Below are 57421 nucleotides of genomic sequence, written 5' to 3'. Positions count from 1 at the left end.
CCGTAGGCCAAATCATCGCCGGCGTTTCAAGTGCACAAAAATTAAAGTCCAAGGACCATGTTGCATTTTTTGCACACACAGATCATCCAGGCTTTATCATCCATGAAAAAATATCTGCCTATAAATATAAAGCCACTTGGTATGGCGGAGCCCCTTTCCACCAAATGGAAGGAAAACTGGTAAGAATTTTCTCTGACGTGACCTCAGAGAAGTTTTATAAAGGCACAATCAGAAATTTCGATCTTAAAGGAAATCACCGAGAAGGTATTCCTTTCGAAATTGAAACGACAAAAGAATTAAACGAAAAAGCCGTCAAAACAAAAAATTATTTTGGAGCCTTTAACTTTGAAGGTTTTAAATACCGCAATGGGTATGTCCATACCAAATGCGCCGATGATCTTGCCGGTTGTGTGATGGCCATTGGAGCTTTAATTGACGTTAAGAAATTAAAAGTCCCCGCCATTGCAGTTTTCACCAGAGCTGAAGAGGTGGGATTTGTAGGATGTCTTCATATGATCAAATCCAAAGTGATTCCCATGAACACAATGGTCGTGTCCCTTGAAGCTTCAAGAACTTTGCCAGGAGCACTTTTAGGTGAAGGCCCCGTAATTCGATTGGGTGATGCCTCAACGCTGTTTGATTCTAACTTCTCACTCTTTATCCAAAAGCAAGCGCAAGCCCTAAAAGCCAAAGATCAAAAGTTCAAATTCCAAAAGAGAATTATGGACGGTGGATCTTGCGAAGCCACTGCTCTATCGCAATTTGGTTACAAAACAATGGGACTCGCCGTTCCTCTTAAGAATTATCATAACCAAGGCGTAAAAGGTCCTGCTCCTGAGATCATCCACTTGGATGATGCGGAAAATGGAAGAAGATTACTTGCAGAAGTTGCAAAGAACCTGAAAATATTCAAAACTGTAGGTCCTGATCTTCAGAAAAGACTTATGGTAAATCTTAAAAATCTAAATAAGATGTTGGAATAATATATGTTCAAAAACTTCGTTCCCAACAAAACATTTTTTACAAGAGACAATCCTCAAGATTTAAGACTCGGAGATTTTGCGAGAAGTCTTACTGAAGTCACAGATCTTAAAGATTCTGTTGTCATCTTGGGATACCCTGACGACGAAGGCATTCTAAATAACAAGGGCAGACCTGGAGCAAAAGACGCTCCTAAGATCATCCGAGAAAATTTCTACAAGATGACTCCCCACCTTTTGAAAAACATAGACTCAAAGATCTATGATCTTGGAGATTTAAAAATTGAAGGAACACTGGAAGACCGTCACGAGAAAGCGCAAAGTGCCCTTGAAGATCTTTTAAAGCAAACCCGAGTGATCACTTTGGGTGGCGGTCATGATTACGGATATCCTGATGGCGCAGCATTTTTGGAAGTGTTCCAAAAAAAATCAGACAAAGAGCAAAAGCCTTTGATTATAAACTTTGATGCTCACTTGGATGTCAGACCACACAAAGATAATATCACTAGCGGAACACCTTTCTATAGATTGCTATCGAAATACCGATCTGAGCTTGAAGTGGAATTTGATTTTCTAGAGATCGGTATCCAATCTCATTGCAACAGCAGATATCATCTTGAATGGGCACAATCCAAAGACGCTCATATTCTTTCTTACGATGAAATTCTATATTCTGGAGTTTCTGCACATATAAAAATCCTAGAATTCCTGGAGCCGTTCTTGCTCAAGAAAAGAGCTTGTTACTTGAGTGTCGATATTGATGGGTTTTCAAATGCCTATGCGCCGGGATGCAGTCAGAGTTTTGCGACTGGTTTTGATCCAGAAAATTTCTTTACAGTTTTCAAAGTTTTACGTGAAAGACTGGATGTAAAGCTTCTAGGTATTTACGAAGTCTCACCACCTCTTGATCAGGATAATAAGACTTCGAAATTAGCTGCTCAAATTATGTTTGAATCACTTTAAGTTTAAATACTCGAGCATCGCAGAGACATTCGGTAAATTACCAATGCGTTTTTCCTTTGTCATCGGTCCCTGCGAAGTGCCTGTTGCACGCAAAGCTTCACGCATTTTTGTAGGTGTTATAACCACGCCTTGAGCTTCCGCAATAGAACTCACCACAGCCACCGCTCCGGCCACAATCGGAGTAGCGCTAGAAGTGCCATTGAATCTCTGAGTATAAGCACGAGGACTTCCGTCATTGAATAAATCCCCGTAGCCAATCGTAGTTACCATTTCACCAAATCCAAAGGCATCTACTCTTGAACCGTAATTCGAGAATCCAAGTCTTTCTTTACTCTGAGCGCTACCTGCGCCCACCATGATGCAACCTGAATCACGAAGCTTTAAATCAAAGGCTCCACCATAAACGGGAGAGTCAAAGTTAGAACCGCCATTGCCAGCAGCCTCCACGCAATGAATTCCTGCATCCGTGGCTTTTTTGAGTTCATTAAAAATCGGTTCCCAATATTCCACTGCCGTATATTTTCGGCTGTCAGGTCCCACCATGTGTTGCTCGATGACCAATACATCTCCAGCTTCCAGTTTGGATATTGCTGCTTTAATCGCTTCATTGATCCCATCAATGTAGGGTTGATCAACATCGTCTTGCGCGCCTTCTTTGAATCCGATGAATCCCATTTCGGCCGCATGAGCAATGCCTATTATTCCCATTGAATTGGGTTGGCCAGCCAAGACACCTAACACTGCCGAGCCATGATTCAGGTCAATCGAGGGAAAATTGCTCGGACTAAAGAAAAATGCAGCGAGATCTTCGTGCTTTTGTTCGTAACCAATTTCAATATCAATGATTTTTACATTTTCTCCGGTACCGCCTGCGAGTGACCAAGCAGAGCGCGCCCCGATTCCTTGAGGAGCATCTTCGAGATAAAATTGTTTGCTGGTAAAATCAGGAGTGGCTGCGTTTCCACTCAAGACCTGCGGAACCATTATTCCTGTATCAAAAATTGGCAATGCTGCCGTCGCGCTTTCAAAAATTAAAAAAATGCTAAGTGATAGAATAATAAATGATTTCATAAACCCCTCCCCAGAGATGCTTACTTATACAGACAACAAATAAAAATATGCAATAAAATGTATGGTTTGATACTTTTCATAGCAATGTTAGCGTCGCGTCAACCGCAAAACATTCTTGAACAAAGTGACCTAAAAGCCTTATATATTTGTCTTCTATTTAATTATAGATCGACTATTTCATCTTTTGCGGGGTGGTAGTTAAGTTGGTTATAACGCCGCCCTGTCACGGCGGAGGCCGCGGGTTCGAGTCCCGTCCACCCCGCCAATTTTTCAAAGAGAAATTTGAGTAGTATGACTTTGAAGGACTATGTCTCGGTCTAAATCTTCGTCCCTTACTTTCATAGTATAATGGACTAAGCTTCCATCTTGCTTACGATCTACCACAGTGAATAGACCATTAGAGCCCTTTTCGACACGGATAACGTTATCAAATACTCCGCTATTTCCAAAATGATATTGAATACCATTGGTCTTCGTTTCTTGAGAATCGTCTCTTTGATCAATTCTTTTAATCAATATCAGGGTCTTAGTTCCAATTAATAAAAACCATTTAGGCCCTGATATAACGTCAACTACCTCTTGAGTAAATTTAAAGCTATATTCGGCATCGAAATATTTATTTTCAAGAAGTAGTTCTTTCCCGTTTAAGTCTGTTACGCTGATTTGACCTATAGAACTTATTTCTAATTTAGCTTCTCCATTTTTACCGATCTCATTTCTTGAAAAAAGCGAGGAGCATGTATTAGACGCATGCAAATTGAAATTTAAAAGTATGATAATAAAGAATATTAATAATTTCATTATATGATCCCTAGTTTAGATTAGCATCTTTATATGCAACTCATGCCATACGCTGTAGTATTTCAAGCGCAGTAATATTTCTGTTTTCAAAATTAAGCATTTCGGTCGTTAACGTATCGGCTTGCTGCGAAGAATACCCAATTTCAACAAGTGCATTTCTAATATTCATTTTCACAGCCTCAATAGGAAGCTCTTGAGTTCTCATCTCATCTATAGCCTTGATTTTTGTAACTGAAGCCAATAGATCCACGCGTCCTATCGAAATCTTTCCTGATACAGTATGAACAACGACACTGCCATCGTCTTGTGGGACAACTTTAATTACCTGATCTCTCAAAACTAATGGATTTATGTTTATTTGGCTTTGTCTTTTTTCTTTGTAATTAGATGACAAGAATTTATCAATTTCAATCGAGACTAGCTGCAAATGTTCGGAGTAAGTATTAGTAGCAACTACAAATTTTCCATTGGGAGAAATATTCCAATTGGTAATAGCGCTTCTGTCGCTGTATATTTGTGTCCAAGTGTTCATTTCAAAAGTATTATCTTTTGGTGAAAAAACAATAATATCTTTACCTGTTCCTACAACAATACGGCCATTAGGTAATTGAAACGGAATAGCCAAGCCATCGCCATACACTAATGTCTGAATATGGCCATCTTCAAATATCGCATCAATCCCGCTGTTTGTTTTGATCAAATTAACTTTTGAATTTGAATAAAAATGTGATTCGGAAGAGCTAAAAAGTCCTGAGCAATGTCCAAAACTCTCACCAGCGTAGGCATAAGTTCCAACACATAAAACAACACATACAAGTAGTGATTTTATCATAATAGCTCCTAAAAAAAGTGATTTTATCCGTAATTGGTTTAAAAATGGAAGTGTTATGTCTTTAACAGGTATTGATTACAAAATATTCTTAAGTTATTCATTATGTCAGCTATTTCGATGAAAGAATTATTTAAAAAGCCCCTTCAATAATGAAGAGATTTCGTTATCCGCTAATTGTTTGGATTCCTTCTTAAAAGAAGAACATTTGAATTCAGTAGAATGTTAGCAAAGGTCTAATAATATCGAAGCGCTTCATTTTCACTGCTAGCAGTAATGCATTTTCTCCTTGAGAATTTCGATCTGTCTCCGATGACGTTATTTGCGAGATATCGCCATTTTTCTCTTCAATAATTCCAAATATTTAGATAGTGTTTTTCAAGTGAATTCATACGGGTCTCGAACTTTTGGAGTCATAAATGTTAAGTATTTTCGCTCAAGGTTTTTTTCTACAGGCAAGTTTAATTCTGGCTTTGGGCGCTCAAAATATTTTTGTACTTAACTCTGGCCTTCGTAAACAAAGGCATTTGCTAGTCGCCTCTGTTTCTTCCTTGTGCGATACGCTTCTTATTTTCATTGGAGTTCTTGGAGTAGCTACGTTCTTTATTCAGTTTCCACTATTAAAGATTGGGCTTGGAATTATAGGTGTAGGCTTTTTATTCTTCTATGGAATATTAAAGCTGAATGAAGCAAGAAATGGGATCTCGCTTTCCCAATCTTCAAAACAGACAACAACCATTAAGCAAACAATTCTAGCCGCTCTTGGATTTAGTCTGCTTAACCCACATGTATATCTTGATGCTATTGTGTTAGTAGGCGGGTATTCATCTAAGTTCGGCAGTTTAACTGAAAGATTTTATTTTGGCGCTGGAGCATCCTTCTTCTCAACTCTTTGGTTTTTTGGACTAGCTCTCCTCGCCTCAATTGCTAGTCGCTTTCTAAACAACCCAAAAGCAATGAGGATAGTCTCTTTATTTTCTGGCCTTATTTTAATTGCGCTTGCTTTGAAGCTAGGCACTGATGTTCTTGGATGGATAAAAGAAGTTTAAATCTTCGATTCCCAGCAATAAGTTCTAAGCTCGTCCCACCTGCCCCGCCACTATTTTCCTGAACAAATTCAATAAAATAAAAAATTAGGGCATTTGAACTATGGAACTCTTTGCATTTTCAAATAATGCCTCTATGCTAAATCATGATTTCTAAAACTCCCAACCCTCCATATTATGCAGCTATATTCACTTCTATCCGAACAGATGGTGATAATGGCTATGGATCTATGGCTGATAAAATGGTTCATCTTTCGCAAATGCAGGCAGGTTTCTTAGGAATGGAATCAGTGCGTGATTCAAATGGTTTTGGAATTACAATTTCATACTGGGAAACACTTGAGAGTATTACTAATTGGAAACAAAATATAGAGCATCGTGAAGCTCAAAATCTCGGAAAAGAAAAGTGGTATAAGCAGTTTAAAGTAAGAATTTGCAAAGTAGAGCGAGATTATTAATTATGATCTATGTTATTCAGCTTGTTGTGTTTTTATTGAGCTTACTTGAATAACTTGAAGCGCCAACCGTTGGGCTCTTGACAGGGATACTCAGTTCAATAATGCTCCAAATCTTTAAGGGGAATTATGCACAAATTTTTAAAACTCATCACTGTATTACTTTATTTTGCATCTTTTGGTATAAGTGCAAGTGAGAATTCCCTATTCATTGATTCTAAAATCAAAAATGGTGAGTCCGTTGAGTTTTTAAAATTCAGTGGCCCGGGGCAATGGGATAATTACCTTACGATGAATCTGCCATTTGAACCTACAACGGGTCTCTTGCAAGAACTTCAGAACAAAGAAAATTTAATTCTTAAAAACAGAGGAGAAGCTCATATCACCGTGATTACTCCTGTTGAATACTGGAATATATTAAAGCCTCTAAACATCACCATGTATGAAATCAATCAAATTGCGGAATCTATGAAGATTCAAAGCTCCCAGTTTGATATTCTTTGTTTAGGAATAGGAAAATCAACTGCAGATAAAGAGCTAAAAACATTCTATATTGTCGTTCATTCAGAAAATCTCTTAAATATAAGACGAGAAATCCAGAGTCTAGTGGTTGCTAAAGGCGGAAATTTAAATGACTTCGATCCAGATCACTTTTACCCTCACATTACTCTAGGATACACACAAAGAGACCTGCATGAGAGCGATGGCGTGTTTAAAGATAAAAATACTTGTATCTACCAACTAACAACTTTCGACAATAGGTTCCAAGCTCATCCCAATTTTCAACTCTAAGAAAATTATTTATTGAATTCGTTTTTATAATCTTCAAGGGCAGCTAAAATTACTTTTTTAGCGCCATCTAATCCGTATGTTTCATCTATTGTAACTTCAGATTGTTGATTAGGTTTTAATTTATATGTTAAAAAATAATGCTGTAGTCTTTGGAGAAGAACAGAAGGAAGTTGGCCAATGTCAGTTACACCGCTCCAGTAAGGATCGTTTTCTAGAACACCAATGATTTTATCGTCAGCCTCGCCTTTATCTACCATTCTCAGTCCACCGATGACTCTTGTGGGAACTAAAACTTCGCTGCGAGTGATTGGTCGCTCGCTAAAAACACAGATATCCAGAGGATCTCTGTCGCCTTTTAAATTTTTTCCTGAAATTTGACCTACCTGAGTATCGCAATAAGTTTGAGGAATGAAGCCATACAAAGCTGGTGGCAATGAAGAGTTCACTTGCGGTCGATCTACTTTTAGGTATCCAGTATCTTTATCGATTTCGTACTTAATACCATCGATAGGCGTAATTTCTATATAGGCTGTTACTAGCACAGGAGGTTCTTTACCAGATGCTATTCCATGCCAAGGATGCGGACGAAATTTTTGAAAACTCATAGATTGAATTGTACCAGCATCTAAGCATTCTCGACAACTCAAAAGAGTTTTGAAAATCAGCGCGTTTTAGCTATTGACTCTTTTGAGTATTAACAAAAAACTAATTCATGGTTTTTTAACAGAATTGATGAATTGTCATTAATTTGTAGATTTATTGGAACATTATGAAAATATATATTCTGTTTTTAATTTTCGTTATTTCAGATCTTGCCATGGCAAATGATGGTTATTCCGCTATAGGCGCAGGCGGGATCGTATTTAAGAAATCTAGCAATATAGAGATGTTAACAGAAGTACTCACGATTTCTAAAATGAATGTGAATGTAAAATATGAATTTATAAATCGAGTTGGTGAAGCCGAGGCAAAAAAGACTGAAAAGGCTTTAATAGCATTTCCAATGCCAGAAATGAGTTGTGGTTACTGGGGTAAATCGAATGCGCCTGAGGATTTCTCAGTTGTAGTTGATGGAAAAAAAGTAGAATACCGAAAAGAAGTCAAAGCCTTTAAGGACGGACAGGATGTAACCGAACAGATAAAAAAAGCCAAGTTGCCAGCTGATTGTCGGGAGCTCGATAAAAATAAAGAACTATTCAAGAAAGCGCAGAAAACAAAATGGGCTGAAGATTATAATGGGACCGATCCCGAAGACGTTCTATATAAAACAAGAATTACATATTATTGGGAGCAAGAATTTCCGCCCAATAGAATTGTGAAAATTGAACACTCTTATGCGCCTGTATTGGGTGTGGATAGCGGAAGTCCCGCTTGGTTTTTTAATATGGCTCCGCATTGGGATAGAAATCCAAATTTGCGATGGGAAACTGACAAAAATATTAAATCTCTTGAATTTCAACGTTCTGACATTACAGGCGGAAATTCACTGAATTATATTCTGACAACGGCCAAAACTTGGAGCTTGGGTGGAGTTAGTCAATTTACACTAATTATCAAACGAGACGCTCCAGAAACCTTTGTAGGCTCGACACTCGGACCCTTAAAGGCTATTGATAAAAATACTTTCGAATTTCGTGCTTCAAACTTTGCTCCTGATCGTAATTTAACAGTTTTTTTTGGAAAATCTAAGTAATCACAAATAAGTTTCTCATCTTCAGAACGGTAGGGGCTCACTCCGGGCAAGCAACATTACCGTTATAAGATTCAATGCAGCTTTTGGCATTACCACCACAAGCAACGTTGCCGTTATAAGATTCAATGCAGCTTTTGGCATTACCACCACAAGCAACCTTGCCGTTATAAGATTCAATGCAAACATTTACATTTCGTCCGCAAGCAACGTTGCCGTTATACGACTCAATACAGCCTGTCGCATTTTTGCCGCAAGCGACCTTCCCATTATAACTTTCAGTACATCCTGATTTGCCATCTTGGTCTTGAGATGATGAAGTCCCGTCAAATGCAGATACTGACATACAGATACTGAATAATGACAATACCAATAATATTTTTGTCATAGTCTCCTCCTGAAATACCAATTAAATGGTTTTAACCATTCTGTTGTTAATAATCCATTTACGCATCACCTGTCCCGCGCAAGCAGGGAAAGGAGATTGCATCTAAAAAACATGCATTGATATCTAACACTTTAAGTCATTTGAGTGGTGAAAAAAATCTTAAACATATACTCATTACATGCTGTGGCTCTTCACCGACCTATAATTGGTTTTGGCTGGTATGCTCGATAAAGAGTTTAAAAGTTGACTCGCGTCGTACAATTTTTGGTACAGATAAAGCATAGAAAAATATAACTTAATTTTGTTAGCGTTTTTAAGCATTTTAAGGGCTGTTATTCTAACAAAATTAAGCAAGGTGTATATTAATTAGTCAAAATTCAAACCAAAGAGTTGAATCTACTTTAGGTGGTTTATGAAATTGTTGGTCGATGATAATCAAATTTTAAGACAAAGCATAAAATTTCTTTGCATATTGTTTGCTCAGTTTTTTATTCTTGGTAATTATAGTAATGCTTGGGCCTTGCCTGATGTCGATCCAAAATATGCTAATGAGTATGCAAAAGTCAGGGAAGATTTAAGTTTGCCCGCTACAGAGATGGTGCAAGATGCTTACAATAATAAAAATCCATACTTAGCCAAGTTCATTCTCGATCGACCCGCTGAAATGGAATTTATTTTGGCATCAGGAATCTCGCCTTATCGATTCTCAAGCCCAGAGAAAAGTAAGGCCGATCTAGAAGAGTTGATTACTCGGACTCAAAGTTCGTCAGATAAAACTGAACTTCAGCAAAAAGAGTTAATTTTGGGAGATGCTTATCATTGGTTAGGTCATGTATATAACGATAGACGTGAATATGCAAAGGCCTATGAATGTTTTGTCAGATCTCATGTGCACTATCAAAAAACTTCTCTTCAATATTCGCCAAGGATAAATCCGCAAATTATTGTTCAAGAGCATGCATGGTTTCATTTAAAACAGAGTATGGATATCTTTAGACAATTGGTTTCCAAGCCTGAGTTTCATGGAAAGGTTTGTGCTTCGCTTTTTTAATTAATCGAAAATGATAACTTGATATACATTTTAAGAGTTCGCAACAAACGTATACAATCTTGTACCCAAAAATTGGCACATATATTGTATATAGCTCTATATCATATGCATATGAAAAACCTAATGAATATACTCATACTTATTCTTATTTCTACAGAGCCCACTTTTGCTCTAGCAGGCCTTAGTTGTCGCAGGCTTTTTACAAATACAGAAGTACCCACAGCTAGACCTGCTGCTCCTCAAAAAATACAAACTGACAATATTAATAATTTTTTGAACGATCTAAATAGCATTGCACAAAATGGATTTTGGATTTCAAGAATTGGCAGTACTCGTAATGCAAGAGAAATGCTTGTAGAATCTGTACCATTCAATCAATTTTTACGTGAAAAAGGCTCCAACTCCAAAGCCTTCTCAAGATTATCAGAAGTACAGCAAACGAAGATAATTGGAGAATATCTTTATCAAAAAATTCTTGAGATTAGTGGAGATAATTTACATCGCGAGCAAGATAAATCCTATAACAATGTTTTAGAAACTAGAGTCCGCAAATTGACAAATAATTCAGGTCGAAACAATTTAGAAAAAATAAGCATGAAAAATTTAAGTGAATATACTACTAAATATGAAGCTTCAATACGCTTGGCTGAGTCCAATATTAAATTCAAGAAAGTTCAAGAATGGTTTGATAAATTGGATTTTTATTTTTTTCATAATAGAGCTTTAAAGGTATCGAATGATCTGAATATGCCTTTAATGTCTACAAGAGTTCTTCGTGAAATTGGTTTGGATATTGGGTTAACAAATTTAGCTTTCAATAGATGGTTGAAAAGCGATGAATCTGTTTATTTTCATGTGGATATAAAGTTTAAAAATACTGATAAGATAGCACAAGAATCAGAATATGGTAAAAATACACTTTTAATCAAAGATGATTATGCTGTCGAAAATGGATGGGTATCAACATTTGTAATGTATCCAGATGAACTTGTTAGATCAATTGGTTACTCGCTTCATCCTAAAGAAACAGATAAATATTTAACGAGATTTGGAAGTTTATTAAAAAGGAAGCATCCAAATGATGCCGATTGGAAAAGTAACTTTGAATCTAATCCTGATTTTTGGAATACATTAAGACAATCACAAGGTCAGCTTGACTTTACTGTTAGAGATTACAAAGAATTTGTACGATTAGTCTTTTTGGGAGAAGTTAGCCTTCTATTAGAAAAAGACAAGAAAGAATTCCACGAGGCTTATGTAGAAATTTTATCTGCAGAACACCCAATGTCCGCCATAAGAAATTTTGGATTCAATCCTGCCAACCTACCCTCGTATTGGGAATTCAAAGTTCAAACAGCTGTTCCCGAAACAGCCATCGAAATCATTCGATAAATCAGGTATTAGAAACAACATTTATACCTCCCCCTCAATTCACGATAGTCTCTTGCATGTTTACCAATATTTTCGGAGTTCTCTTTTTCTTTTACAAAAATTGATATTTATCCTTGTTATTATTTCGGCATGATACCCACCCGCCATTTTCAAAAATAATTTTTAAAGCAGGAGATTGATTGGTCAGTCTACAATAAAGAGCTTCGCTCCATCTGCAGATGAAGATCGATGTGGTTCTGCATTCGATGCCACTTGGTAAGTCATACCAGTGCTCATATTGAATTTTCGACCATCTTTTAATTCCGTTACAAGCGAGCCTTCTAGAACAAGTAAGACGTGACCACGAGAACACCAATGGTCAGCGATGTAACCAGGCGTATATTCCACCATTCTAACGCGAATATTTTCGACTTCAAGAGTTCTCCAAAAAGCCTTTCCCACCTCTCCTTTGTGCTCCGTGGATGAAATCTTACTCCAATCGGTTGTCATAAAAGGGATATTTTCAATTTTCACAGTATTCTCCTTTGCTTTTCAATAGCCAACATTATGGCTAACAGCGGATATGGTCATCAAAAAAAATTCTTTTAGAGGTCTCTGTTTAAATGGCCGCACGTTTTTGAGTGCATGTCCCTAAGAGATCGTGGCGTAGTGGGTAATTTTATGATTCAAGTGGACAGTTACGAACAAACTTCTATCCAAATGGATATGGAATGTGGAGTAGGATTAGAATAATTAAAGGTACAGTGGGCGGTACCTTTTTACTCAGGTTCCGCCACGAATTAGAAATAATAGTAATAGAATCGGTAATGGAATTCCTACCAGCCATAGTAGAATCCAACCGATGGCACCTTTTTGATTTGAAATAATTTCTGATGGGTTCATTTTATAATCCTTTGTTTAATCGTTTTTAATCGAAACTTAAAGTTCATGTTTTTAAATCTATGTACGCGTTCTCTTATAATCTTTTTTAAGATCATCATGAGTATCTAAAGTATATTTTTCGTTACACTTTGTAGCCAACAATCCACCAACGCCTGAAGAGATCATTCCTAAAACTAGAATAACAAATAAACTCCATCCCGTGGCCTTCATGGCACTCGCGGTAGCCTCACGAAGTTTTGTCGTTGCTTCATCTATTTTTGCTTTAGCTGCATTGATTTTTTGATCCACTTCTGATGCGGGAACACCTGCTTGATAGGCTAAGTAATTTTTGGCGCTCTCGTCATCACCACGCAAAAGCCTACTCGCAACACCTTTAGCTACTACTGCGGGATCAGATTTTAATCTCAATTCTCCAAAATTATCTTGCACGATATCTTGAACCATTGGATTTTCGCTGGCGGCTGTCGCGGCACCACCAACTGCAATTGTTGCAGCACCCATAGCATGTCCTGCGGCTTTTCCGATCGCACCAACTACTGAATTCACTTGGCACATCACAAAAATCAAAAAGACTGCGCCTACAACCATACCTTGCGTAGTTCCTAGAGCGTCCACTTCGGTACGACCAAGGCGTGAAGCCAAGTAGCCACCCGAAAATGCCGCGAAGATTGTAGCAATGATTAATGATCCTGCGACGAACGTACCCGCAGCTTTAGCTGAAGACCCATCGGACAAACCGATACCTCCAAATGCCACGGACAGAGCCAAGAATCCAAGGAAAACGACGATTGCTAAGGCCAGTCCTGCCAATGTCGACTTCCAACATATAAGATGTTTATGAGTATGAGGTGTTTCTAAATAAGCTTGATCGCTTCGCATGATGCTTTCCTTTTGTTTAAGTTATACTGCTTATGCAGCTTCCTACCCCATAAATTGCAAACTCAATACCAGTAAAGACCGAGCCCAAACTATTTATATTTATTTAGAAGACTTTTTGTAACCTAACACGGGGATATTTTTCTGTACCTGGGTAATCCTGCCCTGAGCTTTAAGTGCCAAAAAAAATTGCACTTGCAGAGCCCGCACTCAACTCTTGCCACCTGCCCCGCCATTTTTCACTTCAACAATCTCCAATGTTTAGATACGCTTTTACAAGTACGACAATGGATCTTGAACTTTTTTATTGTTTTAAAATTGGAGTCAATCGAATGAATGTACCAACACTTGCTCACTATATTGCTCTCATCATAGGGCTCCTTACTCTTCTAATTGGTGTTGCAGCAGTGTTAAAACCGGAACCAATGTCAAAAAAATTTGGAATTTCTGTAAATGGCCCTGCTCTTCCATATGTTGTGAGCACAGGTATTCGAGATGTTTTTATAGGACTAACTGTTTTGATTTTATTTTACAAAGAACAATGGAACACGCTTGGTGCTATCAATCTTTGTATTGGAATTGTAGCGGTTTCTGACTTTTTAGTAGTTCAAAAGAATGGCGACAAAAAAACTTCTTGGATTCACCTTTTTGGCGCCATTGCTGTTACTGGATACGGTACGTGGTTAATTCTTAGTTACTAACCCAGCATTCAGTTCTAAACTCATCCCATCTGACTAGGTAAACTATTTTTTCATTTTTTGAATTTGCTTAAGATGATTTAGAGTTTCTCTATCTTTTGGACGAGTCATAGATTCTTTGATTTTTATTAAATCTTCTAGGGAAATGACTTTGCATTTGTAATTGTAGAGGTTAATTTCAATAGCATTTTTTTTGATAACTTCAAAATTTCCCACAGGTGGAAGTTCTGACATAATATCTAAAATTCCAAGATTAGTCTTAAGGTAAATATTTTTAATATTACTTAAATCCTTCGGTTGCTCCATAAAAGAAATTTTAGCATTTGGATTCATTCGATGAATAGGATTTAAGTCTTTCAGTGCTTGGCGAAGTTTATCGATCTCTTCATCTGCCATAGCAACACAAATATCAAGGTCTTGAGTTACTAAAGTTGATCCATGCAATACACTTGCAAATCCACCAACTAGAACAAAATCAATATTATTTTTGAGAAGCCTTTCAAGAAGTTCTTTGAGATTTTGCACGGAGCAACTCTCCTTGAGATTTAAGATCTTGCATCAATACTCTTGCGTTTTCATGGGCTTCAATGCGTTCTTCATAGCTCATTGATAAACGTTCTTTTATGGATATAGCGGCCAAAGCCTCAGCTTCTTTGGAAATGGCACTAGCATCTAGATTTTGATCTTCTTTTTTTAAACCCATTAACTTTAAGTAATCCATTAAAACTCAAAGTTTATCAAATAAAACCTCAAACAACCCTCATATCTGTTTAAAGCTCCAACAAGGCTCTGCGTTATGCATTCCTCAAAGCAGGGAAAAGTCCTAAACTCGTCCCACCTGTCCCGCCATTAAATTCGATAGGTTTAAGCTTCATTTTTATAGATATTTGAAAAATGTTAAGCCACTTTTTTTCAAAAGTAACATTCTAACTATCTTGTGCTCCATTATTGATACTAAATCAAAAACTATGAAAAATTTAATCTCAATTAAACACATTTTGAGTTTGTTTATATTAATAGTTTCTCTGAAATCAAACGCGGATTTACTTTCTATCCAAACCAAAATAGACACTGACTCAAAAAAAACCTTTTTTTACTTTCCTAACATAGATGAAGCCCTGAAGGCCTCTGGCATTTTTCCTAGCCCATCTTGTGCTAAAGTCCCTATTAGCACTCCTACCAAAGAAATCGAACCTGTGCGGTTTGTGACGCTAGAGCGAGGGGGGCAACCTATATCTCTTCCCCTTGAAGAAGTATTAGCCCCAGGTTTTAATATCATTCCAGGCTATCCCCAAGCTCTACAAGAAGGGAATAAACTTGAAAGTATCACTCAGTATTTTTCTTTACCTGATATTATTTTTAAGGTGGACGTAACCGAATGTATACCTAAAAATATTACCGATAATCTTTACCAATATACTACAAGAGGCAATTGCTTCAACGCAGCCGTTCGTTTTCATGCTCCTGAAGAACCGATGGAGTCAATGGACCAAGAGGTACTTGTTGAATTTTTAAAAAATTGTGAAGAGGTTACGAAACCTCAATTTGGAGATATTGGTGTATTTATTCTTATGGGCAAACCTGAGCATGCATTTGTCTACATCAAAGATAACTGGGTATTCACTAAAAATGGAGAAACCTCGAAAGCTCCCTACCAATTTCAAAGATTTCATTTAACTGAAAAAATCTATACACCATGGATTACAGAAAAAATGAGATTTTACCGTTGTGGAAAAATATAAACCATAATTTGTGGACAGAGGGGGCGAAAATCCATTCGGCCCCCATCGCACGTTTTAATGACAGTAGTAGTTGTCTACAGGCTTACCTTCGTTCATTGCTACTCTGTAAGGAGTCCATTGATAACAGTAAGTGTAACCGTTCACGCCTTTTCCCCAGTCGTAGTATGAAGGACGGTAGCGTTCGCAGTTGTAGTTTGATACTGGCTTTCCTTCGTTCAATACATATCCATTGGATGACCACATGTAGCAGTAGCCCCAGCCGTTTTTAGCACGACCCCAGTCATAGTAAGAACCTGCTCTGGCATGACTTGATTCTAAAATCCGCTCCGAGTTTTCAAAAGTACGTGGGTTTGCAAAAGTTTGCATGCTTGTAAAGATCAAGCAGAGTGCGATTATTATTTTCATAAATCCTCCTTAGTTTTGTTGTCCTTATATTTTCATAGAACAACTTTTAGTCAACTAAGGTAGTTTTTTTTCGTTCCCTAGAGGGAAACGCATTAATCTAATATGGTTAAACCGCTTGCTGGAAAATATCCCGTGCAACCATAGTGCATAGAATTTTGATCGTCGACTCTAACGAGATAATAAACCTCTGCGGATGGTAAATCAAACAGAGGACCTAATCCGCTTGGTCTAGTTGGCTGAAAAAGGTAATATTTAACGAAATCCACAAGCACTACATTTGTATTTCGGTCAAGATAGCGACAATACTTTTTAAGTCTTTCATTCTTTTTTGCTATCACAAAATGAATCATGTTGGTTTTTGCTTGAGTTTTAATCCTTGTGATATGCTCAGCATCTCTTTTAAAAATTCTTTTTACACCAAAACTCAACATTCTTTTTGTGAGAAATCCTTTGCAGCTTACTTGAGCACCCATAGGAGATGAGGTGCTTGGAATATCAATCACTTCAACATAATACAAATCAGAATTATGATGAGGTAAAAATCTAATCTTACTTCCATTTTCAATAACCTGCAGCTTCTCATTAATAGAAGAAGCACGAGAGCAACCAGGGGTTGTGACACTTTCAAAACTCAGTGTTCTAGCAACATCTCCTATGTCTCCAGGACTTGCCCTAAATCCCTCACCGTAAAAATTGACAGCATAAGGCTCAAGAAGAGCTCTCGTCTCATCAATATGAGTTTCAATAAATGTACGCAAGCTTCTGGCAAGCTCTAATTCCTCTTGTGGAGTTCTCGGAATATTTGGAATTTGTTTTATTTCCTCGTTCTTTTGAACAATACTTTTACTTACAGGAGCCAGAATGCGATTCACAGCAGAGTCGCTGTTAACATCATTGTACATAAGACCCATAAGATCTTTTAAAAGCTCAAATCTCATTTTATTATCTGGAATATCGTAATAAAGACCAAACATATATTCAGCCCACTCCAAACCCAACGTCGCAAACGCAACTCCAGGAGTGTAATCTTCTGCTGTCTTATTTTTTATGCTGCCAATGAGCGAGAGATCAGCTTGATAAAGAGATGAGGCCCATCTCACTCCTTCTTCTAGAACTTTTCTCGAAACAGCATCTCTTTTTTCGGATGGAACGGATTTTTGTAACGAAGAATAAACCACTTGAGTTCTATAAAGCATATTGCGCATTAAAAATTCATTGGAGTTTTTCCCCGACTTTTCTAAAACTTGAACAATTAAATTTCTAAAACGTTCTTCCCGTTCAGTAATAGGTCCTTTTGAAATATCGTCAATTCCAATATCTAAATCATACTTTGCATTCTCAATCCATTTTTCAACTTGCGTCAGCTTCGAGGGATCAACTTCAGTCGAAACGCCTTCCGCGGCATTCAGATTTAAAGAAATTAAAGATAGAAATGCAATTAATAGTATTTTCATTTTATTCCACCATAGTAATATAATGTCTAAGAATATACCCTTTACAGCCGTTAAGCTTAGGGTCATCGCTTACAACTTCTACAAAGTTATAAATCTGCTTAGGATCTATATCTGAAACAATAAATTTGTTTTTTCTGGAAATAAATGACTCAATTACTCCAAGTAAATCAGGCATAAAAAAAGGAAGTGACTTCACATCTTTGCTACTGACTGTAAGCTTTGTATGCTGTGGAATAATAAGACATTTTCTATCATAAGGTTTAAGGTTTTTTTTATCAACTAAGTACACATTCTCTTTAGCTATACCATGCCTACTATTAAAAGTTACAGCTTCACTGACGGGTCTAAAATACTTATCATTTAGTTTATAATCTCCTTCTCGTATTAGCGATGACAAGGAAAGAGTTCCTTCACAATTTGGCAATAAAGGTGCGTAATCTGAAATTTTCGGACTACTTTCTTCCAATCGAAAACGAACTGGCTGATTGTAGTCAAGTTTATCTCCCCACTTCAGCGGCTCAAGAATACGAATGATCATTCCGCTCAGCAAAGGTCTAGAGAATAAAATTTCTGAAAATTCCATACCCTCACAGATAGGAAATATATTTTTATACATTACCGACGATAAAACCTCGAGCCTCAAATTATAGGCATCAAAAGGAATAAGATTCTTATAGATATCAGGGTAATCAGAAATGATATTTTTGATAGCTGAAATATGCTGTTCGATAAATCGGCGGAGATCTCTTGCAGCTTCAAGTTCTTCATTTAGACTTTTTGGATCGTAGTTTTTTAGCTCGGCATGTTTTGATATAATTTTTTTCGAGACAGCTGCGAGTATTTTCTTAACTGCAGCATCATCGTTGATGTCATTATAAAGTAGCCCTAACATATCTTTCATCAAAAGAAATTTAGAGCTGTTGTCCGGCGCTGAATAATACAAATTAAAAACATAATCAGCCCAGCGGAGCCCAAGATTAACAAATGACACTCCTTTGAATTCGCTAGGATCTTTTGAAGTCTTTATTTTATGAAGCAAATCTTGATCCGCCTCATAAAGTGTTAACGCCCACTTTGCTCCTTCCTCTAAGATTCTTCGTGCATATGCATCACGCTTTGGAGATGATGAGCTATTTTGAATGGCTTTATAAACCACCTGAGTTCTATAAAGCATGTTACGCATTAAGAACTCATTTGGTTTTGCATTTGATAATTTTAGAACTTTATCGATAAGATCATTATAACCATTTTCTTGCTCAGGAATTGGAAGCTTAGAGATGTCTTCAATCCCCTTATCCAATTCAAACTTTGCATTATCAACCCACTCTGATACTTCATTGATTCTCTTCGGATCAATATCCGTCGATACACCAACTTGAGCGAAGGAACAGGCTGTTGATAATGTTAATGCAAGAAAAATTATAATCTTCAAAATCTAGTCCCAGACTTTGAATAGGGTGATAATAATTTTTTAGCAGCCTCGATATGTTGCTCCATAAATCTTCTCAAATCTCTGGCAAGCGCAAGTTCTTCAATCGGAGTCTTCGGAGGATTATTTTGTAACTTATTTTTTAACTCTTCATTTTTAAAAGCAATCTTTCCAGAAATTGGAGCTAAAATTCTTTTTACAGAATCATCATTATTGATGTCGTTATACAAAAGTCCCATTAGATCTTTCATAAGTTGTAGTTTGGCCTTATTATCAGGAACTGCATAATAAAGACTAAACATATACTCAGTCCATTGAAGTCCTAGACTAACAAAAGAAACTCCACGAACATAATCAGGGATAGATTGAGATTTCATTTGCTCAAGCAAACTCTTGTCCAATTGGTAGAGTCTTAATGACCACGCCACTCCTTCATCCAAAATTCTGCGAGCATAGGCATCTCGTTTTGGCGAAGGCGCAGTATTTTGAATGGACTTATAAACCACTTGAGTTCTGTAAAGCATATTTCTCATTAGAAATTCATTAGATCTTGTTCCTGAGGCCTGGAGAACCCTAGCAATCAATTGACTGTAAGAGGACTCTTGCTCAGTGATAGAAGATTTAGAAATATCTTCGATTCCCGTGTCCAATTCAAACTTTGCATTGTTCACCCAGTCCATCACTTCGTTGAGTCTTGCAGGATCGATGTCTGTTGAAACGCCTTCTTGTGCAAAAGAAGTCATCGTAAAAGTCAGGCATAATAAAAGTATAAGAGGTTTCATATAAAATCCTTAGTTTTTAGTTAGGGGTAAAAATACAATGGACTGAGGTCTTCCGTCAGAAATTTTTCCAACCACCACCATCACACGCTTCCCGCTTACAATTGTTACAAGCATTCCCGAGATTTCACCTTCGCTGTATTGATACAAGCTATTGTCCAATTTTTGTTCTCTCAAAATAGTTACACCCGCAAGCTCTGATACGCCCACAAACTTTCCAGTTAAACCCAATGAAGGAAGCTGAGTAACAAGATTCAATGTTCCTTGATTGCCCTTTGTGCTACTGACCGAGTTTGAGTTGCTATTGAATAAACCCAGTGGTGCACCTGTATAAACACGTATGTCATCTGAATCAGATGTGAATGCATAGTCTTCAGCAAGCGGGCTTGGAAGAAAGGAGGTATTTTTTTGTCTACCTAGGTGCAAATATCTGCCATGCTTTGCATCGAATCTTTCTTCTAAAATGCCCGCAGGTGGAAGCTTAGCCTCGAGATATTTAGAATTGCTTGTTGTTCCGATTCCCAGAACAGCAAGAGCTGTCGCCCCAATGCATTCTGCTTCTAGAACTTGTCCACCCGCTTTATTTTGAGAGATTAAAAAGATATTGAATCTGCAGCTGGACTGGTTGTTTTCTAAAACTCTATACACCAAAAGATAAGCAGATTTTTTGCTTGAGAGCCCGACACCTTTGAATGCTCCCTCGAGTTGAGAGAAATCCTGTGGAAGTTGCGGTCCCGCAAATCCTTTTAGAGAAAAAAGCAATATAGCTAACGTTAATAATTTCACAAAAATTCTCCTTTATTAATTTCTTCTATTCATTCGGCAGTGATATGCATCTGAAGTTGTTATCACACGGTCTGCAAAGCCTCTTGCTTCTAAACAAGCTTCGCGTTTGCTATAGAATGGACCGTTACCGTTCAATTGTGCTGATAGCATTTGAGCTAAAGAACTAAGACCACTGATCTCACATTTAAATACTCTATTGAGATCATCACGTCTTAAATCATAACTTGCGTAATTAAAGATTTTTACAGCAGCTCTCAATTCGTAAGTGTCATTACCGAAAGCCTCCGGAAGTTGATAGTCAGATCCTTGACCAGCATAAACTTGAAGAAGTGCTATCGCTGTGTCTTTATATTTTGAAGCAAAGATTTCCCACATGCCGCCACCACCATACAAATTTCCACCAGCATAGGTTCTACCATCATCATATTGAGAACCATTCACAGGAGTGTAAGGTCTTTGGTAAGAATTTAATGGCATATAATAATCGCGATCCAGAGGAACAATTCTCTCTTTTACATGCTGCAAATATCCGTAAACAAATCTTAAGGCTCTTCTATCTGCTTGGCAGAATTCTACTTTTTCTCCACAGCTATCATTAAAGATACGATCTAATTCTAAAGCCCTAACCAAAGCATCCTTTGTGAGAGGTTTATAGTTTTTACCCCATTTGCTAAAACCAATAATTGCGCTTTGGATACCTCTGCGGATTGTATTTCTAGCTCTACCAAAATCAGTTCTTGCCTGGTTGAGTGCCGTAGACATTGCAATATCTAAAGTGTCATAGCTATAATCACAATAGTAGCTATCCTCTGAAGATTGAGTTGGATACTCAACTCCAAATTCATTAAGCGTGCCCCCGCCGATATCCGATCCGGCATTCACTTGTCCTGCGATCAGCAATATTGCAAAGACCGCAAGTGTCGATTTTAAAATTTTCATTTCGTTTCTCCTTTATTATTTTTAATAAGATTTAAAACATTTAAATTTAATTGCATGAGCATATTTTTATCACCCTGAGTGTCGGAATATTTATTATTCAACTTTTGGATCAAGCTATCGATCTCAGAATAAACTTCTTTGATGTGATCTTTGTTGATTGAAACCGTCAGAGATCGAAGATATCTTGCCTCGAGTGGCTCTTCTTCGATAAAATCAATCACATTAGAAAGAGTTTGCTTGTGAAACTCTCTCACGGCGAGATTCACAACACTTTGAGTGTATTTTATTTTTTCCATTGATCTCTTGTATCGTTGAGATTCGGCATCAAAATAAATTAATCCTACTTTTTCTAAAAGCTCTAACGCCCCTTTGACTTCTTTAGGAGTGATTTTCTTTCGAAATACTTTAGAAATACTCTCTGGCGTAGGATCAATGTGTGTTAGCGAGAGGGCATCAAACACAGGAATATTGTACCAGTTCGAGAAGAGTTCATACTGGTTATAACTCAACTCAATAGCTGAATTGGGAACGCCTGTTGCGGCCTCTCTTAAGTGTTGGAAATAATATTTTTTAACTGATGGATCTTTAGCCTGATTGTAGTTAATTAGAGATTCAAAGTACTGAGATTCTTTTAAGGTCAAATTAAGTGCGATACAGAACTTCGGAAGGTTTTCATTTGTAATGGGTCTTTCGCCATCAATGATTCTTTTTAGGTAATTGCGAGTTTGAAACTTGGCTTTGTTAGCAAACTGCCCATAGGAAAAGTGAGGGTTAATGGACTTGTTGTATTCGTAGTATGCTTTGAGATACTCACGATAATCCAAATAATCAAAGACACGCGGAGACTTTTGGTCTGCGCTAGCTTTACTAGTTCGAATGTTTTTGTTCGATTCAATTTCCATTTCGTCCCACGTTTTTGGTTTTGCAGTTGTATATCTCAGCGCATTCCCAACTTATATAGAAAAATATTCAATTTATAAAATATTCGTTCCGATTTAGGGAACGCTTGAGTTAAATTGAGGAAGTTCAAGGGGCATAAATTGATAAATAAGCTTAAGCTTTTAATATTATTTATATTTTTGATATTATTAGGGACTCAAAAAGGATTCTCTAGCAATGATTTTTTACTTCCTGGTGGCTGTTTTGATTTAAACTTGGCCTTATTTAAATCGCAAAAAATCAATAATTTAGAGAACAGTGAGCTGTCTATATATTGGAAAAAAGAAGTGCCTTACGCGGTTCATTCCACAGAATCCTTTCAAGTCGCATGGATTCAAATTGTTAGAGAATTGCATAAACATAATTTAAGTTCTCTTGTCCCAAATCGTATTCATATCTATTCATTTGGGGACACACTACCCGCCCCATTTAAAGATTTTGCTGCGATCGTCTGCAAGTCTCAACAATCAAAAACAGATTTTAAAATCTTTGTGAATGATGCTTTTTTAAGTGATGTTTCTTTCTTTAAAAGAAAGCTCACACATGAGCTTTTTCATTATATCAGTCAACAGCTAGGAAAAACTTATCCGACCTGGTTTGAAGAAGGAATGGCTCTTTACTTTGAAAATAAAATATCCAGTGAAGAAAATTTCTCATTAGCAGCAACTCATTTGATGAAATCTCCATGGATGCCGCTTGAGCCCTCAAAAAAATTGGAGCTGGTAGAAGATAAAGAATCTTTCTATGGACATGCACTTTTATTTGTTTCGTATCTTGAAAAAAAAGAAGGTCGTAAATTTATAAATTATGTTTTAAATCATTCAAGCTCTGATCCTAAAATTATCTTTCCAAATTTTAACGAACTCTTTAAGTCTTTTCAAATTGCAAAGTATATCAATCAGATCAATTACATGGCTCAAGAAGAAGCTCAATACGAAAAGTACATTGTGATGGATGGAGTAGAGACAAATAAACACTCTCGTCCACGTATTTATGGAAATTATACGGGCTATGTATCTCCATCTCCGCAAGGCTACATTAATTATTGGATTCAACAAGATATGGAAATCAATGTGAGCGCAAAACCGACTGCACATTCTTATATTCTTTCGATCCATCTAAAATAAAAGTCATAAGAGCCTTGAGATTCGATACGAAATCAATATTAACTATTTTATATTAAGGCGAATTTTCTTGAGACCGGTCTAAAAGTTCTCCAATTTTTCCTAAGCTCTGTTCCAGGATCCGACCTGTGTTTCCGCCGATACCTACGGTTCCAGTTTTAATAGATTGCAAGGCCACCTGAGCACAAGTGAGAGTGTTACGGATTTCATCGACAAAAAATTTTGTTTGGTTACTGTCGTGCTTTTGTTCTTTGGTCTCTTGGAGTGATTGATAGCCCGTAACAGCACCGGCGATTGCGACGTCGAGGCTTCGATTGAGGGAATGGAATTCAGTCGTAGAAATTTTAAACTGATTTTTGGATGCAACCTCCGTGATAGCCTGGCACATGGCTCCGTATGCGTGAACTACATGAGAAAGGTTATAACCTAATCGCTGGAACTCAGTGCCGTGACGACCGGCCGATTCCGCTAATTCAGCTTCCTCAGGTCGACCTGCAGCCTCAGCCATCGCAGCTTCATCGCCTCTGTCAGCTGCTTCGGCGATCGCTTTAATATCTTTCTGCGGAGGAGAAGAATGTTTTTCAGAATTGCGAATCACGTCAATCACTTGATTAAGAAAAATGGGCAGTCCTTTTTTAAGTTGCACTGAGCTCGGATGGTCCCCCGCCAGCTCTAAGGTTTTTTCTTCTGTGAGAGCCAATATTTCATTTTTTTTCGTGGTCAAAAAATCTGCGAGCATCTTGGACCGTCCTTTTTTTTGAAGGAGTCATAGCTTAAGCCATAGTTTAGTTTAATAACTGCAAGCGGTATGCCCATTACAAGGGGCATACCTAGATTTTCAGGGCTCACGGATAGGATAAATTCCCCCGTTTCGGTGTGGAATGCCACGTGTTTCTTGATATTTTAAAAGACCAATTGGAAACCTATTTTAGTTTTTCCTAAAGAGAATTCCCGTCGTTTTTACTAGACTCAATAAACAGGTCATCAACTTGTTGTCTTGTTAGTGTTAGAGGAGGAAGCATTCTGGGACCATACCCCTCTTTATATGAATCAATTTTAAAATTTCTTCTATAAGAAGAATACCAAAGCAAAAGCCCTACTCCGCGAACATCTAAGTCATCAGTCTTATAGATTTTTGACTCTAGATGCCTTTGCTTGAGACGCTCATAAAAATATTCTCCGACGTCTCGCGCGTTGTCGATGAGGTTGCGTTTTTTGATTGTTTCGAGCACTTGTATTGCTTGCACTAAGCTTAGCGGATTGGCCGATGTAGTTGTGCTTCCAATGTCCCAAGGGTTAATTTCTAGAGAAGATGATTTTCGAGTTGGTACAAATATACCGGCAACAACAAGTCCCTTACCGAAAGTGACTAAATCAGGAACGAACCCTTCATAGTGCTCATAGGCCCAAAACTTTCCAGTTCTTCCACCACCCGTCAATATTTCATCTGCGAAAATAGGTACCTTCAGTTCGTCAGCAAGTTTTCGTAATTGTCTCATAAATTCTGGGCGATACATATAAATGCCATGACTGACTGGAATGGGCTCAATAAATATTCCGCCAATTTCAAGATCTGGGTTCTTGACTTTCTCTCGAATAAATTTAAGTGCTCTAAGTTCTATCTTTTTAATCTCGGCAAGTTCCGCCTTACTATACTTGCGATTTGGATGCAGTCTTGGAGTCGGAATCGTCAGTTGAGAGCTTCCATACTTCAAATCGTAAATTTTACCGTATGCTCCTGCATAAGGGTCCTCGAATGATAACAATTTAACATCAATTGGTTCTTTGCGCGTTCTAGAATGGTAAGACTGAGCCGCATAATCAAATAGATAATTGTTTGCATCAGTGCCGCTAATCGTAAATCTTGCAATGAATCCATCACTGAAATCATTGAAAACCTTATCAAATTTAGATAGAAGCAACTCTGCGCGGCCGCCGTAATTAGTGATTGTTGGTGCCGCATACTTCGCCAGTTCTTTCAGGTAACCGGGCTCAGTCCAAGCTGGATCAGAATAAGATAGAAAATTAACTCCCCACTCACTGGAAAAATCGACAATTTCTTCTTCAAAGAGGCTTGCACACTGGCTATTGGCTTCGGCGCTAGTATGGGATAGGGTCACGCAAATAAAAAGCAGTCCTATAAATAGTTTCATAGCAAGCACCTTTACCGTGGGGCGCAAAAATGTCACCGCACGTTCTAAACACTAAAATGGATACGTACCGTTCCAAAGCTTGTTGGATTACTTCCCAAAATTATCAAATATGACGGTTTTTCAATTCATTTACTAAGCAGATAGCATGCCAGGTTAAAAATAGATTTATTTGGATTTAAAGCCAAAGAGATGTCTAAAACATAACTTTTCGTGCCCTAAAAAGTTTCTCAAACTTACACCATCCAATATCCATAATTCTTTCTCTCTAAAGTATATCAATCAGATCAATCATATGGCTTATATATCTCCATCTCCGCAAGGCCACATTAATTATTGGATTCAGCAAGATACGGAAATCCATGTGAATACCAAACCGACGGCACAACCTTATATTCTCTCGATCCACCTAAAATAAAAAAACGCAAAGCTTTTAAAGCTTTGCGTTTTTTTAAGTTCAGTAAAATTAAGAAATTATTCTTTAATTTTGTATCGGTAATCAATAATTTTGTATCTATCACCATCTTGTTTACCAAAGGCAATTATCTCGTCACCTAAATTAAATCTAGATTTAATATCAGCATATGCTTCTTCAAATGTAGGAAGCACAACTTGCGTAGGAGTAGCTTCGAAAGTATAGCTGTAGTAAATGCTATAACCATCAGGGTTTGCATCAACGTTTATTGACGTTCTCATTGAGCCGTGTTTTCCACCTTGTATTTCGTATTTGAAATGACTGCCAGTACCAAATGGCTCAGGAGAAGTTCCTGTAACCGAAACTGTACAACCTCCACCGTAAGAATAAAAACCTTCAAAGCTAGTTACATTGTTAGTTTGCCATTTTTTCTTACACTCTTCCCAATCAATTTTCATTTTTCTTTCAAAAAGAAGCGCTTTGTCTGTATAAGACTGAGCCCATCCTAAACTAGATGATAGAAAAATTATGGTAGCAATTATATTTATTTTCATAAGATATTCCCCCTCTTTGAGTTTGCATTGAATCAAAATTATTCAATTACATTAATTGAGGAGAGTACATTGATAAATGCCATTGTCAACCTTGCCAATTTGCAACAACGGTATTTTTAACCTAATTAGCTAGCTTATCATTTATATGCACCTTCGGCGCCGGCGGTATAAAACTAGGCACTTTAAGTACTTTCACCTTGAAAAACAAAGCAACACAGTTATTATTAAATCTAGCCACCTACGGGGGAATATACGTGCAAAAACTCTTATCAAAATTGTTATATCATTTGGGAACCGCAACAGCTTGTCTGATGATGATTTTTCAAACTGGATGTGTCTCTGGCGGGTGGGAGTTGACTAGAGATTACTCTACGTGGATCAACTCAAAGAAGGTCGGATTAAGAGTTGTCCTTTACCTTCTTACCTCAGTGGTTTTCTTAATTACGATGCTTATAGACGTTGTCGTTAACAATACGGCTGATTTTTGGCAAGGTCGAGTTTCTGAATCCACTCAAATATTTCATCAAGATGGTAAAACTTTTTACGTTCAACACGAAATCATACCGGAGACTCAGTTAAAGCGTTCCACAATTCAAGTTAAGGACGCTAATCATAAATTATTGCAAACTGTAGTCCTCGCTGAAACCCAAAAACATGAAGTTGAGCTGATAATTGATGGTAGACTTCACACCAAGGTGGAGAACATCGACCACGCTCTACCACTTCTCTCTTCGTTTGATAAAAATGGAAAAATGCTCGAGCAAAAAAATGTTTATATGGGAATATAATTAATTATCAAAATTGAAAAGGTGCCTCTTTGAATAAAAAAGAATACACAGCTCGCTGTCATTGTGGAGACATTCTATTTTCCTTTGCGTGCGAAGAAATCACCGAAGGACGGCGCTGTAATTGCTCACTTTGTATTCGCAGGGGAACAATTATGTCAGCGAAATACATTCCAGCAGAAGATTTCCGCCCTCATCAAAACCCTGAACATATGGCAATTTATCGTTGGAATGATCGCGCAGTTGACGCTCTTTTCTGCAAGACTTGCGGGATATTTCCTTATTTTGGAAATCAAAAATGGGGATATCGCGTAAACCTGGGATGCGTTGAGCAGTTGGATGCACTAGAGTTAAAGATAAGCATTCTTGATGGTCGCTCACTCCCACTTGCGGACGATCCGGGGCCACATCCATTACGATAACGATCGCAAGCATTTTGCCAATTGGCGGACAAGTACCGATTCATCAGCATGCTTGCGGTAAATTAGGAAGACACTCTGGATGCGGTCTTTCTTCGACACGGATGACTCAAGTTCTATGAGTTTAAATTCCGGTAACACTTTCTTATTATGATTATGAACAATGAACTCTGGTAAATAGGCAACACAATGCCCTTCTCTACTGAGTTCAATCGCAGACTCCATTAGGGTGACTCGGTATTTAATATTTCTTGGAATTTTATGATCGGGCCATCCATCAAGACCTACAACTTTGGAAGGAGTTCCTTCAATAGGAGAAAGAGGAACTGCAAAGGGTAACTCGGATAAAGTTACATCTTTATACTTTTTTAAACCAAAAACTCCCATCCGGATCTTAGTCACTTCTATAAACTCAATTCCTTGTTTGGGAATGGGGGCATAGGTTATTCCAATATCAACTGTTCCATTGATAATTGCTTCTTCGAGCTGGCCAGGTATGTACTCGTGCAGCTCTAGGTTTTCGAGTTTAATAAATTTAGTCAGACTCTCTAAAAAATAAGTCGTAAAAACTTCGAAAGATCCTATTTTGGTTGGTGCCTGCAAATGTTCTGATTGAATTAACTTGGGCAATTGCAGCCATTTGTCCAATAAGCCTGCTGTTTCTTTCCTAAAAGTAACGCCACTGTGGGTGAGTCTTAAACCTCTTCCCTCCGCTTCAACAAGCTTTGCTCCTACTTCGTGCTCTAGCAGTCTTAGGGCTTTTGATAAGGCCGGTTGCGAAATATGAAGGATTTCTGAAGCTCTTACCAGCGAGCCCGTTTCAGCAAATATGTGAAAGTATCTAACTCGATCTATATCCATTAGTTAAGTGTATATAACTTTAATGAACTATTATTCAATATAATTTTTTACTACAACTGTATTTAGAAATTCGTTAACTAAGGGAGGAACAATGAAACATACTAAATTATTTTTAATGAGTTTGTTAATAGGAATAAGCTCGTTGGGTCTTCAGCGTGCTCAAGCTGTAGAGATTGAAGAAGAACATAAAGGCGCTGTGCAGGCATGTTATGCATATAGCTTCTGGACCGGTTCATGTTTCGGTAAATGCTCCTACCCGTCAGAGGACCTCGCGGTACAAACTCTTCTAGAGAGTGTAGGAAAAACCGATGATTATTTTTATGGTTGCTCACTAATATCCGGTTACACTTACGAATATAAAGAAAATTTCAATTCGAATATGAGGGAAGTTTGCTACACGACAATAGCAAAAGGTCTTTTTAAGTGTATATATGCTTGGTAGTAATATAGTGAATAGTTTTTATTCAACCCGCTTTAGTATTGCAGATACTGAAGCGGGTAATACTATTCGCTAGGAAGACATTTCAAATTTAAGCGTTTCTTATTAATCATTACAGAATATTGCACAGAAGCTTTAGCATCATAACTAGTCGTAAAAGTTCCAAGCATTTCTATGACTTTATAAAGTACAACTTCGTTTAAAACATCTGTAGGTTGAGCGTCCAATTTGATCACTTGAATTTTAATTTCATTATTCATTAAGTAGGCGCTGAGCCCTCTTGTTTGTCCTTCAATATGACAAACTATTTCGGAATCTAATTCTGCAGTGGCTAAAAGGACCTCATCAAAAGTGACTTTACATACAGTTTGAGAAATTGTTCCCTTAGGATTCGGAGTCACTTTACAAAAATTATCTGTAGCCATAATATTTGTGCTTGCACAAAACATAAGTATAAAAGCCATCATTTTCATTATAGTACCTTTTTATTCGTTACCTTGATCCGAGTTAATTAGTTCGAATATTAAGACATACCACGAAATAATTTATCTATACGTATAAAATTATAAACATGAAATAACTTTAGAACTGTAAAAATATTTAGAACAATTCATGTGGTTTATTATCTATCTTATTGATTTTACATATCAATTTAATATCCAAAATTGACTACAGCACTTCCTTATCACGACAGGCCTATCTGTTCCTCCAATTAATAATACAGAGAAGACCAATTCGCTGAATAAACTTAGATATTCTCATGCATAGATCAAAATTAACATTTATAATTTGAAGAAAATTGGAAACATAAAATGGCTGCCGGCGTTTTAGATAAATGTTTGGGCCGATGATAAATTTGTTGTTATTGAAAACGACTTGGCTTCATATACGGGCAGTAAAAAGCCAAGTCTCACAAGTTTCGAACTTGGGAAAGTAATTCATGAGTTTATGAGAAGTGAAGAAGCGCGAAGAATTGTTGGATTGAATTAATAAGAAGTTAAATTAAATTTAACTTCCCAGAACTATATTTACAATTCGTGTGCCTACTAAAGCGGGGCACTATGACGAGCACTCGTCAGAATCGCATTCGGTTAGCGTAGGATCTACCAGATAAAGCAAATGGCACTTTTGCTCCTCCGCTGCGGAAACAAGAAAGCCAATGCGATCATTACCAATAAGCTTTAGTTTTTTTGAAATAATATCAGCAAGATCGACAGACAAAAGCGCTTTACCAGAAATAATTTTTGAAAGTTGACCATTATCAATCGACAAGCTTTTTGCAAATGCCCTTAGAGAGTAGAGAGAGTTTCGTTCTTTTCTCCTTTGGAGTTCTTGTTTTAGATAAGTTCTATAAAATGCGTCATTATCAGCCATCACTGTACCTAAAACTATTGTTTTCAAAAATCAACATTATATTAAAAATCAATGCTGAATGCCTGTTCAGCAGTTTAAATATTCTAAAACTCGATTCATCTTGAAAGTGTCAGTAAGTGTTTATATTTTGCAATAAATTGCTTATTCAGGAGGTTCTATGAAGTTTTTCGTAATTTTCTTATCTTTTCTTTTTGCCCATTCGGCTCATTCTGTAGAGAAACCAACAGAATTTAATTTGGAAGCAGCTCAGAAGATCGTAAACAAGGCCGTGGCTTGCGGAAAGAAAAACAATTGGAAGCTTTCTATCGCAATAGTCAACTCCGAAGGCAACCTTATGTATTTTCATAGAGGCGATGGAACTTATGTGGGAAGTATCGACGGAGCAATCGACAAAGCAAAATCTGCTAACGCCTTTCAAAGACCAACCAAAGCCTTTGCTGATAGCATTAAAGAAGGCCGCGTAGGACTTGTGACCGTAAAAGATGTCGTCGCTAATGAAGGTGGCTTGCCTATCCAAATTAAAGAAAAGTATGTTGGCGCTATAGGAATTAGCGGAGCCAAAGCAATCGAAGATGAACAATGCGCTAAAATCGCTCTCGAATAGATCCATACGATGTAATAGTAACTCTAGTTAAAATTTAGAATCCACAGAATATTTTACTCAATAATAACTGTTAATTGTCATTGGGGCTCAAGCTCTGTAGTTGTTATCGAAAATAGCAATGAGGAGCTTTATGAAATCAATTTTATCTTTAGGTATTGTATTGTTAATGTCTTTTTCCGCTTTTGCTGAAGAAGTAAGAACTGTCATCTCAGAAGTTCAAGAGATTGTCTATGATGGCAAGAACTTAGAGATCGGTTATACGATAGGCGGCGGATGCAAAGAACACAACAGTGTTATCGAAGTCAATTTAACAAAAGTGGATGGAAACTCTGGCGTTGTTACCGTTAATGTAGTGGATGTGTCCAATGGCGTGGATATGTGTGAAGCATTATTGCATCCAACTGTCAAAATCGATCTAGAAGCTAAAGTAAAAGAATTAATTCGTGATCAAGAAATCTACAGCGTTGAAGTTCAACTCCCAAAAGTTATTCTAAGAATAAATTAAAAATCTTAAAAACCTTTATGCCATATTCATCGACAATGGATATGGTTAGATAAGTAAATCTTAGTTATGGAGTTTTCATAACATCACCTTTCGGTGGTTGATCTATAAATATTATTGCGCATATAAAAATCTCTTAGACTTCGTGACTCAAAAGAATCTGACATATGAATAAAAAATAAACCCGCTCCCCCTACTCCTAACAGATCACCAAGGAAGAATATTTCCTTGATAGTTCCAAAAGGTTCCCGAAGTTGTGATGGAAGCTTTTTCCATCAAGCTGATCAATCGAGCTGCAGATAGCTCTGCATCCATATTTCCCATAAAATCAGTCATTCGAGTTTTTACGTATCCTGGATGCATAATAGAAACAATGATGCCACTATTCTTAAGATCATGCGCAAGCGCATTTCCAGCCATATTGAGAGCAGCCTTGGACATTCTATATCCATAATACCCTCCAGAAGAATTATCCCCTATGGATCCCATTTGACTGGAAACCAAACCAATTTTTGTTCCTTCTTTCATTTTTGGTAAAAGCTTTTGAACAAAATAAAGCGGCGCAATGGAGTTCACTTGAATTTGCTTTTGTACCAATTCAATTTCCAGATCTTTGAGGGGTGTTTCTAAAAAAACACCTGCATTCATAATTACCCAATCCATTTTAGGTAAATCAGAACTCTCTACAATTTGATCGATAGTGGTTAAATTTTCAAGATCAAGACCTTCTATGATATTTACGTTTGCTAAAGCTTTTAACTCGTCAGCAACAGTTCTGACTACAGCATAAATCGTATGCCCTTTTTCGGAAAGCTGTTTTGTCATTTGATAGCCAATGCCTCGTCCGGCACCAGTGATTAAAATATTCATCACCATACTGTAATAGGTTTTAAGCCCATTAGAAAGTGGATTCTTTTAAAAAATAGATCCCTAGCAATTCGATTTTTCACATGTCGAAATACTTTTCTATATGAATCAGGTAGATCCCCATAAAATAGAAAAAACTGCTCGGCACCAAAGAAACAATACCGAATGGCCCAAAGTTGGAATCTTTGCTCAGCGTGGAAAAAATTGGAACTCTTAAATCATTTTAATTCTTATCTCACTTTAATAAAACACTGAATTGTGTGATTCGAGCTCCATTTTTTGTGACGCAGCTATTCTTGTCAGGCAGGCAAGCCAGTTTAGTTGCCTCACTTAGAGCTTGCGCGCGTTATAAATCTTTAGCTTCATTTGTTCGATGACTGTAATTGAAAGCAAATGTTAATTCTTGATTCATGTTTTTTTCGTATAAAAATATTGCAGAACTAGACTGTAGGATTATGCTTTGGATCGCCACCCATCGTAGAATTCCATTTACTTTATTTTTGAAATTCATAACATATACAGCTGTAGGACGTGTTTGGTTTGGTACTGCAATAGCATTAAATACTTTAAATTACCTGAACGTTCAATTGATTGATCAACAAACTATTTTTCTTAAAGCTTTATTTGCTCCACTACTGGCATGGATTTTTGGTCATGCAATTAAAAAATACTTCAAAAGAAAACGTCCGTTTCAGTGTATATCGAATTACACTTCCCTAGTTGGATCTCCTCTCGATGATTCTTTCCCCTCGCTTCATGCCGGATCCACCTTCTCATTTTTTGTGGCCTTATTAATATGGCAACATCCTTTAGCTTATTGGATCGGAATTTGGGCTTTGTTAGCTAGTTTCTCAAGGTTGTATCTCGGCGTTCATTTTTTAAGTGATCTTTTGGGAGGCCTACTTCTTGGTGTTCTTTGCGGAAGTCTTATATATCTAATCCTCTTCTACTCAAAAAATTGATTGCTAGGTTTAGAAATTTCCTATTGGACCAATTAAAATCAGGTGATAAACTTATGAATAATGAAAGGTTCAAATCAGATGATGGAGGTATCGTGACCACATTCAAGACATCTCGTAAAATTTTGGCAACAGTTGAGGAAGTTTTTGGTGCTTTTCATCCTGAACGTTTAGCACGATGGTGGGGGCCCGCTGGTTTTACCAATACTTTTAATACCTGTGAATTGAAAAATGGAGGACGTTGGTCATTCGTCATGCACGGACCCGACGGCAAAAACTATCAAAATGAAAGTGTATTTGCAGAAGTAGAAGCACCCACGAAAATAGTTATTCAGCATATCTCTGAACCAAAGTTTCGCCTAACAATCACTCTTGAGCCTTCGACAGAAGGAACTACTGTATTTTGGGCTCAGGCATTTGAAAACTCAGAAGTTGCACGTCGTGTTGAGCATATTGTCGTTCCATCCAATGAAGAAAATCTTGAGCGCCTGTCAGCGGAAGTTCTTAAAGGCTCCAATGGATGAATCAGATTTTGAAGGCACGTTAGTCCTTGAGAAGCTTGCTGAAATAGATAAAGTCGACGACTTTTTTGAAGCCATCGATTCTGATGATTTCTCCAAGGCCAAAGCACTGATGAAGAAAGCTCATATAGATTCCGAGACTATCGAGATCGTTTTAAAGAAAATGAGCGACGCAGATGGCGAGCATTAATTTTCCATATTTACACAAGCTTTAATGCTGGTATCATGAATATGAATAAAAACAGCAATTTATTGGAAGTGGTTGGCATCTTTGAATAAAATTTTTATTAAAATTACAATTGGACTCTCAGCGCTCCTAATCATAATCGCTATTATTTTAGGTTATAAAGTTGATTCCGTATTGGATTCCAAAGTCAGAGAGATCTCTAAATCCACTCTGTCGCCGATGGGTATTTCATTAGACTACAAAAATATCTCTATAGGCTTGAGCATACCTATTAAAATGCATTTAGACGATGTCACAATTCAGATCGGCTCAGATCATAAAATACAAATAGAGAAAATATCTTTAAAAATAGCTATGCTCGATGGATATTTTAAGACCAGCAATTTTTTTCCTGATGTTGAAGCTATCCTTAAAAATCCAAAAGTAATTTCTCTCTTGCGTGGAACACAAAATCCCGGCCCACCGCAGAGCGCTTCTCCTTCTGCACCTATACAGAATTTAGAGCATGTGATCGTATCGCCGAGTATCAAAAACTTAAAACTGTCTTTAAAAATTGAAAATGCTAACATAGAAATTAATGAACCCATGTCAAAACTTGCCAGCATCAAAGACGCAAACCTGGCTCTGTCCTTTCAAAGCTTACAAGCACCAATTTTTTTGAATCTCTCTGCATCCATGAAATCTGATAAATCCCCGCTACCCATCTGGATTCCTATTGATCTAAAATCTCAATGGGTGCTGCAGAACGGAATTCTATCCCTCTCTCAATCTGACCTGTCGGTACTAGCAATTTCTACAAAAAATCGCGGACAAGTCGACCTGAACAAAAAGAACGTGGCTTTTCAAATCCTGGCACAAATTCCTTCTCTAGAAAAAATTCCACTTCCGCAAAGAGCCGACCTTCCGATTAAATCATGGAAAGGATCTTTGAATTCAAGAATCAATATTGTAGGACCCATCTCACAGATTACATACAGCGGTTTTCTAGACCTGAAGAATGCCTTTTTAACAATTCAAGGAAAAGATGAAACTACTCAATATGATGGAACGCTTTCAGCGAATATTGCAACAGAGTTTCAGGCCGGAAAAGAAATTGTATTCAAAAACGCATCTCTGGATTTGGATTTAAGTTCAATGCAATTCAGCTACAACAAAATAATTCAAAAACCAAAAAATACACCGTTCTTACTTAAAACAAAATTCAGCTACAATAAAAGTTTAAATATTGATTCTATATCATTAAAATTTGCGCAACTTGAGGCGAGCGGACATGGGTCCATACTGATGACGGATCCAAAAACCATGCCCGGACAAATTTCTTTGACTATAAATCCGACAAATCTCAGTGGCTTAGAAAAATTTATTCTGCCACTTTCTCAGTACCCTATGACGGGCTTTGTCTCTACAAAATTATCCATAAATGGCGATTTGAAAAATGCAGCTCAATCTAAAATTCAGATCAATGACTTGAGTCTTAAAAATTTGTCCACACAGATCAAATACATTTCTCCAGATTTAAAGATTGAAGGTCCAATCAATTTAAACATGGAAAGCAAAATGTCCATTGATAAGCTTGCCGTCAATTCAGGCTCTGCAAACTTAAGCTCTAACTTGAGCGGATTAAAAATTATTTATAAAGATCTTTTTTTAAAAAATGCCAAGGATGTTTTGTCTATCAGTTTAAATGCCGTACAAAGAAATCGTTCTCTCAATTTGAAATCTAGTCAAATACAGACTTCAGCAGGAATTATCAATTTTTCCGGGATGCCCCCCATATCAATGACAGCTCCCATGAATATCACTTTGGATTCAAAATCCTTAAATCTCACAAAAATAAGAGCATTGCTTCCTACCTTCCAAAAACAAATCCCTGATGGAAATATCCAATTCTCAATGAATTTAAGTGGCAGAGTGAATGCAGATAATTTTATGAAAAGTCCTTTAGCAATAAATCTCAAACTCAAAGGACAGCTTCCTAAATACGTCATGACAAAATCCCCTATCGAAAAATCTTTACCATCTCCTACTCCTTCGCAAGTACCTGCTCAAGGATTTCTGCCTGACGAACCTCTTATCAGACAATTCAAAGGAAATGTGAGTCTTGATATAAAGGAATTTGAAATGGATTCCTTGAGAGCTCAAGGCATCACTTTAGAATCTCAAGTTCAAAATGGCATTGGCACATCTCAAGTAAAAATAGGTAAAATCTTTGATGGATCCGTGAACGTAAAAAATATTAAACTCAGCCTCCTACAAAAAGATCCTATCATTCAATTTAATGTTGAATCTCCAAATCTTTTATTTGAAAAAGCCCTCGCTTGGGCACTCCCCCAGTTCCAAAAAACTTTATCTGGACGCACTCAATTGAAAGTTCAAGGATCTTCAAAACTTCCTTCATCACAAGATTTTATGCAAAAACTAACAGTCGCTGGAAACTTTAAAATGGATAACGGGTTACTTAACGTAGCCACCATCGCAGATATGGCCAAAGACTTAACGGCTAAAATCCCTGGTTCGATCATGGATAAAATGATTTCAAATAAACCTGTTCCCATGAAAATAAACGGAAACTTTGATATCAAAAATTCTAAGGTTACCTTAAATCCTTTTCAAGCGATGACTCAAAAAAATGAAGAATTATATGCCACTGGTGTTCTGGGCCTCGATATGAATGTCAATATGAATGGAACTCTCTTTCTTGTAGATGTAGGCTCGGGTGCATTCTTTGAAGCCAATAAGGACCCGAAAGGAAGACTAGAAATCCCCATTCAAATTCAAGGATCTGCGCTCAAGCCGGAGTTTAAATTCGCTCAAGAAACAATTTCTAGAATGACCCAAAAAACAATTCAGTATGAAAAAAATAAACTTGTTCAAAAAGCTAAATCCAAAGCTAGCCAAGAAGTTCAAAAGCAAACGGATAAACTCAAAGACAACCTTAAAGATAAATTGAAAGATATCTTTAAATAAAACTCGGACTCTGTAGTAATTCATACAGAAACGACAGTAAAAATAATTGTTAAAATTACTTTTTCCATAATCTTGTTAAATTATTCCCTTTTTAATAGCTTTCAATTATAAATAATATAATAACAAAATCCTATTATGATAAATAAAGTAATCAATTTTGATCCTAACTTAATCCGCCTTCTTCCTACAATCGTAGCGGTTGCGGAATCTAAAAACTTTAAAGATGCCGCCAGCAAACTCAAAATATCCCAACCCGCTATAACCCAACAAATGCGAACTCTGGAAAACGCATTGGACATTCCATTGATGAAAACCGTGGGTAAAAAAAAGATTTTAACACCTTTTGGAAATGAGGTTTATCTTTCCGCTAAGCAACATCTCAATCAACTCATGGCATCTATGGGAATGGTGCAAAATAAATTCAGCGATCCGACCCAAAGAGTTTTACGAATAGGCGCAAGAGCAGAAATTCTAGAATTTATTCTCCCTCAATTATCTTTCCCTGGAAAATTCCACTGTGCGATGCTATCTGCCGCTGAAGCTTCTAAAAAAATATTAGAAGGAGAATTGGATCTAGCAGTAACTCATGAAAGACCTGAATCCTCTGAACTTTTTTCTAAAGTTGCCTTTGAAAGTCGCCCTGTATTTGCAGTCCATAAAAATTTACTTAAGAAAACCAAAGGAAAACCAACCAGCGATTTTTTTAAAAATGTACCTCATCTAATTTACAGAAAAGACGCACATTTTCTAGAAGTGATGCTTCAAAGTTTTGATTTCAATGCGAAAACTTTAGACTACAAAGTCCTTTGTGAAGATTGGGGCGTCATTCGATCTCTTATCGTGGCCCAGCAGGGATTCTCTATAGTACCCGTCTATGTTTCTTCGACCTTCCCAGCAGATATTGAAACTATAGAACTTCCAAAAAAAGAACTTAAAAATTTTACTTATTATTTTCTTTTTAGAAGAGAGAATAAGACAGAAATTTTAGAGCTTATAAAAGCATATCATGCTAAATTGTCCGTGAGTAATTGAGCTAAAATGAATTCTCAGAGATAAATCTTGTATCCCACCAATCCTATTTTTGAATTCAAGTTATTGTTAGGCCTATTAAAATCCTCCAATGCGTACTCAGCAAATATCGTATGATTCAACTTAATGTGATAACTGAAATTCATCTTCGACACTGACTCATAGCCCAGCCTGTTCCAATTGGATTCATTATTTATCCATATACTTGTATCATTGAAATGAAAAATCACTCCGGATTCGAAACCAATTCCCAAAACTGCATCTACCTCTGAATCTACCCAAAACTCAGAAAAGACTGCCGGGATAAAATATAATTTTCCCAATGAAAATCCCAGAGCTCCGCCTCCCCCACCCCTAAGGACCAAACGCGTGTCGCTTAAATACTTATGCTTTTCCTCATTTTCTAAAAAAATATTCGCAAGCCATGACCATTTTTTTTCCGGGTTATTTAAAGGCTCGATGGACTTCGCATCCACCAATAAGGCTCTCCATACTTCCTGTGTCTCAATATCAAAACCCAAATAATCTATAGCAGCGATATCCTCATAACCTTGTTGAGAATCTGTGAGACTATGAGCACCCATTCGATAACTTAATCTTCCATGGGATCTATTTTCCCCAGTTAACTCCTGCCCCCCACCTAGAATAGTTATTGAGGAAGTCTTATGCCCCAAATAAGGAGGAATTAAATTTTCATTCTTTTTTAATTCTTCATCATCCATTTTTAGGCTCAATTCGGGAAGCCTAGATCTTTTTAAAAAAGTTTCCTCCATAAGTTTTGAGTCACTCTCATCTAGATCTGTCTGCGCTCTATAATTTGTGTAAGTCCAGTGATCTATAAGCGCATCTAGAATTTTTGCATTGTCTACAGCCTGGAGATACTCAATGCTTTTCTTAGATTTTTCAAATTGCTTTTTATCTTCAGAATTTAATTTTTCTAATTTTTTATTGAGTCTTCTTAAGATAGAAGACCGGAATTTGGGCTCACGCTCTGCAAGGCCCTCCGCCAATAAAATTCTCACCGTATCCGCAGGCAAAACCACAGGGGAAAACTTATCTAGTAAATTGGCTTCAGGTCTTACAACTTCCAAGAGGCTTAAAAGTCTATAGGAGCAATTCTCATCAATAAAGTAATAAGGAATTTTGGCATTAAAGCTATACTCCCAGAGTAGGAGTAAAGAAAAATTCACTTCTTCCGGTGTTAAGTTCAATTTCTGTTCCCAAATATCCCTACTTTCAGAATTATTATAAATTCCTACTTTCATATAGAAAGGCTCTATTTGGTAATAACCAGGATATTGTCCTGTAAGACCTCGAATCATGTACATTGCCCGGCTATCTTCTGGAGGTGATACGGCCAAGAATCCCACGGCATGACTGAGCAGCTCATGTCCTTCTCTAGTTAAACCGTCTTTATAAAATCGAAAGAACGTATGCCCAAAGATGGATGCGGGATTTCCACTGTAAGCACCTGCAAAATCGATAGCCAATTTATCTGCATTGATTTGCTCAATCCAACTGTCTAAATCCTTGCACTTGATTTCAGGAAACTTTATTTTTAAATTTTTCTCAATTATTTTTTTACGTGCTGGAAAAGCACAGGCTGCAGGTATCTGCAGAGTACCGTAAAGAATTTTAGTATCATGAAATGCCGAAATACTAGATTCCAATTCCCTCAATGGATTTGTCATGCCTTCTTTGGCAAAAAAGAATATCTCAGACTGAATTTTACTTTTTTTATTTTTATATTGATAAAGCCGTTGCCATTGAGAAGAGTTTGCAAATTTTTCCAAATCGCTCTCGGCCCAAGTGAATTGAGCCAAAAGCATGATTAAGAATATCAGAATTAGCCTAAGCTTAAGCACTGACTAGTTAAGCTTTGATTGCGGAAAATAGTTTTATAGACCTCTAACAATGTGCCTTCTGGATTTGCTTTCCCTTGTGGAAACAAGTTTTTGTAATTGTTTTTGAGTTCCGAATTTAAAAGTGCCTGAGACTTAGAGTTGCAACCCATAGTTTCGGCAAAAGCTGAAAGATATGCGCCATTTCCTTTCGCTACTTCACCTTTTAGTTCATAGTAATTCATAGTAGCGAAGTGAAGCGTTTCCATCTCTTTTTTAACCAGTTTATGTTGAGAACAGTTGGAAGTCCCTACGGTCATACCGATAGTTGTTACTGGAAATAGGATTCCGTTTGTAGTTGCACGGAATGCTGAAGACACCAAAGATGTATCTTTAAAAAGATACCAACCCGGCCCGCAACCAGAACTCTGGTCTGCTGCAAACCCCTGAGATCCAAATAAACAAATCCCCATAGCTAAAGTAGCCAATATTTTTTTCATAAATCCCCTCCTTAGGAAAGTAGTGTGAGTAATATTCATTATCCATCAATTAGGGTGTGATTCAATGACATTTTGAGTTATAACCCTTTTCAATATTTCAATAATTTAATTAAGCCTTGGGAGTAACTTATGAAAGCCTTAATGGTACTTTTTGCCCTGATTATTGCTTCACCTTTTGCACATGCCGACAGAGCTAGACTTCTAGCCGATGACAAAGAAGCTCTGCAAGCTAGAGTTGATCTTATTCAACAAGCCAAATCAGAAATCTATGTGGAATACTTTTCTGTTTGGAAAGACGATCAATCCATCGCCGGTATTTCTCTACTTTTAGATGCCGCTAGACGTGGCGTAAAAGTAAAAATGGTAATCGATGCCTTAGCGAATAAAATCCCAAAAGCTTACTTTGCAACGATGATAGAACAGGGAACAGACGCTAAAGGAAATGTGAACATCGAGTTCAGACTTTATAATCCCTTCACTTTAAACCTTCACAAACTAACAAGAAGAGATCATTCCAAACTATTGATCGTAGATGGTGAGAAGATGATCACGGGCGGAAGAAACGTGGGTGATAAATACTTTGGCTTCGGTAAGAAAAGAAACTTCAAAGATCTAGATATAATACTTGATGGTCCTGCAGTTCAGGCAGCCAGAGCGGACTTCTTAGCGGTATTCAAAAGCAAGATCGTTAAAAATCCAATTTTTGAAAGAAATCTTCCCGCAAAAGTAGCTTTAGAAGTCTGTGAACAGCAATTGGATAGAGATCAACAGCTATGCGAAAAAAGAAAGAAATTCACTCTTAAACTTTACGACGAAGCTCTTCAACGTTTAGAAATTTCTTTAGGTAAAATTATTGATGGAACCCACGAACAATTTGTGCAATCCAATACGGGCAACGATTGGCTCGCAGATCGTCCCGACAATTCTGATATTGAATTCCTCTCTCACAAGCCGGACGAGTTGGTAACCAAAAAAACAGCATACATGAGCCACGCGCTGATGAAAATTGCAAATACGGCCGAAAAAGAATTGAACATCATGTCTCCGTACCTCATTCCTACAAAGGAAGTTCTAGCCATCATGCAAGAGTTGATCTTCCGTGGAGTTAAGATCCGCATGGTGACAAATTCTGTTCTTTCTACCGATAACTTCTTTGCCCAAGCCGCATATCTTGCCGTAAAAAAATCTATGATTGATATGGGCGTGGAAATTTATGAATACAATGGACCCGACACCGCACACGGAAAAGCTTTTGTGATAGACAATAAAATTGCTTTCGTTGGCTCTTTCAATCTAGATCCAAGATCTTTGTTCTTAAATAGAGAAGTGGGAGTGGTGATCAGAAATAGTCCCGAATTAGTGAATGAATTGAATGCGGAAATTGAATCCTTCCGCCAAGACTCCTTACTTGTCGCTCAAGATGGTCGCGCGCAAAACGAAGAAGAACAAGCCGCCCGACTCAAAAGCTTATTAAGTAAAGGCAAGAAAGCTCTATTAGCCCTTATTAAACTTTTTGTTCCGGTATTTAAAAATCAAGTTTACTAAAGACCTCTATCCAAGCGACTAAAGAAATTTAGTCGCTTTTCACGTCACAAATTTCTGTATCTATACCACCACTTTTAATGTCCTTACGGGCATTTGCGGCGATTTCTTCATATCTTCCTCGAATACGCTCAAGCTCAGATTCCTCAAGCTCCTCGAGATCTAGAAGCGCATTGTGCGCGCCTTTTGTGACCCGAATCAATTCATCAAGCTTTACTTGAAGTGCTGCCGTGTCTCTATTCTGAGTATTTTGAATGAGGAATACCATTAAGAATGTGATGATGGTTGTTCCTGTATTGATAATGAGCTGCCAAGTATCACTGAAGCCAAAGACTGGCCCAGTCACTCCCCAAACTATAATTATAAATACAGCTAAAACAAAAGTTATCGGCCTACCCGTAGCTCTTGAAGCCCATCTTGCAAATTTTCTGAATAGGCTTTCCATATGTTCTCCTTAGAGAAAATTGATCAGAAGCGGTCTGCCTCGAATGGTTTTGGATCTACATATGGTTTTTCACCATAGATCAACTCACCTGCAAGTCTCGCCGACCCTGGAGCGGATTGTAAGCCCAACATTTGATGACCTGTACAATAAAATAAATTGCTCCATTTCTTAGAAAATCCAATGATTGGAACTCCATCTGGAGTGCAAGGTCTTAAGCCTCTCCACAACTCTTCGATTTCAAATTGTGGCGGAAGCTTTAAATATTCTTTTGAGCCTTTAATGATCGCATTCACTCTTCTTGTCGTGATAGCGAAATCAATTTTCACAAGCTCTAGAGTTCCTGCCAAACGCACAGAATCTTTTCTCGGAGTTACTGCAATCTTTCTTTCAATAATCATGATTGGATGTAGAGGCTTAGTTCCAGGAGTTAAACTAGTATCTTTAACAATTAAGCTATAGCCTTTTCCGCCCATGATCGGAATACTTGTGTTCAGCTTCTTGCCGATACCTTCAGACCAGCTCCCTAAAGCAAAAACAACGAGGTCAGCTTCAAAAGTTCCTCTTGTGGTTAATACTTTCTTGATTTTATTTCCTTCGAACTCAAAATCATAAACTTCAGTGTTTCCTTGAGTGTATCCACCTAAGTCTTCAAATTCTTTAAGGATAGTTTTTACTGTGTCTAGTGGCTCTGCGTGAGCTTCACCCGTAAAGTAAACTCCACCTTTAATCATTTCAGGTCTAAGTGAAGGTTCGAAATTTACAATCTCTTCTGCGGACATTTTTTTGCCTGCAATTCCACGTGTAGCCATTAGGTCTAGCTCTTCATGCGCAGCCTGAACACCCGATGGAGTTCCGCTCACCATGAGTAGACCTTTATTTTGGAAATCAAATTTTTGGGGATTTCTTTCATTCAACTTGGAATAAAAATTTAAACTGTCTTTTGAAATTTCTGTAAGAACGTCAATCGACTGATTCATTTTCTTACCGTTCATGTTTTTCATAAAATGAAAAAGCCATTGAAACAAAATCATGCTGGGCTGAGGTTTAATGTAAAGTGGACTCTCTGGATCTAGCATCCACTTCATGGATTTCCAGAACATTCCAGGCTGCGGAAGTGGCATCGCAAAACATGGAGTGATCCACCCTGCATTTCCATAAGAGCAACCAAGTCCTGGGTTAACTTTATCAATCAGAGTTACTTTTCTACCCTTGGATTGAAGCTCTCTAGCAACCGATACTCCAACAATACCTGCGCCCAATACCAATACGTCGACTTTTTTTGTACCTGAATTTATGTCTGAATTATGCTGTGTCATGGAGTCCATTTAAAGATTATTTTTTGGACTTAGTCAATTCCTGTGTCAATTCCGTGTCAAAAGATTCGCGATTTCTTTTGAGCGATCTTGCACCATGGGAATCTTAGAATTTTGGCCTATTTTTACAGCATCTATAAGATGATTCAAAACATTGGAATTAGCCGTTTGAAGGTCTTGAGTTTGTACGAAAGTTTTAATGCGATTTAACGCGACAATTTGCGGATAACTGAGCGTAACATTATTCACGTTGTCCATGTGCGGATCTCTTTGAGAATTTGTTACACCACAGTTTTCAAGGCTTAAGCAAGGCTCTTCAGAAAGAATGTTTTTCAAAAACTCCGCATCCTCAGATCTTGTCAGCTCACGACCAATCAAGAAAGCAATAGTTCCCTTGTCGTTTAGACTTTCCGCCTTAAGATCTTTATACATATCCACCAAAGCATCTTTGTCTTCATTAGATAGATTTTTAAGATCCGTATCCATCCTAGGATCGTTATCATTTTTTCCAGCTAAAATTTCTTTTAGAATAGAAATTTTTCTCAGAGTTGCAGGAGAATAACCGGTAGAATAACCAGTTTGAGCTTGTCCAGATGACACAAGCTCCACTGCCGTCTCTGCGGGCGCGATCATTTCTTCGACTAGCGGAACCTCATTTTCAATTTCAGATGAGGCTAAACGATTCGAAGGAGTCTTTAAATTGTAAATAGCAATAATACAAAAGATCGCTAAAATTATCAGGACGGTTTTTTTTGTCATTCAAGTCTACTTTCTATAACAAAGCAGCAGAAGTTTCGAAGTCTTTCTTCATATCCGCTTTTGCTTTTGCATCAATAACTCTTTTCATTTGGTCTTGAGCATAAACATCAGCATCCATTTTGACTTTCTCATTGCAGCTATCACAGAACTTGGAAATATTTTTTATCATAATTGTAGATGAACCATAAGAACCGAGTGGAGTCACGTCACATGCAGCTTCACCAGCCAATGTAGCGCCTGTCCAGATCGATTTGATTTCCTTACCGTCTTCTCCCAAGAATGGAGTTGGACAAGTCGCGTGGGACCAATTGCCGTTCTCGGATTCTGTGTGACGAGCTTCATGATAAACAACCATGAGTCTTGCAACCTGAGGATGTTCAAACTTGATGTAGTTATCCGTAATGAACATTTTCTTACCAAGGAATGGGTACACACAAGCCACCGCATTTCCACCACCACAGGCATTTTTACCGATGGATTTAATTCTTTCTTCAAAAAAAGATTTGTAACTTGCGCCATCTACTTTTCCGAAGATTTTTTGATGAAGCGGAGTTTGGTTTGAGCCTTGAACTGTGTTCATGAAGTTCAAATCTTGGTTCATTTGATCTTGAATATTTGCTGGAACATTGCTGTCAAATTCAACAGCCGTTACCGATACAGAAATAAGCATTGCAACTAGAGCAATTGCATAATTTTTTGTAATTCTCATTATCCCCCCTTGGATTGTCATTCAGTCAAAAATTGTATTTCCGTAAGACTTGGAGTCAAATGTAATAATGTAATAATTACTCGGTCACAGATAATGCCGCAGTGCGATTGAGAAGACTTTGAAGTGCTCTTTAATTCGTTTTGACAACGCTAACCTGAGAAAAGAAACTCTCGCAAATTCCAAAGGGGGGATCCATGTCGTTTATTTCTATTTCCAAATTTAAATCACTAGCATTAATTTTCGTTTTTACAGTAGTTACATCCAATGCATTTGCGTTTCCACTTCCAAGAGGAAATCAGCAAGAGCTTTCAATTAGAAGTACAAAAGCCTTTAAATTCTTAAATGATCTAGAAGCTCAGAAGTACAATTTCGAAGGTATCGTGAAACTTTCAAATTGTTCAGGCAGCCTGATCAGATATGAGAACTCTAAAGAAACAGACCTCGCACTTATTCTCACAAATGGACATTGTTTAGATTTAGATCAAGGGTTCTTAGATCCAGGACAAGTTATTTATAACCAGCCAATGGAAAGATCTTTTGGCCTTTACAATGCTTCTGCAGAAATTGTTGGAAGATTGACTTCGACTCATATCGTTTATGGAACAATGACTTTAACAGACATGTCGATTTACAGACTCAACGAAACGTATGCAGACATTAAAGCAAAGTACAACGTAAGCCCGCTTGTTCTTTCTTCAAATAAAGCAAGCCCCGCTGATCCTATTGAAGTGATTTCTGGCTACTGGAAAAAAGGCTACTCTTGCTCTATCGAAAAATTCGTTGGAACTCTTTTAGAAGACGCTTGGACATTTAAGGATTCGATCCGGTACACAGAACCAGGTTGCGACACTATCGGCGGAACCTCTGGATCACCAATCATTAATCCAGTTACAAGACAAGTTGTTGGCGTTAACAACACTAGCAATGAAGATGGACAAGTTTGCACAATGAACAATCCCTGTGAAGTTGATGAAAACGGAAACAAAAAAGCTTACCAAGGTATTTCTTACGGACAACAAACTTACTGGGTTTACTCTTGCTTAACCGAAGCAAACGAAATCAACCTTTTAAAAGAAGGCTGCTTACTGCCTCGCTAATAGGTACATGACTGTCGCCCATCCGTGGCGACAGCCTCAGTCCTTAATCACTAAATGATTCTCTAATTCATCGGGGTTTTTAGGTTGGCTTGGAAAGTGTTGGCTTAGAATTTCTCCGCACTTTGTGATAGCAGTCTTTAAACCTTCTGCCGTTTTATTTTCTTTTACCGCGTTCACAATGAGGCCTACAATTTCTTGCCAAGTTTCCTTGGGAATTTTCTTAGAGATAGCTTCATCGCCCAAGACTACGGTTTGTCTCTCCATAAGAGAAATAAAAATTAAAATTCCAGTTTTAAATTCTGTTTTTGTTACGTGGTTCAAATAGAATTCCAACAGAGCTCTCTCTCCCACTTGCGTAGACATCTCCTCCTCTGAGATCAAAAGTCTTTGGATACACTTAGAACACGTCAGTTTCAACGAGATAAGATAGAATACTCCTGTTAAAATAGAGAGCGCTACATAAGGACCAATCACCGCAAAAATGTTAGAAAAGTAAATTTTGAATTCATGATCTAGAAAATTAAATCCATTAAGTAAGAAAAATAAAATCAAAAGCAAACAGGTCAGCAATGTTGGCAAATGCCTCACCGACGATGATCTTCGTACAATAACTGGAACAATTTCTCCTGAAGTTTTGGACTCAGCCTTCTTCACCGTTTCTGAAACGCTGTTGATTTCTTGTTCTGATAAAAATTTATAAATCCAATTTGGGTATTTCATATCTATCATTTTTTCCTTAACCATCTTCGCACTACCATCTACCGCTTGCGCCGCCACCGCTGAAGCCGCCTCCACCGCCGCCAAAGCCACCGCTTCCTCCAAATCCACCACCAAAACCTCCGCCGCCACCCCAATGTGAACCACGGTACCTTCTGCTGCCACCAATTCTTCCACCTGTGATGAAGCTTAAAAATTTAATGATGAGAATGATAATTACAAAAAATAAAAATCCAAATCCACCACCAATATCTCTTCCCGATAAACGATTGCGGTTAAAAGCATTTTTATTAGAATGCTGAATGATGGTTGGATCTATTTTTTGTGCAATGGCGGCCACACCAGTTATTAAGCCACTAGATAAATTTGAACTGCGAATTGTAGGAATAATGATATCTTCAATGATTCTATTGGCCGTGGCATCTGGGATCGTGCCCTCTAAGCCCTGACCTACCTCAATACGTACGGCTCTGTCTTCAACTGCTGCTATAAGAAGAATGCCATTGTCCTTGTCTTTTGATCCCAATTTCCATTGATCAGCAATTTTAATTCCAATTTGCTCAATCGTCTGACCTTCCAGTGAAGGAATCGTAACTAAGACCAACTGCGCTTGCCCAGAATCATAGAGTTTTCGAATGATTCCTGAAGCAAGTTTCTCGTCATCGTAATTGATAACTTTAGCTTGATCAACAACAGGTCCCGTAAGGTTTGGAACTTTAAAAGCAAAAGCACTGATTGAAAATAAAAAAACTAAAAAGAAAGCTTTCATTACATTTTTACTTCTGGAGCTTTCTCAATTGTAGTTTTCTCTTCTGCCGTCACATCCCACTGAGGCATTTTTTCGTGATGATAAAAAAGTGAATTTGTCCAACTGTAAGGAGGAACTGTTACGAGGTTGTTAAATTCTTTGATGGATTCTATGTATCTTTGTCTGGCCACTGTGATTCTATTTTCAGTTCCCTCAAGTTGAGCTTGAAGATCTCTGAAATTTGCATCTGCCTTAAGTTGTGGATAATTTTCTGAAACCATCAATAAACGACCCAACGCCTGAGACAACTGTCCTTGAGCTTGCTGATATTTTACTAAATCTTCAGAACTTACTTTAGAAGGATCGATTGTAACTTGGGTAGCCTTGGCTCTAGCCTCTACAACACCTTCTAAAGTTTCTTTTTCGTGTTTTGCATATCCTTTAACCACTGAAACTAAATTTGGAATAAGATCAGCTCTTCTTTTATACTGATTTGTAATTTCAGACAGCGAAGCATCCACCGCATTTTTTTGCTGAGGAATAGATTGCACTCCACATCCAGATAAAAATGCAGTCATTAATAAACAGATAATTAAAATACTAAGATTTTTCACGAACAAACTCCGTTGTTAGTCTTTTGTTAGTCTTAGAGCAAAAGCACTAAGGGTTTATGCAGTGCCTAGTATAGTATTCAAAAAAAATTAAAATGCAACTGCAAACATCTTGCTATTTTGCTCTGATGATTTTAATGATGAATTAAAAAAATTAGTTTTGAAAGTCTGGCTTTGTGCTTGCTTCAATCGAAGTGGGCCACAAATTACTTCCTATCACTAGCTCTGAATTTTTATTTAAAAGACTCACGTGAGTATTTAACCATCTTGTAAGTCTTTTTACTTCAAAGTCTGTTTTGGGAACTCTTACCCCCGAAATTATGTTCAAGTCTACACTCTCTGTTTTAGACTTGTAGCAAAGATCTGGAGCAAAGAGAGGATCATATCTCATGCAAGGCGTTCCTGCTGTGACCTCTGATCCATCAAAGTATTGAATCTCAACTTGCGCAAAGCTGTTGTCTTTAGCAGCGGCAAATGTAAATTTAGAAATTTTATGATTAGAGTTTAAATAGGGGGCCCTGAATGGAACCGTAACTTTTACTCCCTCTTCTTCTTTGTATGTCGAGTGTTTTAAAATAAAGGATCTCAGCATCGAAGACACAGTCTGCCAACCGGTCGCCACATTGAGAGCGCAATGGCTACCATTTTGAAACTCTACAATGCCCACCTGCGAATTTTTATTTTGAGTCTTTTTTAAAAGCTCATCACTATTGAATATAGATTGAACCAAAAAGTCATCTCTTGAATGCACAATCAATGTTGGTGTTGTCACCTGATCTACATACTGAACAAAATTATTGTATTCCCAAAAATCTGAGAAATCATGAACTCTTTTTCCTTCAAACGGAAGACCATTGAGTGGGGTCTTTGATGTCTTCTCTTTGTAATGCCAAAGCGTAGACTTTGTTGAAGCATCGTACATTTGTTTTTGTGTCCATAAGCCACTAGGATCCAAATATTGCCTTAGTATTGGAATCCTATCGTACACGTCTTTTAAAGTTTGATTGGTGAGGATCGCATAGTAGATCCCAGCGATTGTAGGCTCAAATACGCTTTTAATTGTTGGCTCTAAATTCACCACAGGGCAAAGTGCGATGGCACTTTTAATTTTAGTCTTAGAGTTTTGCTCAAAGGAATTGTATAAACTTGAATACAATACTCCATGACTTCCTAAGCTCACACCCACCACGTGGATGTCTTCAATAAGATCTTTATATCTAGGATCTGCACTCACCATATCTACGATCTTTTGAATTTGTCTTCCCTCGTCCATTCCCCCAAGAGCAACGGCACCGTTTTGCTTCATGTAGTCTGTACCGGTGACACTTGCCAAATAAAGAATATGAAAAGGACTTTCTTCAAACAGATGCATAAAAAAGTTTCTTGTCACTTCTCCATCAGCGGCGTTGGAATAAACACCAGATTTAAAAATAACTAAAGGCCTTTTTCCTGACTTCAAACCCAACATGGCTTTGATTCTAGAAAGGTCTTCAAACTCGATATCGATATTCTTGATTGTGTTGCCGGTAATGTCATACTTTGTATTGGCAAACTTAAGTACCGCTGCAATGTTGTTTGTATTGTATCTCGAAAGCTCTCTTTCGCAACGATTTGCCCATGACTGCAAGCTTTGAGCAAGATTTGAAGTTGGTCCATTATAAGAAGAAACAATTTTGTCTACCTCTGTTCTGTAACATTGAGGAGTGATATGAGAATTATAACTGCCGTCAGGCGTGTAGCCAAAGAGTAGAATATTTTTACTTTTCTCTACATCCACTTCCGTTTCATGGACTTCCATGGCTTGAATTTCACCTTCAGCTTTATCATCAACCTTAGAAGTCACACCATAATCTGCATCTTCTCTTAACATCTCTGCCGTTAAATCTTCAGCTTTTAGAGGAAGTCCAGTCACTGGATGAAATGCTGTGAACTCACTGACCTGGGTCGGTGTCTGGATGCTTTCAGAATTTTCCTTTGAACAAGATACTGTCATTAAAAGAACTGCTGCTAAAACAAGACTTTTATATACTACTGGTTGCATCGAATTACTCCTAAACTCTATATAGAGAATTTCGGAGTCTTAAAAACCAAACTAAAAGTACTGCTTTAACTTTTTACCTGGAAATAGGTCCTATTGATTAGGACTAAAAAATTGCGACCTTGGTATTGTTCTAAACTAATTCATTCCGATAGATTGTCTGACTCTTTTTAGAACTGCTCTCGCCTGAAGTCTAGCTCGCTCTGCACCTTCTGCCAGGATGCTATCAAGCTCAGTTTTGTCCGACATGAGCGCTAAATACTTATCTCTCATCGGTGCAAGATGCGCATCCATGGCTTCAAAGAGAAGTTGTTTTGCATCTCCCCACCCGATTCCTGTTTCATACTTCATGGCAAGGTCTTTGATCTGCGTGGGATTTGCAAATTCTTTATACAAAGTGAAGATCACAGAATCATTTGTAGATTTTGGAGCTTCTGGAGGCAAGGAATCCGTTTTGATTTTCATGACGAGCTTTCTCATCTTTGCGGAGTCCATAAACATTGGAATCGTATTGTCGTAGCTCTTAGACATTTTTCTGCCATCCAATCCTGGAACTATTTTTGCGTCTTTTTGAACAGAAAATTCTGGAACTTTTAAAACTTGAGTTTTGTAAGTGTGATTTACTTTTTGCGCGAGATCTCTTGCGATCTCTAGATGCTGGATCTGATCCTCGCCTACCGGAACTAAATCTGTGTCGAAGCTCAAAATATCACTCGCCATCAAAATAGGATAATTATAAAGACCCATATTCACGCCAGAATCTAAATCCGATTTTCCTTCTTGTTCGTTTTCCTGCACGCGCGCTTTGTACGCATGAGCTCTATTCATCAAACCTTTGGGTGAAAAACACGAAAGGATCCAGAAGATTTCGAAAACTTCATGGACATCGGATTGGCGATAAATAATATTTTTCTTCGGATCAAGGCCAGCGGCTATCCACGATGCGGCCACATCATAAGTGAGCTCTTTCAGTTCTTTTGGATCTGGAATGGTTGTGAGAGCATGGTAATCAGCAATGAAAAATAAAGATTGGGTAAAATGTTGGGCGTGACTTAAAGCTGGTCGAATTGCTCCAATATAATTCCCAATATGAACTTTCCCTGTGGGTTTAACTCCTGTCAGTACAACTTTATCTGCCATTGCATCTCCGTCTTGGTAAAGTCATGGTACTCCAATCCAAACCCAAAAGTCATTGCTAAATAGTATGAATGGGCCTAATATTTTCTGATTCATGAAGACATCATCAGACGATTCAAAAGGACTTCTAGCTGCCATCACTTGTTATATGCTTTGGGGACTCGTCCCTATATTCTGGAAACAACTCAAGCATATTCCAGCTTTAGAATTGATCAACCACCGAGTGATTTGGTCGGTGGTTATATTATTAGTTATTATTTTGGCGCAAAAAAGGTTCAAAACTTACGTACATGGTTTTCTAACAGCAAAGTCCTTTTTTACTCTGCTCTTAACTACGATTTTAATTTCTACCAATTGGTTGATCTTTATTTGGGCGGTCAATGAAAACCATATCCTCGATACTTCGCTGGGTTATTACATCAATCCAATTTTAAATATATTTTTGGGTAGCTTGATCCTAAAGGAAAAGCTTTCAAAACTTCAGAAGTGGGCCGTGGCCGTGGCGGCCATTGGTGTTTTGTCCCTCATCATCAGTATTGGTTACTTGCCTTGGATATCTTTAGTGATTGCCCTTTCTTTTGCGCTCTATGGATTTGTTAGAAAGATTGCTCCCATGGATCCTGTGATTGGACTTGCTCAAGAGGCCAGCCTTTTGCTCGTTCCGGCCTTAACTTATTTGTATTATCTTGAGGGCCAAGGGCGAAGTTCTTTTGGACACAACGGGTTTGATTCGGTGATGCTTTTTATGTGCGGAGTGATCACTACGGTTCCTTTGCTTCTCTTCTTGTTCAGTCTTAAAAGAATTAAACTTTCTACAATTGGGATCTTGCAGTTTATTACGCCGACGACGACCTTCTTTTTGGCAGTTTTTTACTATGGGGAGCCTTTTGAGAAGGCAAAGATCTTTGCGTTTGCACTCATTTGGCTTTCAGTAGGCATGTATATTTCTGATCTGAGACTAAAAGGTCAATCCAAACCCTAAAGACTACTTGATTCAATCTCACCATACTCTATAATGAGATTTCTATGATCATAGTTGCATCAGTTACATTATTTTTAACCACGTTTGTATTTGCTCTCCTTCCTATTGTTTGGGAGAAAAAATCCTTACAGATCAACCCTCTTTTGAGTTTTTGTAGTGGCGTTTTAATTGCTACGGCGTTTTTATATATGCTTCCGACGGCCTTTAGAATGAGCGGGTCCGATGCGGGGTTTTATGTTTTACTTGGATTTTTAATTCTTTATATCACTGAACGATTCATTATGGTTCATCCTTGCCAAGAGCATGGGTGCGTTTCTCACACTGTAGGGATTTCTGCTTTTATTGGACTTTCACTTCATTGCCTTTTAACAGGATTTTCTGTAGGGATTGCTATTCAATCTACAGATACGGTTCAGCTTTTAACGCCTTTTCTTACAGCCGTAGTGGCGCATAAAATTCCGGAGAGCTTTTCGTTATCCACTCTGCTTATTAAGTCTCAGCTTAAGAACAAGAACGTTGTGTGGTTTATTTTGATGTATTGCCTTATGACGCCAGCGGGAATTTTCTTATCTAAGTATTCTTTGGATTTAACGATCAATTCGTCTTTAAATATCTTGATTGCTGTGTCTACCGGCACATTTATTTATATCGCAACGAGTGATCTTTTACCGCAAGTTCATCACAAGGGGCGTAATCGCTTTATTCATCTTGCACTTTTTATTGCAGGGCTTAGTATTATATATATCTTAAAGTAAAGATATAGGAGCCAATATGGCAGCAGATCAAATTCTCAAAAAACTTTGGACTCAATACACAGAACTCAATCCTCAAGCACGAGTGATTCACAGACTCCTTGAGGAACGTGGCGAAAAGGTATTGAATGACCACGTCGCTTTCAGAACTTATAGACATCCTAAATTGGGAATCGAAAGTCTGGCAAAAGAATTTCGCAAACATGGGTATGAAAATAAGGGCGAATATCACTTTGAGGAAAAGAAGTTGTACGCGATTCACTTAGAGCACAAAGATCTGACTCAACCAAAAATTTTTATTAGCGAACTCTTAACTGAAAAATTTCCGAAGCACACTCAAAACATCATCAATTCGCTTTGTGAGAAAGTCACTGCGGCGCAAACTGACTCTCCTGAATTCTGCATTTCCGGAAGACCTTGGGATATCGATTACAAAACATATCAAGAACTTTTAAGTGTCAGTGAGTACGCTGGCTGGATGAGTGCTTTTGGTTTTTGCGCAAATCACTTTACGGTCAACGTCAACGCGCTAAAGACTTTTAAAACACTTGCTGAACTAAACGAGTTGTTAAAATCCAACGGCTTTCAACTGAATGCGAGCGGCGGAGAGATCAAGGGCGGCCCTTCAGTATTCCTAGAGCAGTCCTCTACTCTGGCAGGCAAGATGAAAGTAAAATTCACGGACGGCACTCACGAAATTCCAAGCTGCTATTATGAATTCGCAAAGCGCTACAATCTTCCAAACGGCGAACTCTATCACGGCTTTGTCGAAAAATCGGCAGACAAGATCTTTGAATCAACGGATACGAAGAGGTAGGTCCTTCAAGTTATATGTCGGTAAAAACTTAAAACGCCGATCATTTAATCGGCGTTTTAATAGAGTATGGTGTGTATTAGTTAGAAGATTAAATTCAGAACTAATTACTTTCTCATCATGTATTCTTGAAGAATAACTTTAATTGCTGGGATAAGTTCATTAGATAGTTTTACTTGCAAATAATTGCACTAAGGTAATTTTTTATTGCACCATTAGTCGCCGTATAGCTATCACCTACCATGTCGGTTCGCGCTCTCTCTAGTTTAGCAACTCCATTCCTGTCTAAGTGAGCCATCGTCTCTTCACTACAGTTATGGTCAGTCCCATCCTCATAGCCAAGAAATACTCCGTATTCACCATATACTCGACGACAATTTATTACGATTTCAGCGCCTATTTCAAAACTAGATCTATATTGCTTCTTTGAAGTTAGGGCGACATCAGCTGCATCATAAAAGTTAACAGCAGCAGTTTTTCCCAGATATCGGCAAACTTGGTCGAAATTGTTTCCTTTACTCTGAGGGATATAGATTAAATATTTTTCTCCATTTATATGAAGTCTAGGCTCTGTAAATGTGGTATTTCCGCTTGGTAAAACAGCTGAACTCAGACTGCTTGCTCCTTCAGGTACGGTCACAATAAGTTTGGAATTATAAATATTTCTTTCCTGTGCAAACACACCGCTAGAAAAAATAAAGATAATCAGAAATTGCTTCATAAACTCTCCTTTAAATTCAGATACCGTTCGAAAGTTTGTTGGATTAATTTCCAGTATTATCAAACTGAACGATCCTTTGTGTAGCCTGCTTAACTAACATAAATTCTTATCGGCTACACAAATTCTTATCAGCTAGCTAATAGATAGTGTGGCGCTCAACTGCCACAAGAGTATTTTATATGTGGCAAATATCTTGCCACGGTAAAAAACTTAAAATTCACTGGCTGCTTTGTTACGCTCCTAAATACCATCCTTCTTAATTATATAACATCTGAGATCTACAACTCCTCTTGCTTTTCGTAGCTAAAATCGAACTCCAGATTCCTTTTGGTATTTATACTTATTATGTTGGGAACAAAGCACTTGGAGGTTGTCTATATGGTGATTCCCACCCGCCCATCTTGAAGTTTTATGGTCTATCTCAAGGGCAAATGTGCTTTTACAAATCTCTCCAGTTTTAGCGTCTTTGTATTGGCAGCACATTTGTTGGGATAAAATTATTTTCTTGGTTTTAAGACTTAAAGTCTTGTTTGATTCATTTGCGATATTTCCAATCCTATTCACTGCCGGAGCGGAAGTGGATCTCTTGTTTTCATTTAAAAACTTATCAGACAAAACTTCGATCACTTCAGCAAGACCGGTTCCTTGGTTGTTTTGAAGTAATTTGTGTGCGTTCATATCTTTGCACTTTAAAAGTTTCTCGTATTGAGTTTTGGTCAGCGTTATCTGAAGATGTACAGATTCATCTTTTTGAATCTGATTCTGTTCAGGTTGCTTGAGATTTAAATCCAACTCCTGTGCCAGTAACTTTTGAGTTTCAAATGAACTCTTGTTTTCTATCTTCTGCAAGAGATCACTTTTAACCGCCGAAGTTATCTTTTCGGAAGATTCCCTCTCTTTTTGCTTTATGGCCTTTGCGAACTCCCCCACTTGCGTAAGATTCAAAGTTCCTTTTTCAATCTTCTCTGCCAAAACTGGAACTTCTCTCAAAAGTCTTGAGGCTTCAATTCTTCTTTGAGCCGCCGAAGAAGAATATCCTAATTTTTTAGTGAGATACTCAAAAAGACTAGAGCACGCTCTTTCTAAATAAATTTTTCTTTTATCTACTTCCCTAATATGCAAAAGAATAAGATGAAGAAGTTTTCTTTCACTGGAGATTAGTTCTTTAAGTTTATTCTCCAGAGCTATATTTGAAAGGGTATTTATTTTTACATTTGCATTCATAATCCTTATCTCCACTGTTCGCGAATTAATAAATTACAGGAATATATATCACGCCTTTTTAAATCTAGTTTTTCGAAGTGTGACTGCATGATTTTTTAATATTGGATAAAAGTGATTAAATTGCTATTAACGAAAAATAAAATTTTAAATCTAAAAAATTTAACTTCTCCGAAATATTCTTGTCTAGAGACAACCTACCGCCTTGAATAACATGTCAATCTCGAATTGAATTTAAAAAATATTATTTGAATTTTACGCGGCGGGTTCCGCTACAAAAACTTTCGGTGTCGACGGGCACCTTTTAGTAAAAAACTTTGGTGTCAGCGGACATCTTCCTGCAATGGTGATATGGATAAGAAAGATACATTTTGATCACTTCCGCTCCGGCAGTAAGATTTGTCGCTTACTGAAACTCTTCTTGAAGTTGAATGTAATTAAATCAAAATGCATAAGTTGAATTTTGTTTTGAGCTTATGGATGCGATAACAATTTCTATGGATAGAATTTTTTTGATTCTAATTATTGCTGTTCAAATCAAAAGGTCCTGTAAAAATGTCTGACAATATTATTGGATTAGAATTTTTTTTTGATCGACTTGTCGTGAATTGAAACGCATCAATTCTGTTTTGCTTTGAGAATAATTATGTTTCCCTAAGTCTTTGGTCTAGGTTTTCTCAAATGAATCCGTAGTTTGTGAGTCGTGAATCAAAAATATATTTATTAAAAACTATACAACTTTTTGTCAGGATCTAACTTTTAGCCAGCTTTCAGGACTTTTAGCTAACTGATCGCACTTCACCCGTGGCATGCAGACTGCAATTAAGCTCCCAAGGGAGATTTTTTATGAAAAAATATTTTTTGAAGTCAGCAGCACTGTCTATGGTTATCTTAAGTTCAGTTGCTTGTAACAAGCAGATGGAATTTGATAAGCTATCTTTAAGTAACCAGAACATACAAAATCCCGACGAATGCAATGCCACCGAACTGGCCGTGATACATCCTACCGAAGTCAAACAAGACGAAGTCTTTAATATGTCTGTAAATAGAATTCACGGAGTATGGTCTTTAGTAAAAGGCGCAACTCAAGTAGATATTGAAGGAGCAACCGTAAGTACTTCTCTAAATGAGATTGGAGTTTACTCAGTATTCTTAGTTGCAACCAACGCTTGTGGTGAAGAAGAAGGTCACGAGTTCTTTATTACTGTAATAGAAAAAGATCCAGTTGATCCAGTTGACCCAGTTGATCCAGTTGACCCAGTTGACCCAGTTGATCCAGTTGATCCAGTTGATCCAGTTGATCCAGTTGATCCAGTTGATCCAGTTGATC

63 protein-coding genes and 1 tRNA gene (1 of these 64 only partly in view) are annotated in these 57421 nt (G+C 37.6%); 28 read left to right on the top strand and 36 right to left on the bottom strand.

What is annotated here, in order from left to right; translation table 11 throughout:
* Nucleotides 1-983 carry the 3' portion of a hypothetical protein gene (locus V4596_03700; protein ID MES2768227.1) on the top strand. Its footprint begins 124 nt before the window's first position, so the window shows 983 of its 1107 coding nt (coding positions 125-1107); the start codon falls outside the window, past its left edge; it ends in the stop codon at nt 981-983.
* Between the two features lie 3 nt (nt 984-986).
* On the top strand, nt 987-1943 hold the full coding sequence (locus tag V4596_03695; GenBank protein MES2768226.1) for a formimidoylglutamase: 957 nt from the start codon (nt 987-989) through the stop codon (nt 1941-1943).
* Here the strand turns inward: V4596_03695 and V4596_03690 are convergent.
* Nucleotides 1935-3014: a S8 family serine peptidase gene (locus V4596_03690; GenBank protein ID MES2768225.1), complete on the bottom strand. Its 1080-nt coding sequence runs from the start codon at nt 3012-3014 to the stop codon at nt 1935-1937. The two genes, V4596_03695 and V4596_03690, sit on opposite strands and share 9 nt — an antisense overlap.
* A gap of 188 nt (nt 3015-3202) precedes the next feature.
* Here V4596_03690 and V4596_03685 point away from each other — a divergent pair.
* Nucleotides 3203-3279 (top strand) — tRNA-Asp (locus V4596_03685).
* Nucleotides 3280-3284: 5 nt separating this feature from the next.
* Here V4596_03685 and V4596_03680 read toward each other — a convergent pair.
* The gene (locus V4596_03680) at nt 3285-3815 is read right to left on the bottom strand and encodes a hypothetical protein (GenBank protein MES2768224.1); all 531 of its coding nucleotides are present in this window, start codon (nt 3813-3815) and stop codon (nt 3285-3287) included.
* A gap of 40 nt (nt 3816-3855) precedes the next feature.
* Nucleotides 3856-4647 carry a hypothetical protein gene (locus V4596_03675; GenBank protein MES2768223.1) on the bottom strand — a complete coding sequence of 264 codons (792 nt, stop codon included), beginning with the start codon at nt 4645-4647 and terminating at the stop codon, nt 3856-3858.
* 416 nt (nt 4648-5063) lie between these two features.
* On the opposite strand from V4596_03675, the gene V4596_03670 reads away from it, so the two are divergent.
* The 3 genes from V4596_03670 (at nt 5064) to V4596_03660 (ending at nt 6937) form a co-directional block, all read left to right on the top strand.
* Nucleotides 5064-5693, top strand: a complete 630-nt coding sequence (locus V4596_03670) for a LysE family transporter (GenBank protein MES2768222.1) — start codon at nt 5064-5066, stop codon at nt 5691-5693.
* Nucleotides 5694-5836: 143 nt separating this feature from the next.
* A complete protein-coding gene (locus V4596_03665; protein MES2768221.1) occupies nt 5837-6148 on the top strand; it encodes an antibiotic biosynthesis monooxygenase in 312 nt (103 codons plus the stop codon).
* 126 nt (nt 6149-6274) lie between these two features.
* Entirely contained in the window at nt 6275-6937 is a 663-nt protein-coding gene (locus tag V4596_03660) for a hypothetical protein (protein MES2768220.1), read from the top strand.
* 5 nt (nt 6938-6942) lie between these two features.
* Here V4596_03660 and V4596_03655 read toward each other — a convergent pair whose 3' ends face one another.
* The gene (locus tag V4596_03655; GenBank protein MES2768219.1) at nt 6943-7542 is read right to left on the bottom strand and encodes an inorganic pyrophosphatase; all 600 of its coding nucleotides are present in this window, start codon (nt 7540-7542) and stop codon (nt 6943-6945) included.
* Nucleotides 7543-7706: 164 nt separating this feature from the next.
* On the opposite strand from V4596_03655, the gene V4596_03650 reads away from it, so the two are divergent.
* Nucleotides 7707-8630, top strand: a complete 924-nt coding sequence (locus tag V4596_03650; protein ID MES2768218.1) for a DUF4424 family protein — start codon at nt 7707-7709, stop codon at nt 8628-8630.
* A 37-nt stretch (nt 8631-8667) separates the two neighbouring features.
* Here V4596_03650 and V4596_03645 read toward each other — a convergent pair whose 3' ends face one another.
* Nucleotides 8668-9015, bottom strand: a complete 348-nt coding sequence (locus V4596_03645) for a hypothetical protein (protein ID MES2768217.1) — start codon at nt 9013-9015, stop codon at nt 8668-8670.
* Between the two features lie 412 nt (nt 9016-9427).
* On the opposite strand from V4596_03645, the gene V4596_03640 reads away from it, so the two are divergent.
* The gene (locus tag V4596_03640; GenBank protein ID MES2768216.1) at nt 9428-10066 is read left to right on the top strand and encodes a hypothetical protein; all 639 of its coding nucleotides are present in this window, start codon (nt 9428-9430) and stop codon (nt 10064-10066) included.
* Nucleotides 10067-10177: 111 nt separating this feature from the next.
* On the top strand, nt 10178-11458 hold the full coding sequence (locus tag V4596_03635; protein MES2768215.1) for a hypothetical protein: 1281 nt from the start codon (nt 10178-10180) through the stop codon (nt 11456-11458).
* 183 nt (nt 11459-11641) lie between these two features.
* Here V4596_03635 and V4596_03630 read toward each other — a convergent pair whose 3' ends face one another.
* Nucleotides 11642-11971, bottom strand: a complete 330-nt coding sequence (locus V4596_03630) for a DHCW motif cupin fold protein (GenBank protein ID MES2768214.1) — start codon at nt 11969-11971, stop codon at nt 11642-11644.
* A gap of 426 nt (nt 11972-12397) precedes the next feature.
* Entirely contained in the window at nt 12398-13219 is an 822-nt protein-coding gene (locus tag V4596_03625; protein MES2768213.1) for a hypothetical protein, read from the bottom strand.
* 173 nt (nt 13220-13392) lie between these two features.
* Here V4596_03625 and V4596_03620 point away from each other — a divergent pair, with 173 nt between their 5' ends.
* Nucleotides 13393-13917, top strand: coding sequence for a DUF4267 domain-containing protein (locus tag V4596_03620; protein ID MES2768212.1), 525 nt, complete (start codon nt 13393-13395; stop codon nt 13915-13917).
* A gap of 42 nt (nt 13918-13959) precedes the next feature.
* Here the strand turns inward: V4596_03620 and V4596_03615 are convergent, their stop codons facing one another.
* Both V4596_03615 and V4596_03610 read right to left on the bottom strand, forming a co-directional pair.
* Entirely contained in the window at nt 13960-14439 is a 480-nt protein-coding gene (locus V4596_03615) for a nucleotidyltransferase (GenBank protein ID MES2768211.1), read from the bottom strand.
* On the bottom strand, nt 14414-14635 hold the full coding sequence (locus V4596_03610) for a hypothetical protein (GenBank protein ID MES2768210.1): 222 nt from the start codon (nt 14633-14635) through the stop codon (nt 14414-14416). The genes V4596_03615 and V4596_03610 overlap by 26 nt, the downstream gene beginning before the upstream one ends.
* Nucleotides 14636-14882: 247 nt before the next feature.
* Here V4596_03610 and V4596_03605 point away from each other — a divergent pair, with 247 nt between their 5' ends.
* Entirely contained in the window at nt 14883-15656 is a 774-nt protein-coding gene (locus tag V4596_03605) for a hypothetical protein (protein ID MES2768209.1), read from the top strand.
* Nucleotides 15657-15710: 54 nt separating this feature from the next.
* On the opposite strand, the gene V4596_03600 is transcribed toward V4596_03605, so the two are convergent.
* The 7 genes from V4596_03600 to V4596_03570 form a co-directional block, all read right to left on the bottom strand.
* The gene (locus V4596_03600) at nt 15711-16061 is read right to left on the bottom strand and encodes a hypothetical protein (GenBank protein ID MES2768208.1); all 351 of its coding nucleotides are present in this window, start codon (nt 16059-16061) and stop codon (nt 15711-15713) included.
* 92 nt (nt 16062-16153) lie between these two features.
* Nucleotides 16154-17515: a hypothetical protein gene (locus V4596_03595; GenBank protein MES2768207.1), complete on the bottom strand. Its 1362-nt coding sequence runs from the start codon at nt 17513-17515 to the stop codon at nt 16154-16156.
* A 1-nt stretch (nt 17516) separates the two neighbouring features.
* Nucleotides 17517-18947 carry a hypothetical protein gene (locus tag V4596_03590; protein ID MES2768206.1) on the bottom strand — a complete coding sequence of 477 codons (1431 nt, stop codon included), beginning with the start codon at nt 18945-18947 and terminating at the stop codon, nt 17517-17519.
* Nucleotides 18944-19726 (bottom strand): hypothetical protein, encoded by a 783-nt coding sequence (locus tag V4596_03585; GenBank protein MES2768205.1) that lies wholly within the window; start codon nt 19724-19726, stop codon nt 18944-18946. Before V4596_03585 ends, V4596_03590 begins: the two co-directional genes overlap by 4 nt.
* Nucleotides 19727-19735: 9 nt before the next feature.
* A complete protein-coding gene (locus V4596_03580; protein MES2768204.1) occupies nt 19736-20509 on the bottom strand; it encodes a hypothetical protein in 774 nt (257 codons plus the stop codon).
* A gap of 15 nt (nt 20510-20524) precedes the next feature.
* Complete coding sequence (locus V4596_03575) at nt 20525-21448, bottom strand: hypothetical protein (protein ID MES2768203.1); 924 nt, start codon at nt 21446-21448, stop codon at nt 20525-20527.
* Nucleotides 21445-22350, bottom strand: coding sequence for a TIGR02147 family protein (locus V4596_03570; GenBank protein ID MES2768202.1), 906 nt, complete (start codon nt 22348-22350; stop codon nt 21445-21447). Before V4596_03570 ends, V4596_03575 begins: the two co-directional genes overlap by 4 nt.
* A 138-nt stretch (nt 22351-22488) precedes the next feature.
* On the opposite strand from V4596_03570, the gene V4596_03565 reads away from it, so the two are divergent.
* Nucleotides 22489-23514, top strand: a complete 1026-nt coding sequence (locus V4596_03565; protein MES2768201.1) for a hypothetical protein — start codon at nt 22489-22491, stop codon at nt 23512-23514.
* A 52-nt stretch (nt 23515-23566) separates the two neighbouring features.
* Here V4596_03565 and V4596_03560 read toward each other — a convergent pair whose 3' ends face one another.
* The 3 genes from V4596_03560 to V4596_03550 form a co-directional block, all read right to left on the bottom strand.
* Nucleotides 23567-24250 carry a hypothetical protein gene (locus V4596_03560; GenBank protein ID MES2768200.1) on the bottom strand — a complete coding sequence of 228 codons (684 nt, stop codon included), beginning with the start codon at nt 24248-24250 and terminating at the stop codon, nt 23567-23569.
* 199 nt (nt 24251-24449) lie between these two features.
* On the bottom strand, nt 24450-25664 hold the full coding sequence (locus V4596_03555; GenBank protein MES2768199.1) for an aminotransferase class III-fold pyridoxal phosphate-dependent enzyme: 1215 nt from the start codon (nt 25662-25664) through the stop codon (nt 24450-24452).
* 471 nt (nt 25665-26135) lie between these two features.
* Nucleotides 26136-26630: a hypothetical protein gene (locus V4596_03550; GenBank protein ID MES2768198.1), complete on the bottom strand. Its 495-nt coding sequence runs from the start codon at nt 26628-26630 to the stop codon at nt 26136-26138.
* Between the two features lie 254 nt (nt 26631-26884).
* Here V4596_03550 and V4596_03545 point away from each other — a divergent pair, with 254 nt between their 5' ends.
* Together V4596_03545 and V4596_03540 are read left to right on the top strand one after the other, a co-directional pair.
* Nucleotides 26885-27418, top strand: coding sequence for a DUF3332 family protein (locus V4596_03545; protein MES2768197.1), 534 nt, complete (start codon nt 26885-26887; stop codon nt 27416-27418).
* 152 nt (nt 27419-27570) lie between these two features.
* The gene (locus tag V4596_03540) at nt 27571-27837 is read left to right on the top strand and encodes a hypothetical protein (GenBank protein ID MES2768196.1); all 267 of its coding nucleotides are present in this window, start codon (nt 27571-27573) and stop codon (nt 27835-27837) included.
* On the opposite strand, the gene V4596_03535 is transcribed toward V4596_03540, so the two are convergent.
* Nucleotides 27829-28695 carry a LysR family transcriptional regulator gene (locus V4596_03535; protein MES2768195.1) on the bottom strand — a complete coding sequence of 289 codons (867 nt, stop codon included), beginning with the start codon at nt 28693-28695 and terminating at the stop codon, nt 27829-27831. The genes V4596_03540 and V4596_03535 overlap by 9 nt on opposite strands.
* Before the next feature lie 91 nt (nt 28696-28786).
* Between V4596_03535 and V4596_03530 the strand changes: the two genes are divergently transcribed.
* A complete protein-coding gene (locus tag V4596_03530; GenBank protein ID MES2768194.1) occupies nt 28787-29137 on the top strand; it encodes a hypothetical protein in 351 nt (116 codons plus the stop codon).
* Between the two features lie 62 nt (nt 29138-29199).
* Here the strand turns inward: V4596_03530 and V4596_03525 are convergent, their stop codons facing one another.
* Both V4596_03525 and V4596_03520 read right to left on the bottom strand, forming a co-directional pair.
* Nucleotides 29200-29559 (bottom strand): hypothetical protein, encoded by a 360-nt coding sequence (locus V4596_03525; GenBank protein MES2768193.1) that lies wholly within the window; start codon nt 29557-29559, stop codon nt 29200-29202.
* A gap of 634 nt (nt 29560-30193) precedes the next feature.
* Nucleotides 30194-30535 carry a hypothetical protein gene (locus V4596_03520; protein MES2768192.1) on the bottom strand — a complete coding sequence of 114 codons (342 nt, stop codon included), beginning with the start codon at nt 30533-30535 and terminating at the stop codon, nt 30194-30196.
* Between the two features lie 130 nt (nt 30536-30665).
* Between V4596_03520 and V4596_03515 the strand changes: the two genes are divergently transcribed.
* A complete protein-coding gene (locus V4596_03515; protein MES2768191.1) occupies nt 30666-31112 on the top strand; it encodes a heme-binding protein in 447 nt (148 codons plus the stop codon).
* Nucleotides 31113-31242: 130 nt separating this feature from the next.
* Entirely contained in the window at nt 31243-31617 is a 375-nt protein-coding gene (locus V4596_03510) for a hypothetical protein (protein MES2768190.1), read from the top strand.
* Between the two features lie 204 nt (nt 31618-31821).
* On the opposite strand, the gene V4596_03505 is transcribed toward V4596_03510, so the two are convergent.
* Nucleotides 31822-32484: an SDR family oxidoreductase gene (locus V4596_03505; GenBank protein ID MES2768189.1), complete on the bottom strand. Its 663-nt coding sequence runs from the start codon at nt 32482-32484 to the stop codon at nt 31822-31824.
* A 497-nt stretch (nt 32485-32981) separates the two neighbouring features.
* Between V4596_03505 and V4596_03500 the strand changes: the two genes are divergently transcribed.
* The 5 genes from V4596_03500 to V4596_03480 all read left to right on the top strand — a co-directional run bounded on the left by V4596_03500 (nt 32982) and on the right by V4596_03480 (nt 38147).
* On the top strand, nt 32982-33443 hold the full coding sequence (locus V4596_03500; protein ID MES2768188.1) for a phosphatase PAP2 family protein: 462 nt from the start codon (nt 32982-32984) through the stop codon (nt 33441-33443).
* Nucleotides 33444-33496: 53 nt separating this feature from the next.
* Entirely contained in the window at nt 33497-33964 is a 468-nt protein-coding gene (locus tag V4596_03495; protein MES2768187.1) for an SRPBCC domain-containing protein, read from the top strand.
* Nucleotides 33957-34151, top strand: coding sequence for a hypothetical protein (locus V4596_03490; protein MES2768186.1), 195 nt, complete (start codon nt 33957-33959; stop codon nt 34149-34151). The genes V4596_03495 and V4596_03490 overlap by 8 nt, the downstream gene beginning before the upstream one ends.
* 81 nt (nt 34152-34232) lie before the next feature.
* Complete coding sequence (locus V4596_03485) at nt 34233-37115, top strand: hypothetical protein (GenBank protein MES2768185.1); 2883 nt, start codon at nt 34233-34235, stop codon at nt 37113-37115.
* Between the two features lie 135 nt (nt 37116-37250).
* The gene (locus V4596_03480) at nt 37251-38147 is read left to right on the top strand and encodes a LysR family transcriptional regulator (protein ID MES2768184.1); all 897 of its coding nucleotides are present in this window, start codon (nt 37251-37253) and stop codon (nt 38145-38147) included.
* A gap of 14 nt (nt 38148-38161) precedes the next feature.
* On the opposite strand, the gene V4596_03475 is transcribed toward V4596_03480, so the two are convergent.
* Together V4596_03475 and V4596_03470 are read right to left on the bottom strand one after the other, a co-directional pair.
* Entirely contained in the window at nt 38162-39973 is a 1812-nt protein-coding gene (locus V4596_03475) for a DUF4105 domain-containing protein (GenBank protein ID MES2768183.1), read from the bottom strand.
* Between the two features lie 17 nt (nt 39974-39990).
* Entirely contained in the window at nt 39991-40485 is a 495-nt protein-coding gene (locus V4596_03470; GenBank protein MES2768182.1) for a DUF3015 family protein, read from the bottom strand.
* A 129-nt stretch (nt 40486-40614) separates the two neighbouring features.
* Between V4596_03470 and V4596_03465 the strand changes: the two genes are divergently transcribed.
* Nucleotides 40615-42030: a phosphatidylserine/phosphatidylglycerophosphate/cardiolipin synthase family protein gene (locus V4596_03465; protein MES2768181.1), complete on the top strand. Its 1416-nt coding sequence runs from the start codon at nt 40615-40617 to the stop codon at nt 42028-42030.
* 28 nt (nt 42031-42058) lie between these two features.
* Here the strand turns inward: V4596_03465 and V4596_03460 are convergent, their stop codons facing one another.
* The 4 genes from V4596_03460 to V4596_03445 are packed head-to-tail and all read right to left on the bottom strand — an operon-like array spanning nt 42059 to nt 45253.
* On the bottom strand, nt 42059-42472 hold the full coding sequence (locus tag V4596_03460; protein MES2768180.1) for a low affinity iron permease family protein: 414 nt from the start codon (nt 42470-42472) through the stop codon (nt 42059-42061).
* Between the two features lie 23 nt (nt 42473-42495).
* Complete coding sequence (locus V4596_03455; protein ID MES2768179.1) at nt 42496-43788, bottom strand: FAD-dependent oxidoreductase; 1293 nt, start codon at nt 43786-43788, stop codon at nt 42496-42498.
* A gap of 45 nt (nt 43789-43833) precedes the next feature.
* A complete protein-coding gene (locus V4596_03450) occupies nt 43834-44544 on the bottom strand; it encodes a hypothetical protein (protein MES2768178.1) in 711 nt (236 codons plus the stop codon).
* Nucleotides 44545-44557: 13 nt separating this feature from the next.
* The gene (locus V4596_03445) at nt 44558-45253 is read right to left on the bottom strand and encodes a hypothetical protein (protein ID MES2768177.1); all 696 of its coding nucleotides are present in this window, start codon (nt 45251-45253) and stop codon (nt 44558-44560) included.
* 194 nt (nt 45254-45447) lie between these two features.
* Between V4596_03445 and V4596_03440 the strand changes: the two genes are divergently transcribed.
* On the top strand, nt 45448-46350 hold the full coding sequence (locus V4596_03440) for a trypsin-like peptidase domain-containing protein (GenBank protein MES2768176.1): 903 nt from the start codon (nt 45448-45450) through the stop codon (nt 46348-46350).
* Nucleotides 46351-46386: 36 nt separating this feature from the next.
* Here V4596_03440 and V4596_03435 read toward each other — a convergent pair whose 3' ends face one another.
* From V4596_03435 to V4596_03415, 5 genes are all read right to left on the bottom strand, one after another.
* The gene (locus V4596_03435; GenBank protein MES2768175.1) at nt 46387-47214 is read right to left on the bottom strand and encodes a hypothetical protein; all 828 of its coding nucleotides are present in this window, start codon (nt 47212-47214) and stop codon (nt 46387-46389) included.
* The gene (locus V4596_03430) at nt 47102-47836 is read right to left on the bottom strand and encodes a TPM domain-containing protein (GenBank protein MES2768174.1); all 735 of its coding nucleotides are present in this window, start codon (nt 47834-47836) and stop codon (nt 47102-47104) included. Before V4596_03430 ends, V4596_03435 begins: the two co-directional genes overlap by 113 nt.
* A complete protein-coding gene (locus V4596_03425) occupies nt 47836-48429 on the bottom strand; it encodes a LemA family protein (protein ID MES2768173.1) in 594 nt (197 codons plus the stop codon). Before V4596_03425 ends, V4596_03430 begins: the two co-directional genes overlap by 1 nt.
* 151 nt (nt 48430-48580) lie before the next feature.
* Nucleotides 48581-50467, bottom strand: a complete 1887-nt coding sequence (locus tag V4596_03420; GenBank protein ID MES2768172.1) for a hypothetical protein — start codon at nt 50465-50467, stop codon at nt 48581-48583.
* Between the two features lie 135 nt (nt 50468-50602).
* The gene (locus V4596_03415) at nt 50603-51604 is read right to left on the bottom strand and encodes a tryptophan--tRNA ligase (GenBank protein ID MES2768171.1); all 1002 of its coding nucleotides are present in this window, start codon (nt 51602-51604) and stop codon (nt 50603-50605) included.
* 91 nt (nt 51605-51695) lie between these two features.
* Here V4596_03415 and rarD point away from each other — a divergent pair, with 91 nt between their 5' ends.
* Genes rarD through V4596_03400 form a run of 3 tightly spaced genes read left to right on the top strand, consistent with a single transcriptional unit; the run spans nt 51696 to nt 54152 of the window.
* The gene (gene rarD / locus V4596_03410; protein MES2768170.1) at nt 51696-52583 is read left to right on the top strand and encodes an EamA family transporter RarD; all 888 of its coding nucleotides are present in this window, start codon (nt 51696-51698) and stop codon (nt 52581-52583) included.
* A 44-nt stretch (nt 52584-52627) separates the two neighbouring features.
* Nucleotides 52628-53338 (top strand): ZIP family metal transporter, encoded by a 711-nt coding sequence (locus V4596_03405; protein MES2768169.1) that lies wholly within the window; start codon nt 52628-52630, stop codon nt 53336-53338.
* Nucleotides 53339-53354: 16 nt separating this feature from the next.
* Nucleotides 53355-54152, top strand: a complete 798-nt coding sequence (locus V4596_03400) for a DUF1338 domain-containing protein (GenBank protein MES2768168.1) — start codon at nt 53355-53357, stop codon at nt 54150-54152.
* Between the two features lie 169 nt (nt 54153-54321).
* On the opposite strand, the gene V4596_03395 is transcribed toward V4596_03400, so the two are convergent.
* Nucleotides 54322-54870: a hypothetical protein gene (locus tag V4596_03395; GenBank protein MES2768167.1), complete on the bottom strand. Its 549-nt coding sequence runs from the start codon at nt 54868-54870 to the stop codon at nt 54322-54324.
* A gap of 303 nt (nt 54871-55173) precedes the next feature.
* Nucleotides 55174-56094 (bottom strand): HNH endonuclease signature motif containing protein, encoded by a 921-nt coding sequence (locus V4596_03390; protein ID MES2768166.1) that lies wholly within the window; start codon nt 56092-56094, stop codon nt 55174-55176.
* 843 nt (nt 56095-56937) lie between these two features.
* Here V4596_03390 and V4596_03385 point away from each other — a divergent pair.
* Nucleotides 56938-57421, top strand: a 484-nt coding sequence (locus V4596_03385; protein ID MES2768165.1) for a hypothetical protein, incomplete at its 3' end; no start/stop codon positions are given.

The sequence above is a fragment of the Bdellovibrionota bacterium genome, from assembly GCA_040386775.1.
Lineage (GTDB): Bacteria > Bdellovibrionota > Bdellovibrionia > Bdellovibrionales > JAEYZS01 > JAEYZS01.
The sequence above is the reverse complement of the archived record's forward strand: the minus strand, read 5'-3'. Positions and strand labels throughout refer to the sequence as shown.

What these genes read in the sequence shown, in the direction of transcription:
- V4596_03605 (MES2768209.1), top strand. Translation starts at nt 14,883, where the DNA reads ATGAAAAATTTAATCTCAATTAAACACATTTTGAGTTTGTTTATATTA.
- V4596_03560 (MES2768200.1), bottom strand. Translation starts at nt 24,250, where the DNA reads ATGCTCGCAGATTTTTTGACCACGAAAAAAAATGAAATATTGGCTCTC.
- V4596_03680 (MES2768224.1), bottom strand. Translation starts at nt 3,815, where the DNA reads ATGAAATTATTAATATTCTTTATTATCATACTTTTAAATTTCAATTTG.
- V4596_03550 (MES2768198.1), bottom strand. Translation starts at nt 26,630, where the DNA reads ATGAAAATAAATATAATTGCTACCATAATTTTTCTATCATCTAGTTTA.
- V4596_03690 (MES2768225.1), bottom strand. Translation starts at nt 3,014, where the DNA reads ATGAAATCATTTATTATTCTATCACTTAGCATTTTTTTAATTTTTGAA.
- V4596_03405 (MES2768169.1), top strand. Translation starts at nt 52,628, where the DNA reads ATGATCATAGTTGCATCAGTTACATTATTTTTAACCACGTTTGTATTT.
- V4596_03465 (MES2768181.1), top strand. Translation starts at nt 40,615, where the DNA reads ATGAAAGCCTTAATGGTACTTTTTGCCCTGATTATTGCTTCACCTTTT.
- V4596_03420 (MES2768172.1), bottom strand. Translation starts at nt 50,467, where the DNA reads ATGCAACCAGTAGTATATAAAAGTCTTGTTTTAGCAGCAGTTCTTTTA.
- V4596_03415 (MES2768171.1), bottom strand. Translation starts at nt 51,604, where the DNA reads ATGGCAGATAAAGTTGTACTGACAGGAGTTAAACCCACAGGGAAAGTT.
- V4596_03450 (MES2768178.1), bottom strand. Translation starts at nt 44,544, where the DNA reads ATGACAAAAAAAACCGTCCTGATAATTTTAGCGATCTTTTGTATTATT.
- V4596_03395 (MES2768167.1), bottom strand. Translation starts at nt 54,870, where the DNA reads ATGAAGCAATTTCTGATTATCTTTATTTTTTCTAGCGGTGTGTTTGCA.
- V4596_03575 (MES2768203.1), bottom strand. Translation starts at nt 21,448, where the DNA reads ATGAAAATTTTAAAATCGACACTTGCGGTCTTTGCAATATTGCTGATC.
- V4596_03665 (MES2768221.1), top strand. Translation starts at nt 5,837, where the DNA reads ATGATTTCTAAAACTCCCAACCCTCCATATTATGCAGCTATATTCACT.
- V4596_03505 (MES2768189.1), bottom strand. Translation starts at nt 32,484, where the DNA reads ATGAATATTTTAATCACTGGTGCCGGACGAGGCATTGGCTATCAAATG.
- V4596_03470 (MES2768182.1), bottom strand. Translation starts at nt 40,485, where the DNA reads ATGAAAAAAATATTGGCTACTTTAGCTATGGGGATTTGTTTATTTGGA.
- V4596_03570 (MES2768202.1), bottom strand. Translation starts at nt 22,350, where the DNA reads ATGGAAATTGAATCGAACAAAAACATTCGAACTAGTAAAGCTAGCGCA.
- V4596_03660 (MES2768220.1), top strand. Translation starts at nt 6,275, where the DNA reads ATGCACAAATTTTTAAAACTCATCACTGTATTACTTTATTTTGCATCT.
- V4596_03540 (MES2768196.1), top strand. Translation starts at nt 27,571, where the DNA reads ATGTCAGCGAAATACATTCCAGCAGAAGATTTCCGCCCTCATCAAAAC.
- V4596_03495 (MES2768187.1), top strand. Translation starts at nt 33,497, where the DNA reads ATGAATAATGAAAGGTTCAAATCAGATGATGGAGGTATCGTGACCACA.
- V4596_03595 (MES2768207.1), bottom strand. Translation starts at nt 17,515, where the DNA reads ATGAAAATACTATTAATTGCATTTCTATCTTTAATTTCTTTAAATCTG.
- V4596_03585 (MES2768205.1), bottom strand. Translation starts at nt 19,726, where the DNA reads ATGAAACCTCTTATACTTTTATTATGCCTGACTTTTACGATGACTTCT.
- V4596_03640 (MES2768216.1), top strand. Translation starts at nt 9,428, where the DNA reads ATGAAATTGTTGGTCGATGATAATCAAATTTTAAGACAAAGCATAAAA.
- V4596_03510 (MES2768190.1), top strand. Translation starts at nt 31,243, where the DNA reads ATGAAATCAATTTTATCTTTAGGTATTGTATTGTTAATGTCTTTTTCC.
- V4596_03650 (MES2768218.1), top strand. Translation starts at nt 7,707, where the DNA reads ATGAAAATATATATTCTGTTTTTAATTTTCGTTATTTCAGATCTTGCC.
- V4596_03610 (MES2768210.1), bottom strand. Translation starts at nt 14,635, where the DNA reads ATGGATTACTTAAAGTTAATGGGTTTAAAAAAAGAAGATCAAAATCTA.
- V4596_03390 (MES2768166.1), bottom strand. Translation starts at nt 56,094, where the DNA reads ATGAATGCAAATGTAAAAATAAATACCCTTTCAAATATAGCTCTGGAG.
- rarD (MES2768170.1), top strand. Translation starts at nt 51,696, where the DNA reads ATGAAGACATCATCAGACGATTCAAAAGGACTTCTAGCTGCCATCACT.
- V4596_03600 (MES2768208.1), bottom strand. Translation starts at nt 16,061, where the DNA reads ATGAAAATAATAATCGCACTCTGCTTGATCTTTACAAGCATGCAAACT.
- V4596_03475 (MES2768183.1), bottom strand. Translation starts at nt 39,973, where the DNA reads ATGCTTTTGGCTCAATTCACTTGGGCCGAGAGCGATTTGGAAAAATTT.
- V4596_03480 (MES2768184.1), top strand. Translation starts at nt 37,251, where the DNA reads ATGATAAATAAAGTAATCAATTTTGATCCTAACTTAATCCGCCTTCTT.
- V4596_03655 (MES2768219.1), bottom strand. Translation starts at nt 7,542, where the DNA reads ATGAGTTTTCAAAAATTTCGTCCGCATCCTTGGCATGGAATAGCATCT.
- V4596_03430 (MES2768174.1), bottom strand. Translation starts at nt 47,836, where the DNA reads ATGAAAGCTTTCTTTTTAGTTTTTTTATTTTCAATCAGTGCTTTTGCT.
- V4596_03490 (MES2768186.1), top strand. Translation starts at nt 33,957, where the DNA reads ATGGATGAATCAGATTTTGAAGGCACGTTAGTCCTTGAGAAGCTTGCT.
- V4596_03400 (MES2768168.1), top strand. Translation starts at nt 53,355, where the DNA reads ATGGCAGCAGATCAAATTCTCAAAAAACTTTGGACTCAATACACAGAA.
- V4596_03625 (MES2768213.1), bottom strand. Translation starts at nt 13,219, where the DNA reads ATGCGAAGCGATCAAGCTTATTTAGAAACACCTCATACTCATAAACAT.
- V4596_03635 (MES2768215.1), top strand. Translation starts at nt 10,178, where the DNA reads ATGAAAAACCTAATGAATATACTCATACTTATTCTTATTTCTACAGAG.
- V4596_03670 (MES2768222.1), top strand. Translation starts at nt 5,064, where the DNA reads ATGTTAAGTATTTTCGCTCAAGGTTTTTTTCTACAGGCAAGTTTAATT.
- V4596_03515 (MES2768191.1), top strand. Translation starts at nt 30,666, where the DNA reads ATGAAGTTTTTCGTAATTTTCTTATCTTTTCTTTTTGCCCATTCGGCT.
- V4596_03530 (MES2768194.1), top strand. Translation starts at nt 28,787, where the DNA reads ATGAAACATACTAAATTATTTTTAATGAGTTTGTTAATAGGAATAAGC.
- V4596_03645 (MES2768217.1), bottom strand. Translation starts at nt 9,015, where the DNA reads ATGACAAAAATATTATTGGTATTGTCATTATTCAGTATCTGTATGTCA.
- V4596_03525 (MES2768193.1), bottom strand. Translation starts at nt 29,559, where the DNA reads ATGGCTACAGATAATTTTTGTAAAGTGACTCCGAATCCTAAGGGAACA.
- V4596_03695 (MES2768226.1), top strand. Translation starts at nt 987, where the DNA reads ATGTTCAAAAACTTCGTTCCCAACAAAACATTTTTTACAAGAGACAAT.
- V4596_03440 (MES2768176.1), top strand. Translation starts at nt 45,448, where the DNA reads ATGTCGTTTATTTCTATTTCCAAATTTAAATCACTAGCATTAATTTTC.
- V4596_03535 (MES2768195.1), bottom strand. Translation starts at nt 28,695, where the DNA reads ATGGATATAGATCGAGTTAGATACTTTCACATATTTGCTGAAACGGGC.
- V4596_03455 (MES2768179.1), bottom strand. Translation starts at nt 43,788, where the DNA reads ATGACACAGCATAATTCAGACATAAATTCAGGTACAAAAAAAGTCGAC.
- V4596_03445 (MES2768177.1), bottom strand. Translation starts at nt 45,253, where the DNA reads ATGAGAATTACAAAAAATTATGCAATTGCTCTAGTTGCAATGCTTATT.
- V4596_03460 (MES2768180.1), bottom strand. Translation starts at nt 42,472, where the DNA reads ATGGAAAGCCTATTCAGAAAATTTGCAAGATGGGCTTCAAGAGCTACG.
- V4596_03555 (MES2768199.1), bottom strand. Translation starts at nt 25,664, where the DNA reads ATGAAACTATTTATAGGACTGCTTTTTATTTGCGTGACCCTATCCCAT.
- V4596_03675 (MES2768223.1), bottom strand. Translation starts at nt 4,647, where the DNA reads ATGATAAAATCACTACTTGTATGTGTTGTTTTATGTGTTGGAACTTAT.